The sequence below is a fragment of the Empedobacter sp. UBA5924 genome (genome assembly GCF_002431085.1).
Taxonomy (GTDB): Bacteria; Bacteroidota; Bacteroidia; order Flavobacteriales; family Weeksellaceae; genus Empedobacter; species Empedobacter falsenii_B.
Map to the genome: position 1 here is coordinate 1 of NZ_DJDM01000001.1, position 57,671 is coordinate 57,671.

Below are 57,671 nucleotides of genomic sequence, written 5' to 3' on the forward strand. Positions count from 1 at the left end.
CACTTTAAGAGACAGTCCTTTTTTTAGTCTAACCTTTTTTATTTTTGTAAAAATGTTTCATTAAAATTTATATTGTCTTTTTGAATCATTTTATCAAAATCAGTTTGATTTAACTGTTTTCCCTTTATTGGTTTAGAAATTTTAAATTTATCACTCACATTGACTTTTATTGCTGAATAAATTTGTTTATTTTCTTGATTTCCATCTTTATTAATTATAGTTAATTTTAAAATGACTCCAGGTAAACCATCATAATTTGTTGGACCATTTTTAAAATCAAGCTTAGGCGCATACCAAGCTTCAATAAATGTATTCTCTGACTCTTGAAGGATAGCTTTCTTCACATCAAATCCTAAAATTTTTGTATATTCTTTTTTAAGAATCCATTTCATTTGTTTAATAGAATCATAAATAAGTAGATTCTTGTTATTATAATTTATTTCTGAAAGGGAATACTTCTCTTTAATATTTTTATAATAAAACCCTCCTGGTCCGCTTACAAAACTTATTGATGCTCCACTTTTATTTTGCGAATTGTCTACTCGATCAATTTTATTAAAAGTCGATTCGTTTTTAGAAGTAATTAACTCAAAATATAACCTATTGTCGTTGCTATTTTTATATATTTCTTTACTTATTTGATTTGTAGTTTTTTCAAAATCAAACTCATTTCTGAATTCATATTCAATTTTTAATTTTTCTTGACAGAATATTGTAGTAAAAGATAGAAGATATATTATTGAAAGTATTGTTTTCATAAATTATGATTTAATTATAGATTAACTAATATAAAAGTATTTTGAATAAATGTATTATAGGATTAGCAAATTTGTTTACTTTTTTAATTTTATTATTATGTATGCTGTCTTATTAAATTTGTATATAAATCATTATTAATTTATATAATTATCAATAGTATAAAAATATAATATGGAAATATAGATATTAGAAATAGTAAAGTTATTTATTTTTCACTCGTGATGACACAGAAAAAATATATTAAAAATGGAAGAATTTGTAAAAGAAAAAATGGATCTTTCAGAGTTTGAAAATATCAATCATATTTCACTTAACATAATTGTTATTATCTACCAATATTTTTTAGGTTAAAACGTTGGTTTACTGAAAGTGCCGTTTTGAATAAATTATTTCAGTTAGAAAAACACGCTGGAGACCGCATTTTACCGTTGGAATCGGATATTCAAATCAGTCAAAATTTTAAACAAAAAACCTTGAGAAAAATCTCAAGGTTTTTGTTATTTCTTTTTAGGTGGAAATTTTTGCAACAATTTCGTTACACCTTTCTGAATATTTGCTGCACGAACTTCTGGCGAAGCTTTCAACGGCATTTGAATTTTCAAGGTTCCTTCCCAAACCAATCTTCCTTCATCCTTCATCGAAATCGTATAATTTTGATTTAATTTTTGAGACATAATCGGAATTCCAACCGAAACTCCACCTCCAAAACCATAACCACCCGTTCCCATTCCAATTCCAACATTAGAATTTTGTTGCTTCGAAACATATTCTTCTGGCTTCACGTCTAACGTTAAATTTCCATCATTCGACTTCTGAAAACCTCTGTATAACATTCCTTTTTCAATCGAAGAATATAATCTAGCAGAATCTAAATCATTCAATCCTAAATTTCCTGTTTGCGTAAAAGAATACGTTCTATTTGTTTCAAAATCAAAATCTCGGTCATAATCTACCGCTACATTCTGCGTGCTACACGAAACTATTGTTAGGAAAATAGCACTTAATAAAAGTATTTTTTTCATTGTTAATATTTTAATGATGAGAACCTGAAACGAGTTTAGGTTGACAAATCACGCCCGGTTGAACTTATTTCAACATCATGTGAACTATTTCAAAGAATTAATATAAATTTCTACCACTTTTCTTAATGAATCAAAACCAATGTCGTCTAAATTAATTTCGTTGATAGCAATCCATTTTATAGCTGCAATTTCATCTTTTTCAAGAACAATTTCTTCGTCAGGAAAATCAGCAATAAATGCTAAATCACACGTTTTATACGGAACTTCTTTATACTCATATGTATTAGGTTGAGATAAAAAATACTTGAAATTCTTTAAAGGAATTTTAATTCCTAATTCTTCTTCAATCTCTCGTTGACACGTTCTTTCTGCCGACTCATCTGGATCTGTAAATCCACCAGCTAAATCTAACATTCCCTTTTTTGGTTCTTTATTACGAACAGTAAACAAGATTTTGTCATCTTTTTTAAGAATAACCGCCACCGCAGCAGCTACGTTTTGATAATAGACCAAATCGCAATTGTTGCATGTCATTTTTCTAAAGTCAAAGTGATCAATCGTATGTCCACAATTGGGACAAAACTTGAATGATTTTATCATTTCTTTTCTATTTTAATGTAAAATCTGAAACAGATTCAGGATGATTAAACTATTTATTTCTCGGGTGAAATTTGATAATCGCATCTCGAATAAATTCTTGATCAACATGCGTATAAATTTCAGTCGTCGTAATACTTTCGTGTCCCAACATTAACTGAATTGCACGAAGATCTGCTCCATTTTTCAATAAATGAGTCGCAAAAGAATGACGAAATGTATGCGGACTAATTGTTTTTTTAACTCCAGCAATTATCGATAATTCTTTCACGATTGTAAAAATCATTACTCGTGTAAGGTTTTTACCTCGTCTATTTAAGAACAAAAAATCTTCAAATCCAACTTGTATAGGAAGATGAATACGAATACTTTCTTTGTACAAGTTAATATATTTTATCGTATAATCGCTAATCGGAACCAGTCTTTGTTTGTTTCCTTTCCCAATGACACGAATAAAACCATCATCAAAAAAAAGATCAGAAATTTTGAGATTTATCAATTCCGAAACACGCAAACCGCATCCATAAAGCACTTCTATAATCGCACGATTGCGCTGTCCTTCTGGTTTTGATAAATCAATTACTTCAATCATTTTATCAATTTCTTTTTCAGAAAGTACATCAGGAAGTTTCATCCCAATTTTTGGAGTTTCGAGCAAAGAAGTCGGATTATCTTCTCTAAAATCTTCGAGTTGTAAGTAGCCAAAAAAGCTTTTCAAGCCAGAAATCACACGCGCTTGTGAACGCACGCTATATTCGCTCGATGCAAAATCGTGTACAAAATCCCTCAAATCATCTTGTGAATAATCTAAAGGTTGTTTATCAGAATAATTAATTAATTTTTGAATATCGCGTAGATAACCTTCAATTGTATTGGCAGAAACTCTTTTTTCTAATTTCAGATACATTTGATAGTCATACAAAGCATCTTTCCACAGCATTTACTTCGTTATTTTTTCAAGTTCAAAAATACGCTTTATCATTTCATCTTCGGGCATCCAAACTTGATAAAATGCACGCGAACCATATAAAGTTCCAGCAATTGTGGCTTTCATGTAGTTATCAACAGTTGTTGAAAAGACAGGGTTAAACTCATTTGAAGGAATTCCTAAAACACCTAAAAACTCATTTCTATACATTCCAGCACTGAAATATTTCAAATAAATTGCTTCGTTATGAAACATGAAAAAATCGTGAATTGAATAAATTTTCTTGAATAAAAAATCATTAAAATAATTTGTATCTTGATTATAATACAACCAATTCGAAACCGAATTTGTATCTAATGCAACAAACTCATCAGGAATAATTCCACCACCGCCGTAGACTTTTTTACCTGAAGGTGCTGTAAACTCTAAATCTTTATTGATTTTGATTGAATCTTTACTGTATAATTCACCCGACTTTAATCGTTTGTATAAATCGTCACTATATTTCGCTGTTTTTTTATCAAATGGTTTTTGAATAGATCGACCAGAAGGCGTGTAATAATTAGCAACAGTCAAACGAACTTTGGTATCATCGCCTAAATTAATCTCGCGTTGCACCAAACCTTTACCAAACGAACGACGACCAACGATAATTCCGCGTCCATAATCTTGTAACGCTCCCGCAACAATCTCACTCGAAGAAGCAGAATTTTCGTCCATTAAGACGTAAATTTTTCCTTGTTCGAAAAGACCTTTATTTGTAGCGTAAATATATTTTTTACGTTTTTGTTTGTCTTGTGTGTAAACAATCAATTCGTTTTTCGTTAAAAATTCATCGGCAATCTCTTCGGCAATATGCATGATTCCACCTGGATTTCCACGTAAATCAAACACCAAAGTTTTCATTCCTTGATCCAATAAATTTTGTAAACCTTCGTGAACTTCATTTGCAGAATTTTCGGAAAAACGAGTCAATTTAAGATAACCAATATCTTTCGTTAACATATGTTTTCCAGTAACCGTAGGAATTGGTACAATCGTACGATTTAGCGTAACAGAAATTGGTTTTTGATCGCGAATAACAGATAATTTAACTTCCGAACCCTTTTTTCCTTTCAATAAACCTTCAATCGTTTTATTATCTTTTGCAACCAAAGATTGATCATCTGCAGCAACTAATTGATCTCCAAATTCTAGTTTACCATAATTCTTAGTTCCTGGCAACGTACGTTCAACAACAATGGTGTCATTCATTGTACGAAATTGAATTCCAATTCCCACAAATTCACCTTTCAATTGTTCTTCTGCCTTTTGTACAGAAGCTTTGTCGATATATGTACTATGTGGATCTAGCTTGGCAACCATATAATGAATCGCATCATCAACCAAACTATCCGAATTAACATCGTTCACATATTCATTGTCAATCAAAGAAACTAATCGACGAATTTTTTGTTCGTTATCCGAATATTGCAAACCTACAATATCCTTGTTTTCATCGAACGCAAAGTCGTATTTTTTCCCAACCATAAAACCGATTAAGAAAATAATCATCACAACTAATACGATATTAATAACCTTGAAAAAACTTCTCATTGAAATGCTAAATGTATAATTCTTCTTCTGTAATTTGTCGAATTGTAATTCCTGATTTTTCTAAAAACTCTAACCCAGAAAGGTCTTTGTATTGTTGAATGTAAACGATGCGCTTTATACCTGCTTGCAAAATAAGTTTGCTACAATCTGTACAAGGCGAAAGTGTAATATACAATGTCGCTCCTTCTGCAGATTGTGTAGACGTTGCACATTTTAGAATTGCATTTGCTTCGGCGTGCAAAACATGCCATTTTGTATTCCCTGCTTCGTCCTCGCATTTGTTCTCAAAACCACTTGGCGTACCATTGTAACCATCAGAAATAATCATTCGATTTTTAACAATAATTGCACCAACTTTTTTGCGTTCGCAATAGGATAGATTCGCCCATTCAAAAGCCATTTTAAGATAAGCTTTATCGTAACGTAATTGTTTTTCTAAGTTTGTTTCCATTTCTAACTAAGCTTCTTCTTTATTTTTTGTCCATAAAGGCGGAATAAAAAATGGTAATGGATTTCGGAAAAATGCTTTTAATGTATGTGAAATCATCGTAAAAATCTTATAAAAAGGAATATTATTAGATCGCATTGCCATTAATAATGATAAGATAAAACTAACTAAGAAGTTGCTCCAACCTACCATAAAAATTGCAATAAAACCAATAATCATTGGTCCAATATCAAAATGATAGCCCATTCCTCCAATACCAATCGCGAAGTTTCCTGAAACGAAAGTAATGTGTCGAATATCGAAAGGTTGACCAGTAAAATCACCAATCAAAAAAGCACATCCCATCATAAAACCGAATGCAACATTACCTACAACTCCACCCATATTTTTCTCAAACCAATTCGAAATTCTTCTTCGTCTACGTTCTGAAAATGATTTCTTCAAAATGGGATGATTATAAATACGTTCTGGAATATTATGAAAACGTTGATTATTAATTGTTATTCCCGAAATTAATCCTGAAAGGAATAAGAAGACTCCAGCAATTGCTCCAAAGTAAAAAATATGCCAATCCATTGTCACCAATTCTTCCCAATAATGATACGCTTTAGAATATTTTAAAACTTCTAATCCTAAGATTTCGTTGAGTAAATAAAATATTCCTAATGAAACCACAAAACCTGCAACAACATTTCCTAAAAAAGCAATCATTTGGCTTCTTACTAATTGCGCAAATAAAGTTGTAAAATCTTTCACATTCAGTTCAGAACCAGAAGTCGGCACAAGCGAACGAGCTAAACGAGCTGCTGTCATAGAAGGCTGTTTTGTAGCAAGCGTCATATGTGTCAAATAAATCGTACAGAAACCAACAGCGTAATTAATACTAAAGAAAAATGCTTTAAACAATGGCGATGTATCATGTATATTTCCAATTCCGGTTTTGATAAAACACAAAAAAGAAACAATAAAACCACCTCCACAAGCTGTCCAAAACATCTTGTTATACTCTTTGGCTGTCTGCGTAATATATTTTTCTCCTGTCTTACCATTATGATAAGTAACTAAGAAAGTGATTAAATAAACCGTAGAACCTAACTGATTACTCATAAAATTCTTTGGTGCATAAAATTCAACCCATTTCTTTGTTGCAAGACTATAGAAAGAAATTATTCCGTGTAATCTTAGTTCATTATAACTATTTAAAATTGTTTGCAAACGAACTAATTGTTGTTGCAAACGATTGATTTTTGATGCAACTTTCAATGAAATTCCTTTGTAATCTTTTTGTGTTAAAATATCATTTAACAAATGTTTACATTTCGAAATACTTTCTTTGATTTCTAACATATCAAAGCCAGCTTGTGGATTTTCGATAATGTTACTAATCTGCATCGAAAGTTTAGAGAATGGATTATCAAGATAATTAACCTCGTTACTGTAACGCATCATTTCTTTATCCGAAAATCCTCCAGTAATACGAACCGTCAAAATAGAAATTGCTTGTAAAAGCTGATTCTGAATATTGTTAACGTTTCCTTTAAAATTATCTGGTTCGATATCTTGATACAATACTTCGAAAAATTTTCGCCAACGATCTCTTGGAATAATTCGGATTGCTGATAAGTTTTTCGAATTATAAAAAATCTCATTTACCACAGAAGTTAATTCATTATTATCTTCGATATCTGGTAAAAGAGAATCCATTATTTTCTTTCGAAAAATGGATAATAAATTATCTTCCAGATGAATTCCACTATCTACTAAATAGCTAACGAAATTGATTTTCCCGAATGTATTTTGAAGTTTTTCGCGAAAAATTAATCGATATGTAGGGTTATTTTGAAGTTTAGAAATTAGATCATCTATAAAAGAAATTGAATCTGGATAATCTTTTCTTGCTTTCTCTAATAATCTTAGAAAAAAGCTCTTCTCGTATTTTTTATTTTGATCAAATATAGAGTCTAAAGCCATATTTTAATTTCTTCATTCAGAGTACAAAAGTAAAAAACTTATACTACCTAAGCAGTATAAATCAACAGAAATAAAAAAGTGATTCTTGATGAACCACTTTTTATATATTTAGAATTTAAAATTTTTCTTATCTATTGCTGGGTTGATTTTTATGTCATTAAATTTAATCACATATTCTCCTCCATCAACTGGTTTTCCTACCACTTTTGTGGCAAAAGATAATCCGTTATACGTCTTGAAATTAGAGTAATAAAGTGTTTCGTCTTTATTTTTTTCCATTACAATTTCGTACGAATTTTTATCAAAACAATATATTGTAGAATTTGTATTTTTTGTTAATTCTATTTTGTAACAGCTATTATTTTGATCGTATTTATCTACACCTAAGTATTTTACTTTAAATCCTTTTTGTTTATATTTCAAAATATCCGAATCAAAAGAGTCTGGTTTATAATCTTTTACAGCTACATTTTTCTTAGCAACTTCACTGTATGTCCATCCCATTCTACCATCATATCCTTCGTTCAAGATTTCTTTTCCATTCATCACAAACACTACTTTTTTGTTGTAAGGGCGTTGATGATAAACAATCATTGGATAAGAATCTCCAACATTTATAATGGCTTCTCCTTTTAGGATAATACTGTTCAAATTATTCCAAGCTGCTTCTCCTCCTGTTTTTTGAATATGAGTTTCGATTATTTTCTCTGCATTTTGTGCAAATGTAGTCACAGAAAATAATGAAATCATAAGCGCGCTAAACGTCAATTTCGACATAAGAACTTTTTTAATTTTTAACAATCTGTCGAACAAGATATAAAAACTAATTTAAAGTTCTGTAAAGAAATATTGTCTTTTAGTCTTTTTTAACTTCTATATGAGCCCAATTTTCACCTCTTAAAATACGGTAAACCTGACCTTGAGAAATATTAAATTGTTTTGCTAGTGTAGAAATTTTTGTTTTTCTATTTGGATCAATTAATTTCTTTTTCAGACGAATAACTTGTGCTTCTGTCAACTTACTATTTGGAATACTGTCTAAACGAGAACGTCCTTTCATCATTCTAAATAAATCCTTGTTGTGCTCTTTCCATTCGTCCAATGTTGCCCATTTCAAATTATCCATTGCGTTGTTTAATTTGTTATGATCCAAATGCACTACATATTCTTTATTGTCTTTATTTGGTAAAAAAGTTTCGGCAACCATTTTATGTACATATTTAGCTGTACGTTTTCCGTCTGCTTTTGTTACCCAAATCGCACGATAACCATTGTTAATCGCTCCTTCTAAGATTTTGTATTTATCTTGTCCTGTGTATAATTTTTTTACAAGACCATCTTTTGAAACTAAAAAGGATCTTTTTTCAATTAATCCTTCTGCTTCGTATTCTTTCCATGAATCACTCATAATCACTATTTTACTTATTTACTCCATTTTACAACAACATTCATACCGAAATAATTTTTTAAGTATTAATTAACTTAATTATTTCATTTCCACGTCAAGTATAGCTGATTTTAGGGCAAATATAAATCATAAAAAGTTTAAAGATTATTTTTTAACAATAGTGGATAAGTACTTTTTTGCACGCTCTAAATCTTCTGGTGTATCAATTCCTACTCCTATCGATTCGGTTTCAATCACTTTAATCTTCATTCCATATTCCAAATAACGTAATTGTTCTAATTTTTCTGCACGCTCATTTTGACGCATTTCAAGTGTTGAAAACTTCAACAAAGCTTCTTTTCTAAACGCATAAATCCCTAAATGACGAAAATAATTTGGTGTAAAATTAGTTTCACGTGCAAATGGAATTGCTGAACGCGAAAAATAAAATGCAAAATCGTTAATATCAGTGACCACTTTTACAAAATTAGGATTGTTAATATCTTCTTCCTTTGTAATGGATTCTTTTAAAGTCACCACATCTACAGTTTTTCCCAATTCTCCATCAAAAGAGGATAAAATATCTGCCAAAGCTTTTTCGTTCACAAATGGTTCATCGCCTTGCACATTCAAGATAATATCACATTCTATATCTTGTATAGCTTCAGCAATTCTATCACTTCCTGTTTCGTGATCTTTGATACTCATGATTGCTTTTCCGTTGTGCGAAACAATTTCATCAAAAATTAAATCAGAATCTGTCACCACAAAAACATCGTCAAACAAATTAGTAGCGACAACATTTTCGTACGTCATTCTTATCACAGTTTTATCGCCCAATTGTTGCATCAATTTACCTGGAAAACGTGTTGCTGCATAACGAGCTGGAATTACGGCTATTTTTTTCACAATTTTTAATTTCAAATTTCTGTAAATTTAAAATAGATTCGGCTGAAATGCTTCTTTAATCAACAAAATAATTATAGTATCTTTGCTAAAATAAATTTTCTGTATGAAGATTGCTTTCAAAATTTTGTTATTTTTGATTTCATTAGGATTAATATATATCTTAATCAACGAGTTAAAAATTCAAGGATAAAGAAAAATTTATGTCAAAAACAACTCAACATTCGTTAGCGATTTTACTATCTCACGATATGCTTAGTTATATTACCAAAACAACCGACGGAGAAACGACTTCGTACTCGGATGTGTATGACTATTCGGTAGATTTTACAAATCTTAACAAAACGGAAATTGAGATTGAACATGAATTGCGTTCTAATTTGACTTTGCTACAAGAATATGATTATGTGCATATTTGTTTTTTGTCGACAACTGTAAATGTTGTTCCAAATCACTTTGCGCACAAACCTTTTGAGGAATTGTTATCACTTTCTAACTATAGTCCTGTAAAATTAGCGATCGATTGTCCTTTGGAAAATGTAGATGCATCAATTATCTACAATATTCATTATCCACTAAAAGATATTTTGCTTTCATTACCGAATTTGCAAAATGCGCGTTTGTATCATTCGGGCAAATTCTTGGTAGATTATGGAATGATTAATTCTAAAAACGATGAAATTTATATCAATTTAATGCATCAAAAATTAGAAGTTTGCGTGTTGAGCAATGGAGAATTTATTTTTTATAATCTATTTGAAACAAAAACGAAAGAAGACTTTTTGTTTTACATTTTGTATACATTAAATCAATTAAATATTAGTCCAAATACCGTTTCATTGTATGCTTTTGGCGATATCTTAAATTCGCCAGATTTTTACGAAACTTTACAAAAATATGTGCGTCATATTTCGTTTAACGAAGCAGACAAACAACTTGGGCAATATTTTACATTATATAAATTATTCGAATGCGAATCATTTCAGGAACATTAAAAGGAAAAAGAATCACAGCACCAACCAACTTGCCGGTGCGCCCAACAACAGACTTCGCGAAAGAAGCTTTATTTAATATCTTAAACAACGAATGGTATTTCGACGAAATTACCGTTTTAGATTTATTCTCTGGAATTGGAAGTATTTCATTAGAATTTGCTTCACGTGGAGCAAAAAAAGTAACTTCGGTTGATAATTTCTACGGTTGTGTAAAATTTTTGGACGAAACAGCGAAACAATTAAAATTAGATGATATTATTTCTACTGTAAAAAGTGATGTCATTAAATATTTGGACAAGCAACCAATCAAAAAGTTTGATATTATTTTTGCTGATCCTCCTTACGATTTGGATGTAGAAACTTACAAAAAAATCCCAAATTTGGTTATCGATAATCAATGGTTAGAAGAAGGTGGAAATTTTGTTTTAGAACACCCATCAAGCATTTCTTTTGAAGAGCATCCAAACTTTGTACAACACAAAAAATACGGAAACGTACACTTCTCTTTTTTCGAGTAAACATCCATTTTCTTAAAATATTTAACAAAATCGACTGATAGATGATATCTATCAGTCGATTTCTTTTTTTTATTTATACTAAGTCTAATTAAATTTGCACTATTAATTTTATTTAGAATAAATATATATAACATATGAAACGAAATAATCTTCTACTTGCGTCAATTACTCTGCTTAGTTTTTCTACGGCATTTGCTCAAGAAACAACGAAAGAGAAAAAAGATTCAATTAGCAATCTACAAGAAGTTGAAATTTTTGGAGATCGTAACAAGAATCAAAGAGGTTTAGAAACAATTACACGTTTTCCTGCAAATCCTCAAAATCAAGTTCAATCTATTTCAATTATTTCTGAAAAGTTAATTGAAGAACAAGGTGCACAAACAATTACAGATGCTACTCGTAATGTACCAGGTGTTACGTTATTTGGAAGTTATGGAGGTATTCGCGAGTCGATGTCTATTCGTGGATATAGAGGAGTTCCTGTCTTAAAAAATGGTGTTCGTATGGACTCTGATTTCCGTACAGGATCTGCTGTTATTGATATGGCTGGTGTAGAATCTATTCAAGTTATTCGTGGTTCTGCTGCGGTTACACAAGGAATTGGAAATGGATTAGGTTCTGCTGGAGGTGTAATTAACGTTACAACAAAAACGCCACGTTACATCAACCAAGGACATATTTCTGCTCAATATGGAAGCTGGAATACTTTCCGTTCTACATATGATATTCAACGAACAGTTACAGAAGATAAAAATTTAGCTTTCCGTTTAACAGGTTCATATAACAATGGAGATAGTTATAGAGATGTTATTAACAGTAATTCTTTCTATGTAAATCCATCTATGGCTTGGAAAATTGATGATAAAACTGAATTTGTTGCTGAGTTTGATTATTACAAAGGAGATAAAACGCCAGATCGTGGAACTATCAATTTAGGAGATAATTTTACTGAAGCTTTATACGATATCGGTGATAAATTTATGGGATATGATATCGATAATACCGAAATCAAAAACTATTCTTACGCTGCTCGTATTACAAGACAGTTAACAAATAATATTAGTGCTAGAGTTGCTTACTTTAGTAACTTCTACAACAGTGACCAATTAGGAGCAACGTTAGCTTCACCAAAAGGAAGTACAGAATATAACATTCGTAATCGTGGATTAGGTCGTTCTTTTAGAGATGATAGAAACTCGACTTTACAAATTGACTTGATTGGTAAAGATATGAGATTTGGTGATTTCAAATGGAATTGGCAAGCTGGATATGATTATACAATCAACCGTTTAGAAACAAGAACTGCAGATGGTATCGGAACTATTGATCAAATTGATGTTTTCAAAGATATTAACCATTCGATCAACTTAACTCCTGAGCAAGAAGCTAAATTAGCTTGGAACAAAGACAAAACAAATCTATCAAGAGGTTATTCTTACGGATTTATGACACAACATCATTTCTCTTATAAAGATTTAATCACATTTGTTGGAGGTTTACGTTATAGCTATTTAATCGATAACCACGATGGTGTTGTAGATCCTGTTGTTGGTTTAGTTGTTTCTCCTTGGAGAAATGTAAATGCTTACATTACTTATGCAACAAACACAAGTTTACGCTCTGCTTTAAACATTATGACTGATGGAAGCAAAGCTGGACCTTCTGTTACAGATCAAGTAGAAGTTGGTGTTAAAACACAATGGTTCAACGACCGTTTACGTGCAAACGTAGTTTACTTCAACATGAACAACGATAACTTAACATTCGAAACATACGAAAATCAAACAGCAACTGGTTTATACGAAAAAGCTGGTAATTTGAGACGTAAAGGTATCGAGTTTGAAGTTGCTGGTCGTCCATTACCAAACTTACAAGTTATGTTAGGATATGCATACTTAGATGCTGGTTACCACGATTCTCCTCAATATGTAGAAGATTCAAGACCATCTAATGCGCCTTACAATACAGCAAATGCTTGGGTTCAATATAAATTTATTGAAAATAATTTCTTGAATGGTTTCACTGTTTCTGCTGGTGTTTACTACGTAGGTTCAAGACCATCTAACGAACAAAGTTTAGATCGTGATGCTCATGGTAATTTCTACGGAGGAAGCAAACCTTTCTTATTGCCAGATTATTATACATTAAATGCGCAAGTTGGATATTCTATGAAAAGATTTGACTTCCGTTTATTCTTTAATAACATTACAGATCAGTTAGGATACAATTCTTACTTCCGTGGAGGTTACATCAACCAAATCGATCCATTTAATATGGCTGCACAAGTAAATTTCAAATTCTAATTTTCTCAGAGTTAAACATATTTTTAGCATTTATTTAATAGGAAAACGACAGTTTTATAAACTGTCGTTTTTATTTTGGATAGAATTGACTAACTTTCGTCAAAATTTTTCTTAAAACATGAAAACAAAAATTACTGCTTTATTGATATTCTTTTGTTCGATTTTTACATTTGCACAAACAGAAAATACGCTAAAATCTATTCCAGAATTTTCTTTTGTAAAAATGCAATCCGAAGGAATTTTCAGTTCAAAAGATATCAAAAAAGGAAAACAAACGTTAATCGTTTTATATTCGCCAACATGTATTCACTGCCAATTAGCCTTGAATCATTTTAGCAATAATTACGAAGAACATTTAAAAAACACTCAGATTATTTTGGTTTCTGAATACGAAGCAAAAGACGCTATCCCTTTCCTAAAAGAGCACGCATCTAATTTTGTAAACAATAAAAATGTAGAATTATTATATGATTCTAATTACGAATTTGGTCCAATTTTTCAACCAACTTCTATTCCTACATTTTATTTATTCGACAAGGATAAAAATCTTGTTACAATCAAAAAAGGTTCTGTAGAAGCAAATCAAATTTTTAAATATTTGAAATAATTTAAAAATTAATCCATAAAAAAAATCCACTCAATTGAGTGGATTTTTTTGTTATATCTAATCGATGATTATTTACCTTGTTGTGCTTGAGCTTCGAATTGTTTTTGTAATTCTTTAATTTGCTCTTCAGATAAACCTTGTCCTCCTTGCGCACCTGGTTGACCTTGTGGCGCTGGTTGACCTTCTTTAAAGTCTACTAATTCTACTTCGAACTCTAATGCTTGGTTTGGTCCAATTTGTCCTCCAGGAGCTCCCATTTCACCGTAACCTAAGTTAGCTGGAATATAGAATTTGTATTTAGATCCTTTAGACATTAATTGTAAACCTTCTGACCATCCTGGAATAACTTGGTTCAAAGGAAATTCTACACCTCCTTTAGCTTCAGGGTTTTTATCTGTACTGTCAAAAGTTTTACCAGTAGCTAAAATTTTACCAGTATATTTTACTTTAACAATACTATTAATGTTTGGTTTAGCACCTGTTCCTTCTTTTTCTACAACATAAACTAATCCAGAAGCAGTTGTTTTAGCACCAGAAGTTTTTTTCTTCTCGTCTACTAATTTTTTAGACTCGTCTGCATTTTTCTTAACCAAGTTTTGTTGGTGATTTTTTGCATACGTATCTAAAATTCCCATTCCCGCTTCTTGTGTAATCAACAATTTTTTGTGACGTACAACATCCATAATCCCTTGAACAATAATATCCTTGTCCATTTGATCTAATTGTTGTTGGTTAATAACCGTCTCAATTTGCTGACCAACTTGTTGACCAATCGCGTAAGATTCTCTACCTTCTTTACCTGCTTTTAAGTAATCGCGGATCCCTTTTTCTAATTGATCGTAGTTGATACTATCAGTTTCAACTAAACGTCCTCCAAGACCTTTGATTTGCTCACCAAGACCAGTTCCGAAAGCATAAGAAGCTTTTTGATCTTCGCTTTCTAATTTGTCTACAGATTTTCCTTTGTTACAAGACACTAACGACGCAACAACAAAAATCCCTAAAAGAACTTTTTTCATTATTTATAAAAATTTATTGCAAGTTTAATAAGAAACTTTCATTAATCATACAAATCTAAACCAAATTCTTCTTTTAATTTTAACAAAATAGGGTTTTTATCTGATAATTTCTCAAATTTCTCTTTGTTTGATAAGATATGATTCGTTGCTTCCTTCTCAGAAAACTTAATCTGAATACTAAAATAGTGATTCTTAAGGAATGCTCTCAAACTATTTCTAATTCGATCGCGGTATTCCTCAAACTCTTGTTCTGATGAATGCGAAGTAAATTCGAAAATAATTTCATCACCTTCCAAACCAAGTTCTGTTGTCATCAAAGCGTTATAAGACGGAATATTATGTTCGATTTTTAATCGATCCAAAAATCTTTTCCAGCCTTCTTTTACTTGATCCAATGTAAACTTTTCTCGAGGTAAATCATTTCGTAAAATCTCTTCCTGATGTTCTTCAACTTTTGCCCCAGGCAAAGCCATTTTAAGACTAAACGACGAATTACCATTTGTTCTGATCGGTTTTGAAGCACGCGTATATTCTTTGACTTCTTCAGAAATCGAAGTTTTAGCATGTTGCGTATTTACCTGCTGCGGAGTTTGTCCATTTTGTGGAATAGAATTATTTTGCTGAACTTGAGGAACTTCAATTTTAGAAGTTTGTTGTTCAGAAAAATAAAACGTTGGCGGAACTATCCTATACTTTTTTTTTTAAGCCCGTTTTCTTCTGCTGTTAACGAAGCCAATTGCATCAGTGCAATTTCAACTGTTAAACGTGGATTTTTACTCGATTTGTAGTTTAAATCTGCTTCATTACAAATTTCGATTGCTCCAAATAAAAACGTTGCCGAACATTTTTGCGCATGTTCCAAATATTTTGCTTTTATACGCTCACCAACTTCCAACAAACTTACTGTATTAGCTGTTTTCGCCATCAATAAATCTCGGAAATGAGCACCCAAACCACAAATAAATAAATGAGCATCAAAACCTTTGTTCAAAATATCATTCAGTTGCAACATCGCTTGCGGAATATCATTTTCCAAACACGCATCTGTCATCTTGAAATAGTAATCGTAATCTAATACATTCAAATTTTCTGCAACAGAAGAATAAGTCAAATTTTTATTCGTAAAAGTTGCCATTCTATCAAAGATTGACAATGAATCGCGTAAGGCACCATCAGCTTTTTGAGCAATCAAATGCAATGCATCATCTTCAAAAGTTACTTGTTCTTTTTCAGCAACATTTTTCAAATGTCCTTTGATATCTTCAACTCCAATTCTTTTGAAATCATAAATCTGACAACGAGAAAGAATAGTAGGAATAATTTTATGTTTTTCTGTAGTTGCCAAAATAAAAATTGCATGTGCAGGTGGCTCTTCTAACGTTTTCAGAAACGCATTGAAAGCCGCTGTTGACAACATATGAACCTCATCAATAATGTAGACACGATATTTCCCAATTTGAGGAACTATACGCACTTGATCGATTAAATTTCTGATATCATCAACCGAATTATTAGACGCCGCATCCAACTCAAAAATATTGAAAGCAAAATCTTGATCGCCTTCTACTCCATTTTCTTCGTTGATTTTACGCGCTAAAATTCGAGCACATGTTGTTTTTCCAACACCTCTTGGTCCACAAAATAAAAGAGCTTGTGGCAATTGATTTGACTTTATCGCTTGCTCCAAAGTATTTGTAATAGACGCTTGTCCAACTACATCTTCAAAATTTAACGGGCGATATTTTCTGGCTGAAACAACAAAATTTTCCATACTATTGGCAAATATAATGGTTATAATTTTAAGAATTAAATCTATTCATTTTTTTTAATTTTTTTTCTGTCAAAACGAATGTTAAAAAACAAAAGGTAGTCATACAACCTAGTGAAATAATTGAAGCAAAGATGTAATTTATTTCAAATAAAAGTCCTGATAAGGCAATTAATAAAAAAATTACTCCAAAATAAAACATAATTTTTCTGGAATATTTTTGTGCAAAATTCCAATTCTCAATATTTTTCATTGATAAGTTTGACCTATAACCATATAATGGATTAATATTTTTTGCAGGAAAAATTAATTGTACAATTCCCATAATTATAAATATTAGACCAAATAATAAGGATAAAATAAAAAAAGGGCTTTCTGTATTCATCATAAAAAAAAATTAAATCATCTTAGTCTTTATCATTTTATATAAAATTAAATACTTTTCGTTAGATTCGTACTTTTAGATTTATTATTTTTGCTTCAATTATACTCAACCTTAAAATGGCTATAAAAAACACACAGGAAACACCAAAAACTCCTAAAAAACAAATCGTCAAAACAATTATAGGTATACTGTTTTTAGTAATCGGTTTATTACTATTAGCTTCGTTTATTTCTTATTTTTTTAATGGTTTTATGGATCAGAGCCAAATCTCTGATTTATTAGATAAAAGTCAAACCGCCGAAAATATTTTCGGGAAGTTTGGCGCATTATTAGGTGAAACATTCATTTTGCAAGGAATCGGAATTGTTTCATTTTTTGTCCCAGTCTTCTTTATTCTCTTAGGAGTTAAAGTTGCTACAAATTGGAAAAAAATTAAGCCTTTCACAACGCTTTATCAAAGCATTTTCTTCATGATTTGGTTGCCAATATTTTTTGGTTGTATTTTACCAACTCAACACATGTTTTCTGGCGTAATGGGATTTGAAATTAATGATTTCCTAAATAGCTTTATTGGTAAATGGGGTGTAATTTTATTGCTTTTCGTTAGTTTATTGATTTATTGTGTCATTCATTTCCGAATGACGTATCAATCTATCCAAGAAAAAATGGAAGAACGTGCGAAACAAAAAGAAATTGAGCGCATAGAAAAAGAGCAAGAAAAAATCAAGAGAGAACAGCTTGAATTAAGAAAACGTAAGGAAAAAGAAGAACAAGAAAAGATAAATAAATTCAATCAAGATGCTGAAAAGCAACAAGAAGATAGTTTATCGCAAGAATTAGAATTGATAGAACAACAAGAGAAAGAAGCAATTCAATCTCATAAAGTAAATCCAAACGAAGCATTTCATCAAGAATTTAAAATTAATCAACCAAAAGAGGAAGAAACAATCGAAGAAACTCCACTTAATATTACAGAATTAGTGGTTGAAGATTTGGCAGATGATGAGGAAGAAAATAATCAAGTAGATTTTTTATCAATTAATGATGAAGAAAATTTAGAAACAGAAATTCAACCAACTCAAAACTCTTCTGAAAATGGATTAGAATTAAAAGTTCAACACGTTGATGAAGAAGAAGAATTTGAAGCGACTTCTGCTCGATTGGTACAAGAGCAAGGTGAATACAATCAACGTTTAGATTTACCAAATTATCAATTTCCTCCTATTTCATTGTTAAAAAAATATGACAACGGAAATACCTTAATTGATCAAAAAGAATTAGAAACGAACAAAAATAGAATTGTCGAAACCTTAGGAAACTATGGAATCGGAATCGATGAAATTTCTGCAACAATCGGTCCTACAGTTACATTGTACGAAATTGTACCAAAAGCTGGTGTTCGTATTTCTAAAATCAAAAATCTTGAGGACGATATTGCCTTAAGTTTGGCTGCGCTTGGTATTCGTATTATTGCGCCGATTCCTGGAAAAGGAACAATTGGTATTGAGGTTCCAAATTCTAATCCTTCGATGGTTTCCATGCATTCGGTAATTGCTTCTCAAAAGTTCCAAAATGCTGATATGGAATTGCCAATTGCTTTCGGGAAAACAATTACGAACGAAACCTTTGTTGCCGATTTAGCAAAAATGCCTCATTTGTTGATGGCTGGTGCAACGGGACAAGGTAAATCGGTTGGTTTGAATGCAATTATTGCTTCGTTAATCTATAAAAAACATCCATCTGAATTAAAGTTTGTGATGGTCGATCCTAAGAAAGTTGAGCTTACTTTATATTCTAAAATCGAGCGTCATTATTTAGCAAAATTACCAGATTCGGAAGAAGCAATTATCACAGATAATACAAAAGTAATTAACACGTTAAATTCACTTTGTATTGAAATGGATGATCGTTACGAATTATTGAAAAATGCTTTCGTTCGAAATATCAAAGAATATAACGCGAAGTTCAAACAACGTAAATTAAATCCAGAAGCTGGTCACAGATTCTTACCATATATTGTATTAATCGTGGATGAGTTTGCAGATTTGATTATGACAGCTGGTAAAGAAGTTGAATTACCGATTGCTCGTTTAGCTCAGTTGGCTCGTGCTGTTGGTATTCACTTGATTGTTGCAACTCAACGTCCGTCTGTAAATGTGATTACAGGAACAATTAAAGCCAATTTCCCAGGACGTGTCGCTTTCCGTGTAACGTCAAAAATCGATTCGAGAACGATTTTAGATTCGCAAGGAGCCGATCAATTAATTGGTAAAGGTGATATGTTGTACACCACTGGAAACGAATTAATTCGCTTACAATGTGCGTTTGTTGATACACCAGAAGTCGATAAAATCACCGAATTTATTGGTGAACAACGTGGTTATCCAGATGCAATGCATTTACCAGAATATGTTGGTGAAGAAGGTGGATCTAATTTAGATATTGATTTATCTGATCGTGATGTACTTTTTGAAGATGCTGCACGATTAATTGTAATGAATCAACAAGGTTCCGCGTCTTTATTACAACGAAAATTAAAATTAGGATATAATCGCGCCGGACGATTAATTGATCAATTGGAAGCTGCTGGAATTGTTGGTCCTTTCGAAGGAAGTAAAGCAAGACAGGTATTGATACAAGATGACATGAGTTTGGAACAGTTGTTGAATAATTTGAACTAAAATTTATTAAAAACAGATAGAAAATTAAATTGTATGAAAAAGATAATCTATTCTTTCATACTCTTATTAGTAGGGGTTGGAACATTAAACGCTCAATCAGCAAAACAAATCTTAGACAAAGTTTACGCTAAATATACCAACGCAAACTCGTATTACATCAAATTTGATTTTAGCCATAATGCAAATGGAAAATCAACAAGTCGTTCGGGAGAAGTTTTTGCAATGAAGCAAAAATTTAACTTGAATGTAGGCGATATCAACCAAATTTTTACAGGAACAAAATTATATACAATTGCAAAAGATGACAAAGAAGTAACTATTTCTGATGCATCTAACACAGATGATTTCTTAACACCAACTAAAGTTTTGAACACGTATCGTACTAATTTCACCTACGCTTTAACAGATAAAAAAACGGTTGGAGGAAAAACAATTCAGTATATAAAATTAACTCCAACTAAAACTTCAACAATCAAATATTCGGTTTTAGGAGTCAATACAGCGAATAATGAAATCTACGATTACAAGGAATATGGTAAAAATGGTGATACAACATCAATCATTGTAAAAGATTACGTTCAAAATTTACTTATTCACAAAAGTTACTTTAACTTTGACCAAAAGAAATATAAGTCGCAAGGCTATATGATTACTCAATTATAATCAATGTTAAAAAAACTTGACTGGTATATAATCAAGACCTTTTTAGGTCCATTTTTTTTCATATTTAGTGTTCTATTTTTCATCTTTATCGTGCAATTTGCATGGCAACAAATGGAAAAATTTGTTGGAAAAGGTTTAGAATGGTACACTATTACCGAATTACTTTTTTGGTTAGGAATTAACGTTATTCAGCTTGTATTACCGCTTACAATCCTTTTGGGGTCTATCATGACCATGGGAGGTTTTGGAGAACGATACGAATTAGCTGCAATGAAAGCGTCTGGAATTTCACTTACCAGAATCCTTGCACCATTGTTTACGTTAGTTGCTTTAATGTCTGTCGGATTGTATTTTTTCGGGGACAAAGTAATGCCTTATTCCCAACAAAAAGCGCGAACAATGTACTTCAATATCTTACAAACCAAACCAACGGTAAGTATGAAAGAAGGCGTTTTTATCGAAACCGTTCCAGGATTTCAAATGAAAATAAATAAAGTTTCGGGTGAAAATTCAGAAAAATTAGAAGATGTTTTTGTTCATCAAAATGCACCGTTTGGTGAAAATACGATGACAATTATTTCTAAAAGAGGAAATCTTGCGCCAGACAAAAACGATAATCATTATCTAAAAATGGAACTTTTTGATGGAATTGCTTATACCGATAATATCAAAAATAAAAACTTTGATCAACGCAAACGTCAAGAAAATCAATATACTAAATTTGATACATTAAACTATTATATTGACATTTCGGATATTTTAAATTCTGGTAAAGACGAAGACCCAGGAAACTCTTATAAATATTTGGACGGAAAAGGTTTAAGACATCTTATCGATTCATTAAACACAGATTATAAGAAGTATTACAAAGATTTGAAAACGAATATGTTTAATCAAAACTATTTCTATTCAATCAAAATAAAAGATATTGATACGGTAAAAACAAATATGATTTTTGACTTGAAAGAGCGAAATCGTCAAGAACAAGATCAAGTGCTTAATCAAGCTATACAAATGGTAAATCGTGATCAAGAAAATATGACGTTTTCTGAACAAGAAATTGTAAACAGAGAAAAGTTATATTCAAAAGTAAATATTCATTACCAACGAAATTTCTCGTATGCAGTAACATGTATTATTTTCTTTTTGATTGGATCATCATTAGGTGCAATCGTAAAAAAAGGAGGAATTGGAATGCCAGTTGTCATCTCAATTATCATTTTCGTTATTTATTTCATTCTTAATTTCTCGGCAGAAAATATGGCGAAAAACGGAAAATTAGATCCAACTTTTGCCGCTTGGGCAGCTAATATTATTGCGCTTCCGTTCTCTATTTTGTTTAGTTACAAAGCCAATCAAGATTCTGGATTATTTGATATCAGTATTTACGTTGATCCAATTGTAAAATACTTTAATAAGTTTAAGAAAACAAACAAAAACGAGGAGCATTCTCGTTATCAATAACATAAAACAATGGAAAATAGATCATCTCAATTAAACACAATTGAAGAAGCTTTAGAAGATTTAAAACAAGGAAAAGTTATCATTGTAGTTGACGATGAAGATCGTGAAAATGAAGGAGATTTCCTATGTATCGCCGAATTTGCAACGCCAGAAGTTATTAACTTTATGGTTACGCACGGACGCGGATTAGTTTGTACACCACTTACACAACAAAGATGTAAAGCATTAGGTTTGGACCTTATGGTTGGGCACAATACTGCAATTTACGAAACTAATTTTACGGTTTCTGTGGATCTACAAGGTCACGGATGTACGACAGGAATTTCGGCTTCTGATCGTTCTAAAACTATTCAAGCTTTAATTGACGAAAATACAAATCCAGATGATTTAGGAAAACCAGGACATATTTTCCCATTAATTGCAAAAGATGGTGGAGTTTTGGTTCGAATGGGACATACAGAAGCTGCTGTTGATTTGGCACGCATGGCAGGATATTATCCTGCTGGATGTATTGTCGAAATCTTGAAAGAAGATGGAGAAATGGCTCGCTTGCCAGAATTGTTAGAGATTGCAAAGAAATTTGATCTTAAAATTGTTTCGATTGAAGATTTGATTGCTTACCGATTAGAAAATGAATCCTTGGTAAAACGTATCGAGCAATTTCCTGCAAAAACAAGATTCGGAGAATATGAATTAATCGCTTATCAACAAACAACAAATAATCAAGTTCACTTCGCTTTGAAAAAAGGAAAATGGACAAAAGATGATGTAGTTCCAGTTCGTGTAAAATCGACAAATAGCTACTATGATTTGTTTAGCGCTTTACAAAACGGCGAAACACCATTGTTAGAAAAAACAATGAACATCATCAATGAAGAAGAAAAAGGTGTTGTAATTTTTATTAATAACATTCAAAGTTCTGAGTTGATTGAACAAAAATTAGAGATTTTCAAAAGTTTTTCTGAAGGAAAATCTAAATCAGGTGTTTTACCAGCCGATGAAAAAGATCACGGAATTGGCTCTCAAATCATCAAAGATTTAGGCATCCAAAAAATGAATTTGATTACACGCACTTTAGAAGAACCACATACGACGCAATACGGTTTGGAAATTGTAAAATGTACTAAATTGTAAGAAATAATTCATCACAATATACAAAAGCAGTTCTGAGAAGAGCTGCTTTTTTTTTTGAATCATTTTGTAACTTTTTGATTAAATTGACATCTCATATAAAAACACAATATGCAAAATAAAACTTTAGCTTTAATATTTTTTATTCTTACGAGTATTTCATTTGGACAAAATTCAATAGCTAATAAAATTTACACTTCTGATATAGATAATTTCTGGATAGCTTTTGATAGTATTCAAACTACAAATAATTATTCACAAAAAATAAAATTCATTAATACTTTATACATTGATAAAGGGACAAAAGGTTTAAAATCCTTTATGAAAGTAAGAGATTATAATGATACTCTTTATATTAAACTTATTGATAATTATCCTAAGTTTTGGAATTCTATTAGACCTAATACACTTACCATAAAAAATAAAACAAAAGAATTAACTAAAGCTGTAAAAAAACTAAAAAAACTATATCCTGAGCTAAAAGAAGGAGAAATGTATTTTACAATTGGTGGCTTGCGTTCAGGTGGAACTTTATATGAAAATATGGTTTTAGTTGGTTCTGAAATCGCTACAGGAATTCCAAAAACAGATGTTTCAGAATTTGAAAATGATTGGCTAAAAAATGTTTTTGCGAAGCAATCACTTGATAATATTATTTCACTAAATATTCATGAATATGTACACACACAACAAAAACCAAATGAAAACAACTCATTATTACACCATACCCTAAAAGAAGGTTCGTGCGATTTTATTACAGAGCTTGTTTTAGGAGAACCAATTGAAAAACAATATATTTTTTATGGAAAACAGCACTTCGATGATTTGAAAAAACAATTTAAAGAAGAGATGTTTATAGATGATTTTTCAAATTGGTTATACAATGGAGGACAAAAGGGTGAAGCTGCTGATCTGGGATATTTTATTGGATATGAAATATGTAAATCATATTACAATCAAGCTAAAAATAAAAAACAAGCGATAAAAGATATTATTGAACTGAATTATCAAGATGAAAAAGAAGTTGAAAATTTTCTAAGAAAATCTGGTTTTTACGAAGAAGGTTTTGATAAAGATCAATTAATAAAAGAATACGAAAAAAAACAACCTTATATCATAAAAATTGAGCCTTTCGAAAATGGTTCAACAAATATAGATTCATCTATCAAAGAATTTAAAATTATATTTTCTAAACCAATGAATCCAAAAGAATATTCAATAAGATTCTCAAAAAAAGGAAAAGAGTATAGTCCTAAGTTTACAAAAATCAATTTCTCTAATGATAACACTACATTCGTAATAACTATGGAATTAACTCCAACTAAAGAATATGAATTTGTAATTTCAAATGGTTTCAAATCAGAAGATGGCTACCCATTAAAATTAGACAACAATGAATTAATTATTAATTATTAATTTTAAAACTCAATAATACAAAAAAAGCTTCTCGAAATCGAGAAGCTTTCTTATTAATAATCATCATAATATTTAATGCGCATAATGTTTACGAGAAACAAAATGCAGAATTTTTTGAACTAATTTCGTGTTTTTGTATAAATTCCAATTCATTAATAAAACACTGAACAAAATTACTGCCAAACCATAAATCTGCAAATGAGTTACGACATCATCTGTAAAAAAATAACTCAATGCAACGGCTACAATAGGGTTTACATACGCATATGTAGAAACTTCTACAGCTGGACGATATTGTAACAACCAAACGTAAGAACCAAAAGCAAGAATAGAGCCAAAAGTTGTTAAATAAACCATTGCCAACCAATCTTCTGTCACTACATTCGCAAAATTGAAATTAGCATATTCTCCATTGAAGATTGCAACTGTATTAAACAAAACACCAGCAGTAATCATTTGCCAAGCCGTTTTGACCATGATGTTCAAATCTTCTTTTGGCTTTGTAACTTCTTTTTTCTGCTTTTCTGTTACATATTTTGAATACAAAGAACCTAACGTCCAAGCAATCGAACAAAAGATCAGAACAATCAACCCAATCATATTTAAGAACTGCTGATCTGCATCTGCGTGCACAGTGATTGTTTGTTCATAGAATAACATCAAAACTCCAACAAAACCTAACAAAACACCTAAAATCGTAGGAATACTTGAAAAATTTTGTTTCCATTTCGGTTTATCTAAGACAATAAACCAAATTGCTGCCGATGCTGCCATAATTGCAACAATTCCACTTGGTAAAAATTGTTCGGACCAAATAATCCCAGCCATATCAATAAACAACAACATAAAACCTGTAAACATACATTGTTTCACTATTTGTTTATCCCACAGCTTGTAACCTTTCAATTTACAATATCCCATCAACATTGTGCTCGCCGCAATAAAGCGAAACGAACCCAAAATAAACGGACTAAAACCATGCAAAGCCTTATCTATAAAAAAATAAGTTGATCCCCAAACTACATAAACCACGAAATACGCTGCAATAATCAGTCACTTACTTGGTTGATTCCCTTTCATTCAATCTCTATTTTTTAAATCGTTGGTATAACGATATTTTGTTCTTCTTTTATTGTTTGTAAAACTATAGTTGTACGCGTAGAAGTGATTCCGCCAATTTTACTCAAATGTTTGCGCATCAATTCCACCAAACCTTCGTTATCAGAAGTTCTCACTTTGATTAGATAACCATCTTCTCCAGCAATATCATGAACCTCTAAAACTTCTGGAATTTCGGCAAGTTGTCTTCCTACTGTTTCATCGCCGATAATATCTACGGTCTTGATAAACATATACGAAAGTAATTTTTGTCCAACTGCCACTGGATTTATTTTTGCGTGATAAGCCAAAATAACTTGCTTATTTTCAAGCTTTTTCACACGTTCTAATATTCCAGAAGGTGCCATTCCCAATTCTCTTGCGATATCTGCATTGTTAATGCGTGCATTATCTTGCATTAATCGCATGATTTTCAAATCAGTAGCATCTAAATTAAATTCTATCTTTTCCATTTCGACTGCAAAATTAAGATTATTTTGAATAATATTCAAAAAATATATTAAAAATTGTATCTTATTCTTGATATTATTTTAAACTGTAAATTAAATTCATTTTAAATTCCAGAAAAAACATCTTTATTCAAAAGAAAAGGCTGCTCAAAATTGAGCAGCCTTTCTATTATTTTAAAAAATTTCGGTTAGAGAATTAGTTTCCTCCTTCTTCCATTTTCTTTTTCAATGCAGCTAATTCATCGATATCTCCTAAAGTAGAAGTTTCGATTGTATTAGATGAATTGTTGTTGTTATTGTTGTTAGATGATCTCTCAGCTTTAACTTCTTCCTCACGGAAAGTTGCTGTATGAGAAACTACTACACGACGGAATTCTTTGTTGAACTCGATAACTTTGAAAGATGTTTCTTCACCTTTTTTGATACGAGATCCGTCTTCTTTCTCTAATGTACGAGCTGGAGCGAAAGCTTCAACGTCAGCATCTTCGAATTGAACTGTAGCACCTTTGTCAAATACATCAACTGCAACTCCTGTGTGAACTGTACCTACTGCATATTTAGCTTCGTACTGATCCCATGGGTTTTCAGTTAATTGTTTGTGACCTAAAGATAAACGACGAGCTTCTACGTCTAATTCTAAAACTACTACGTCTAAGATATCATCAACTGCACAGAATTCTGATGGGTGTTTGATTTTCTTAGTCCAAGATAAGTCAGAAATGTAGATTAATCCGTCAACACCTTCTTCTAATTCTACGAATACACCGAAGTTAGTGAAATTACGAACTTTACCTTTGTGAGTAGAACCTACTGGGTATTTAGTTGTAATATCTGTCCAAGGATCTGGAGTTAATTGTTTGATACCTAAAGACATTTTTCTTTCTTCTCTATCTAAAGTTAAAACTACTGCTTCAACCTCATCACCTACTTTTACGAAATCTTGAGCAGAACGTAAGTGAGTAGACCATGACATTTCAGAAACGTGGATTAAACCTTCTACACCTGGAGCAACCTCAACGAATGCACCGTAGTCAGCTAAAACAACTACTTTTCCTTTAACTTTATCACCAACTTTGATATCAGCATCTAAAGCATCCCATGGATGAGCTTCTAATTGTTTAATACCTAATTGGATACGAGATTTATCTTCGTCGAAATCTAAGATTACAACGTTGATTTTTTGTCCATCTTCTAAGATTTCAGATGGGTGGTTGATACGAGACCAAGATAAGTCAGTAATGTGGATTAAACCGTCAACACCTCCTAAGTCTACGAATACACCGTAAGATGTGATGTTTTTAACTTCACCTTCTAATACTTGTCCTTTCTCTAATTGAGCAACGATTTCTTTTTTCTGAACCTCGATATCAGCCTCGATTAACGCTTTGTGAGAAACTACTACGTTTTTGAATTCTGGGTTGATTTTAACAACTTTGAACTCCATAGTTTTTCCTACGAATTGTTCGTAATCACGGATTGGTTTAACATCGATTTGAGAACCTGGTAAGAAAGCTTCAATTCCGAATACGTCAACGATCATACCACCTTTAGTACGAGCTTTGATGTAACCGTTAACGATTTCTTGAGAATCGTGTGCTTTATTAACAGCATCCCATGCATTTAATGTACGAGCTTTTTTGTGAGATAAAATTAATTGACCATTTTTATCTTCACGTTGATCAACCATTACTTCAACGATATCCCCTACTTTCAAGTCTGAGTTGTAACGGAATTCGTTTAATGAAATAACACCTTCTGATTTGAAGTTGATATCTACGATAGCTTCTTTATCTGTAATACGTACAACTTGTCCTTTGAATACTTCATTCTCATGTAAGTCTTCTAAAGTTGTATCGTACATTTGCTCTAATTCAGCTTTTTCTTTACGATCTTCTTCGTTTAATCCTGATTCGAAAGATTCCCAATCAAATGATTCTGGCGCTACGTTTGCATTAGCAGACGCATCTAATACTGGAGTGTTTAATACAACTTCTTGTACCTCCTCTTGTTTTGTTTCTTTAGACATAATTCTAAAAATTTGTATCTCAATCTATTTTATTTCGGAATCTTCAAATGCAAATAAATGACCGAGAGATGTTTAACTTAATAATTAATCGCTTGATTCCTAAACCATTTTAGCGAGTGCAAAGATAAACAATTATATTTTAATATTTGGAATAATTTTAGATTCAACTCAAAGAAATTTAAGATTTTATAAAGAAATTACACACTTGTTTATTCGTAACTTGTAATCGAATCTCAACTTTATGGATAGTCTAAAGAAAATAAAACGATTTTCTAAAATCGTAAAAGTCGTTTCTAAATATGGTTTTGAAGAAATTCTTTCTCGCGGAAACGATTTATTTCATTCTGACCAAAACAACGAATTTTTCAACCAATCATTCAATCAACGTTTCCGAATGGCTTTGGAAGAACTTGGTCCGACCTATATAAAATTTGGACAATTATTGAGTAATCGAAAAGATTTGGTTCCCGAATCTTTGGTTGAAGAACTAAAAAAATTACAAGATAATGTTCCGCCAGAAGAAATTGACATCAAACAAAAAATTAGAGACGAATTTGGAATAGAACCTGACGAACATTTTCTTTTTATAGAAGAACAACCTTTTGCTGCAGCAAGTATTTCGCAAGTTTATCGCGCAACTTTATTAAATGGTGAAAAAGTTGTTTTCAAAGTAAAACGATCTAATATTCAGAAAATAATTGAATCTGATTTAGCCCTGATTCGAGATATTGTTCATTTTTTGGAAAAAAAATATGAGAAACTTCAAAAATTATTCATTTCTGAAATCGAAAAATCATTTGAAAATTCAATTCTGAAAGAACTTTCATTAACTAATGAATTTCAAAATATTGAACGATTCAGGAAAAACTTCGAGAATAGTAAAGATGTTTATGTGCCAAAAACGTACGAAGATTATTCGAACAACAATTTTCTTTGCATGGAATTCATAGAAGGTTTCAAGGTAAATGATGTTGAACAGTTAGAAGCTTTAGGAGTTGACCCGAAAAAAATCGTACAGAAAGGTTTTGATGTTTATTTGAAACAATTACTTGATGATGGATTTTTTCATGCTGATCCACATCCCGGAAATATTTTTATTTTAAAAGATGGACGTTTAGCTTTTATAGATTTTGGTTCGATGGGAATTTTAGCCATCAACGAAAAAGAAGCTTTAGAAAATGTAGTGATTGATTTTGGATTAAAAAATCCGAAACGAATTGTTCGTTCACTCAAAAAAATGGCAATTAAACATTATATCGAAAACGAAAAACAATTAGAACGTGATATTGCAGATATTTTCGATTATTTAGAATACAATACTGTTGATACGATAGAAGTTCAAATCATCATCAAAAAATTCAATCATATTCTGCAACGAAATCATGTTTTATTACCCGAATATGTTTACATTTTACTACGCGGAATTGCACTTATAGAAGGAATTGGACAACAATTACATGCTGATCTTAATGTACAACGTTCAATGCGTCCGTATGCGGTAAAATTGGCTCGACAAAAATTTCATCCAAAATATTTGAGTAAAAAAGCAATTGATAATTTCAAAGATATTCAAGATTTAATCAACGATTTACCAGAAGACACCTTAAAATTAATTGAAAAAGTAAACAATGATAAATTGGCTTTAAACTTCAAGATTGACCAAATAGATAATATTCAGAAATTAATAAAAGATAGTATCAATAAACTTGTTTTAGCTATTCTTACTTTAGCTTTTGGAATTGGAGCAAGTATGCTTGCGAATACGACTGTTCGTCCCATAGTTTTGGATATGCCGTTACTTTCTTGGATTGGCTATTTGTTATCTATTTTTACAGCTGGTTGCATCATTATATTGGTTTTTAGAAAGAAATAATTTTAATCCTAATTTCATAAAAATAAAATAGCCACCTCAATGAGGTGGCTATTTCTATTGTAAGCTATTCAAGAATTATTTTTTCTTTTTTGTAGCTGGTTTTACAACTTTAGTTTCTGTAACTACCGCTGTTTTTGGTAATACCTCAACACGTCTGTTTTTTTGGTAACACTCTTCAGTGTTTTCAGTACATAATAATTGAGATTTTCCTAATCCACGAGGAGTTAAACGAGCTTTATCAACTCCACCTCTTTCAGCTAAAATATTAACTAACGCTTGAGCACGTTTTAAAGATAATGTTTTGTTGTAAGCATCTTTACCTCTTTGATCAGCATGTCCGTCAATGTAGAAGTTTTTCGCTTTTAAATCATCAGAATTTAAAATTTGAGCTGCTACACGTACGTCTTCGTAAGAAGAAGGAACAATTTTATCAGAGTTGTACTCGAATAAGATGTTAGATAAACGTTTTGCTACGTGAACTTCTGTCCATGGACATCCGTTATTTTCTTTTGGTCCTTTTTCTGTTGGACAAGCATCATCTTTATCTGGAATACCATCTCCATCTGTATCTGGACAACCTTGGAATTCAGCTAAACCATATTCGTTTGGACAAGCATCATCTTTATCTAAGATTCCGTCTCCATCTGTATCTGGCCAAGGACATCCATTGTTTTCTACTGGACCAGCAACTTCTGGACAAGCATCATCTTTATCTGGAACTCCGTCACCATCTGTATCTGGACAACCTTGGAATTCAGCTAAACCAAATTCTGTTGGACAAGCATCATCTTTATCAAAGATTCCGTCTCCATCTGTATCTGGACATCCGTTTGTTGCAGGATCTCCTGTAGCGATACCTGGAGTATCTGGACATGCATCTTCGTCATCAGGAATACCATCATTATCTCTATCTTGTTTTCCGAAACGGAAAGTAACACCTACTGTGTGTTGGAAGAAATCGAAATAATTGTTTCCTCCGTAAGCTGGTAACCAGTTGTAATCAGAAGCAACATTTAAACCGAAGTTCTTAGTAAACCAAAAGTTAATACCACCTCCTAAAGAAGCTACAAAGTGATTTTTCTCTAAATCTTCTGCTTCAGTAATTTGGTATGTACCTCCATTTTCGTTACCGTAGTAAGCTGTCAATGGAAATTGTAATCCTGTGTAATCGTATCTGTGGTAACCAGCACCTACACGGATATATGGATCAAACCAAGAATCTTCTTTTAAGATATAACCATTAGCTAACTTATAACGTAAACCTAAACCAGCGTTAATGAATAACTCATCTTTAATAGCTAATCTGTTGTTATCAACTTCACCTACAGAAGCAGTTAAATCAACATCAAAAGATCTGTTTAAGTTACGAATAATAGATAATTTAGATAAAGGAGGAACGATATCCCAATTATCTGTTTTGAAATACTGGTTGAATGGTCCAGTCACTGAGTTGTGATCAACTGCGTGAGCACCAACTGTAATTGCCCAAGGATTCTTAGAATTCTGAGCATCTACAAAAGAATTACCCGCTAGGAATAATACTACTGCAGATAATAATAGATTAAACTTTTTCATTATCAAATATTTAGCGTTTTAAATATATTAAATTTTACTTAATTTTATACAATTATAAGACAAATTTAAGAATTCTTTATCATTCTATCCAAATCTCTTTTCAAATCTTTTCCTTTTATTGTGTTTCTTTTGTCAAAAAGTTTCTTCCCTTTTGCCAAATATATCTTCAATTTTGCCAACCCTTTATTGTTTATAAATAGCGTGGTTGCTACAATCGTTAATCCAGTCTCTTTCGTTTTGCGTTCTAATTTTCTCAACTCAGATTTTTGTAATAAAAGTTTTCTGTCTCGTCTAGTTTTATGATTAAAGTATGTTCCCCAATCATATTCGTCAATAAACATATTGACAATATAGAGTTCTCCATCCTTCATTTGACAAAAACTTTCGGTAATCGAAGCTTTTCCCATTCGGATAGATTTTATTTCAGTCCCAAATAATTGGATGCCGGCTTCGTAAGAATCTAATAATTCATACTCAAACCTTGCACGTTTATTCTTAATCGTAACTTCTTTCTGCACTTTATTTTATTCCAATTAAAATTTGTAACTTTGCCGGAAGGTCAAACAAACATCATACCAAAAATTATGTTAAATGTTTCTAATTTATCGCTTCAATTCGGCAAGCGTGTACTTTTCGACGAAGTTAATATAAAATTTACAAATGGCAACTGTTACGGGATAATTGGTGCCAATGGAGCAGGAAAATCTACTTTCTTAAAAATATTATCAGGTGAAATCGATCCAACTTCAGGACAAGTTAGTCTTGAAAAAGGAAAACGTATGTCTGTTTTAGAACAGAATCACTTCAAATATGACGAATATACAGTATTGGATACTGTTTTACGTGGAAATAAAGTATTATACGATATTAAAGAACGTATGGATGCTTTATATGCTAAACCAGATTTTTCTGAAGAAGATGGTATCAAAGCAGGAGAATTAGGTGTCGTTTATGAAGAAATGAACGGATGGAATGCAGAATCTGATGCTGCTACATTATTATCGAATGTAGGAATTGATTCGGATATGCATTATACATTAATGGGAGATTTAGATAATAAAGCGAAAGTTCGTATTTTGATTGCTCAAGCTTTATTTGGAAATCCTGACGTGTTAATCTTAGATGAGCCTACCAACGAATTGGACGTTAATACAATTCAATGGTTAGAGGATTTCTTAGGTAATTTCGAGAATACTGTAATCGTTGTATCGCACGACCGTCACTTCTTAGACGCAGTTTGTACGCATATTTGTGATTTAGATTTCTCTAAATTAAACCTATATTCTGGTAACTATACATTCTGGTACGAGTCTTCTCAGTTAGCTGCAAAACAACGTGCGCAACAAAACAAAAAAGCAGAAGAAAAGAAAAAGGAATTACAAGATTTCATTGCTCGTTTCTCTTCTAACGTTGCTAAAGCAAAACAAACGACTTCTCGTAAAAAAATGATCGAGAAATTAAATATCGAAGATATCAAACCTTCTTCTCGTCGATATCCAGCACTTATCTGGGAACAATCGCGTGAGGCTGGTGATCAAATCTTAGAAGTAAACAATTTATCTGCTTCTGTAGATGGAGAAGTTTTATTTAAAGATGCGAACATCAACTTGAAAAAAGGTGATAAAATTGGTATTTTCTCTCGTAACTCGAAAGCAGTTTCTCAATTTTTCGAAATTCTTTCAGGAAAAGCTCAGCCAGATTCTGGAGATTTTACTTGGGGAATTACAACAACACAAGCGTATTTACCTTTAGATAATACAGATTTCTTCAAAGAAGATATCAACTTGGTTGATTGGTTACGTCAATATACAGAATCAGACGATGAACGTCACGAAGAATTTATGCGTGGTTTCTTAGGGAAAATGTTATTCTCTGGAGACGAAGCTCTTAAAAAATCTTCTGTTTTATCAGGAGGTGAAAAAATGCGTTGTATGTTCTCTCGCATGATGTTATTACGTGCAAACGTATTATTGTTAGACGAGCCAACAGGTCACTTAGACTTAGAATCGATTACAGCATTGAATAATTCTTTGGTTAATTTCAAAGGAACAATTTTAATGGGTTCTCATGACCACGAATTGATTCAAACAACTTGTAACCGTATTATCGAGTTAACTCCAAACGGAATCATCGATCGTTATATGACGTATGATGAATTCTTAGATGATCCAAAAGTAAAAGAATTAAAAGCAAAATATTACGCTTAATAATTTCTTTCACCATATTTCTAAAAATCCAGAAGGTTCTACTTTCTGGATTTTTTTATTCATAAATTATTCTATCTTTGAGTTAGAATTTTTCGCATGATTCAACTTCCTACCATATTACTTTATCTCGTTATTGCATTGATTATTTTTCTAATCATTATGATTACATATTTAATCCATTCATTAAAATCTGAGAAAAAAATAAGTCATGAGCAAACGCAACGTTTAGACAATTTATCTACAAAAGTTGATGAGTTAAAATTGGAGTCATACGAAGCAAAATTGAATCCACATTTGTTCAAAATATTCTCAATTCGATTCAATCCAATGCGTACCAAACCTATTATACGATTGATAAATTAGCTAATGTATTGGATTATATTTTGTACGAAAGCAAAGACAATTTTGTGACGATAAAAGATGAAATAGATTTCACTAAAAACTTTATTGAAATTAATAAAGTAAAAGTTTCGCCTTTGTTTGATTTTCAAGTTAAAACGAAAATTGATGAAACTTCACCTTACTATCAAGAAAAAATTATTTTACCTTTATTAAGTATTGATTTTATTGAAAATGCTTTCAAACATACCGATTTTCAACAAGCCAATTCATTTATAAAAATTATGCTTGAACTGAATAATAAATCATTTCAAATTCAGGTAATGAATAAAATTTCTCCAAAAAATAGTTTGAAAAAAGAAACTGGCGGACATGGAAGTCAATCATTAGAACACCGCTTGAAAATGGTTTACGACGACGATTTCTTACTTTCTAAAACTATTGAACAGGATATTTTTGTAGCCAACTTAAAAATAAATTTACATGAGTTTTACACTAAAATGCATACTAATTGACGACGAAATTCTTGGGTTAAAGTACCTGAAAATGTTGTGTGAACAAATGGAAGACATCGAAGTTGTGAAAGCTTATGTTGATCCTGAATTATTCATTAACGAAATCGAAAATCTTGATTTTGACTTTTGTATTTTAGATATCGAAATGCCTAAAATAAATGGTTTACAAATCGCTAATTTATTAAAAGAAAAACCGTTTATTTTTTCCACTGCTTATAAGGAATATGCTGTTGATGCTTTTGATTTAGACGCGACAGATTATATTCAAAAACCAATCAAAAAAGAGCGTTTACAACAAGCTGTTGACAAAGTAAAAAAACGTTTACAAAATAATTTTTCGACACCAAATAATTTTTACAATTAAATTCAGACAAAGGAAAAATTTTGTTGCAGTTTAATCAAATTTTGTACATTACAACTTCTAGTGTTGACAGCCGTGATAAAGTGGTTTATTATCAAGATTTATCGTTCTTAATTTTGAAAAATATCACACTCGATGCATTATCAGAAATGTTACCCGAAAAAGATTTTGTCCGCATCAATAAACGAGAAATAATTAGCTTGCATCATATTAAATATTTTCACTCAGACAATGTTACTTTAGATGTTTTATCAAAAGAAAATAAAGAAATTAATTTGGTGTTAAGTGAAGTTTACAAAGCTAATTTTATTGCTCAAATTTCAATTTGATTACAAAAAAAATCCATTTCATTACATTTTACTCAAGTTTAAAAAATATTGATATTTTTCTGTAAATTAATTTCTGACTTTTGTTAAAAATTAACGCCATGAAAAAATCGACAAGAAATTCTATTTTTTATATAATAACCATTCTACTTTGTTCAATCATGATGTATTTTATTGTGATTAAAGCAGAAGAAATGGAAGCTGGGAAACATGTTGTTCATGCTGCAAATGGAAGCAATTACTTCAATGATTTCATCAACAGTATTACACATAATATTGGACACCCTCTTGCTATTTTATTAGCACAAATTGTGACCATTATATTTACCGCAAGAGTTTTTGGATGGATATTTAATAAAATTGGACAACCAACTGTAATTGGAGAAATTATTGCAGGTATTTTCCTTGGTCCTTCTTTCATTGGAATGCATTTCCCAGAATTTTTCGGAGATCTTTTCCCAAAAGAATCATTAAGAAACTTAGAATTTATCAGTCAAATCGGTTTGATTCTATTCATGTATGTCATCGGAATGGAATTAGACCTTAAAGTGCTAAAGAAAAATGCACAAGACGCCATAGTTATTAGTCACGCGAGTATCATTATTCCATTTACACTTGGTTTAGCTCTAGCTGGATTAATTTATATGGAATTTGCTCCAGAAGGAATTAACTTTCTATCATTTGCCCTTTTTATCGGAATTTCGATGAGTATTACAGCCTTTCCCGTTCTGGCTCGTATTGTACAAGAACGCGGGATTAGCAAAACTCGTTTAGGTTCTATTGTAATTACTTGCGCTGCTGCCGACGATATCACGGCTTGGTGTTTATTAGCCGCGGTTATCGCAATTGTAAAAGCTGGCTCATTCATCAGTTCATTGTATGTTATTTTACTAGCAATTGTTTACGTTATCGCGATGGTTCGTTTCGTTCGTCCTTTCCTAAAGAGAATTGCAGACGTACATTCGAGCAAAACAACGCTTACAAAACCTATCATTGGAATCTTTTTCTTGGTCTTAATTATTTCTTCATACTTAAGTGAAATCATAGGAATTCATGCATTATTTGGAGCTTTTTTAGCTGGAACAATTATGCCTGAAAATGTGAAATTTAGAAATTTATTCATCGAAAAAATAGAAGATGTTTCATTGGTTTTATTACTTCCGCTGTTCTTTGTTTTTACAGGTTTAAGAACACAAATTGGATTATTAGATAGTCCACATTTATGGCAAACTGCGGGAATGATTATTTTGGTAGCTGTAACAGGAAAATTTGTTGGAAGTGCAGTAGCCGCTAAATTTGTTGGGCAAAACTGGAGAGACAGTTTGACCATTGGTGCCTTAATGAATACACGAGGTTTGATGGAATTAGTCGTGTTAAACATTGGATATGATTTAGGTGTCTTAACACCAGAAGTTTTCGCTATGATGGTGATAATGGCTTTGGTCACAACTTTTATGACAGGTCCAGCTTTAGATTTAATCAATTGGATTTTTCGAAAACAAAAGACAGAAAATGAACTTTCTGAAATTAGTCAAAGTCAGAAATATAAAATATTAATTGATTATCAAACACCTGAAAAAGGTGCTGAATTGTTACGAATAGCTAATAGCTTTATCAAAAAACAAGACGAAAACTCACTTGTTTCCGCAATTCATGTGATGAAAAGTAGCGAAGTGCAACATTTCAATCTTGAAGATAGAGAAGCAGAAATTTTTGAACCGATTATTGAGGTTTCCGAAGAATTACATCAAGATGTAACAACCATGTTCAAAGTTTCTACAGATATGGTTTTTGAGACAATTGATATTGCACAAAAAGGTGATTACGATTTGATGTTGATGGGTGTTAGAAATTCTATTTATTCAGGTTCGTTATTAGGAAATATTTTAGGATTTACGACAAAAATTATCGATCCAGATATTTTGATTGGTCAAGTTACTGGAAAAGAAAACATGTTTGATCATTCAATTTTCAACGAAAGAACGAAACAATTATTGAACAAATCAACAGTTCCTGTTGGTGTTGTTTTGGATAAAAATTTCACAAAAGCTGAAAAAGTTTTTCTTCCTCTTTTCGGAAATAAAGATGCCGATTTACTGAAATATGCACAACGTTTAATCTCGAATAGCGAATCTCAAATTATTATTGTAGACGTGAGCGGTTACACAAAACGTCATTCAGAAGTAAAAGAAATTATTCGTAGTATCGAAAATATTGCTCCAAATCATATTAGTCTTTCGTACAAACAACAACTGGATAAAGAGTTTTTAGATGAAATGGATTTGATGATGATTAGTATGAAAAGTTGGAAAAACTTAATCGAAACAAAAAGTATTTGGATTTCCAATGTACCAACAACATTGATTATTTCGGAGTAAATCTTCTTCATTCAAGATTTATATATTCAATTACAAAAAATAAATCCAGCTTAAAAGCTGGATTTATTACTTTATATTATTCAAATCGATTAAACATCAATTTTTGCATAGTGTGCATTTTTCTCGATAAACTCACGACGAGGCGGTACATCATCACCCATCAACATAGAGAACACGCGATCTGCTTCTGTTGCATTGTCAATCGTTACTTTACGCAACGTTCTGTGCTCTGGATTAAGAGTTGTATCCCATAATTGCTCTGCGTTCATTTCCCCAAGACCTTTGTATCGTTGAATTGTAACTCCTTTACCAGAACCATCTGTAGAAAATTCTGCAGTTAAACGTTCACGATCTTTTTCATCCCAAGCATATTCTGCTTTCGCTCCTTTTTTGATTAAATATAAAGGTGGCGTTGCAATGTAAATATGTCCTTGCTCAATCAATTCTTTCATGTAACGGAAGAAGAATGTCAAAATTAATGTCGCGATGTGAGAACCGTCGACATCGGCATCGGTCATAATTACAACCTTGTGGTAACGTAATTTTGAAATATTAAGTGCTTTCGAATCTTCTTCAGTTCCGATTGTTACACCTAAAGCTGTATAAATATTTTTAATCTCTTCGTTATCCAAAACTTTGTGCGCCATCGCTTTCTCTACATTCAAAATCTTACCACGCAATGGTAAAATTGCTTGAAAATGACGATCACGACCTTGTTTTGCCGTTCCTCCGGCAGAATCTCCCTCGACTAAGAATAACTCAGATTCTTCTGGCTTACGAGAAGAACAATCCGCTAATTTCCCTGGCAATCCGCTTCCTCCCATAGGATTTTTGCGTTGTACCATTTCACGAGCTTTCTTCGCTGCCTGACGAGCTTTTGCTGCTAAAATTACTTTATCAACAATTTGTTTTGCTTCTGTTGGATTCTCTTCTAAGAAATTCGTTAACATTTCTGCCACGATTTTATCAACCGCAGGAGAAACCTCAGAGTTTCCTAATTTCGTTTTCGTTTGACCTTCGAATTGAGGCTCCATTACTTTTACCGAAATCACTGCTGTTAATCCTTCACGGAAGTCATCTCCAACGATTTCAACTTTTTCTTTTGCAAGATTAAAGTTTTCTTCAGCATATTTTTTCAATGTACGTGTCAATGCACGACGGAAACCAGATAAATGTGTTCCACCTTCGTGTGTATTGATGTTATTTACATACGAATGTACATTTTCGTTATACGATGTATTGTATCGCATTGCAACCTCAACTGGAATTCCATCGCGTTCACCTTCCATGAAGATTACTTTGTCCATAATAGATTCGCGGCTACCGTCGATAAACTCAACAAATTCTTTTAATCCTTCTTCAGAATGAAAAGTTTCTGTTACAGGATTTCCATCAGCATCTTTTTCGCGTTCATCAACCAATACAATATTGATTCCTTTGTTCAAGAAAGCTAACTCACGCAAACGATTTGCTAAAGTAGAATAGTTATATGTTTGTACTTCTTGGAAAATTGTATCATCTGGCGTAAAAGTTACTGTTGTACCACTTTTATCAGTCGTTCCAACTTCTTTTACATCGTACAAAGGTTTCCCTTTCGAATATTCCTGAATATATTGTTTTCCGTTCTTGAAAACTTCTGCCGATAAATGGTTAGAAAGTGCATTAACACACGAAACTCCAACACCGTGCAAACCTCCAGAAACTTTGTACGTATCTTTATCAAACTTACCACCTGCACCAATTTTCGTCATTACAACTTCTAATGCAGATTTTCCTTCTTTTTTATGTAAGTCGACAGGAATACCACGTCCGTTATCTTCGACACGAATCGAGTTTCCTTCTAAAATTGTTACCTTGATTGTATCACAGTATCCTGCTAAAGCTTCATCAATAGAGTTATCAACAACCTCGTAAACTAAGTGGTGTAATCCTCTAACTCCGACGTCTCCAATGTACATCGATGGACGAAGACGTACGTGCTCCATTCCTTCTAACGCTTGGATATTATCCGCCGTATATGTGTTATTACTCATAATATGTCTCTAACTTTTTAAAACAAACAAATATAGTGAATTTTGACGAGAAAACCTCTTAAAAAGAACTTAAAGTATTGGATAAAATAACGTTTTAAAATTTAATTTTTGGATTAATTCAATAATTATTGTGTTTAAACTTTTTTACTAAGCAAAACGTGATATAACTCTTTAATCTCTTTTTATTTTCATTTTTTTCTTGATAAAAAAACGAAACAAAAAAATCAAGGTTATAAATCTTTGACTAAAAATTATCAACACTTCGATAATGATTTAAAAATTCACATACGTTCATTAAATCATTTATAACCTACGCTTATTCAATTTTATTAACGTCAAAGCTTTAAATACCATTATTTTTAAACCTTAAAAAAAAGAAAAATAGCTGAATAATTAAAAATCACTATTTGAAAGTTTAAACAAGATTATTGTTAAAATAAAAAACCGAAATCAAATTGATTTCGGTTTTCAAGTATATAATTTCTATAAATTAAATATCTTTCTTTTCTAAATAAACGACTTTCTTCGTTTCGAAGAAATCTTCGTCAAAAAAGTTTTGAATATCAAACAAAACAGCATTTGGAAAACCTGCTAATTCTTCTGTCAAATCACCTCCTTTTAGATATAATAAGCCATTAGGAAAAGGATTAATCGCTTCTTTTTTAAATTTTCCTCGAATCCATTCTGCGAATCTTGGCATTGCTGTCACCGCACGAGAAACCACAAAATCGTATTTATCTGTTAATTCTTCGGCACGTTTTTGTTCTGCTTTTACGTTCGTCAAACCTAAACCGTCAGCCACACCTTTTACAACCTTGATTTTTTTTCCGATAGAATCTACCAAATGAAACTGAACATTCGGAAACAAAATTGCCAACGGAATTCCTGGTAAACCACCTCCAGTTCCTACATCCAGAACAGAAGAACCATCTGCAAATTCCATCACTTTTGCAATCGCTAAAGAATGTAAAATATGGTTCGTATAAATTTCATCAATATCTTTTCGAGAAACAACATTGATTTGATCGTTCCATTCTTTGTACAAATCACCAACTTTCGAAAATTGTTCGATTTGTTTTTCCGTTAAATCAGGAAAATATTTTAAAATTAAATCAATCATTGCTTAAATAATTTCTGAAACTCGCTGACAAACGTAATCTAACAACTTTGTATCGTCTTCTGTAAACGGATTAATTTTATGCGAATCGATATCAATTTGACCAATATTTTCTCCATTTTTGAAAATTGGAACAACAATTTCAGCTTTCGTTTCTATTGAACAAGCCAAATAATTATCTTGTGCATAAACGTCTGGCACAACAAAAGTTTCGTTAGATTCTGCCACTTGCCCACAAATTCCTTTACCATAAGGAATTATTGTATGATCGGTAGCTGCACCAACATAAGGTCCAAGTTTTAGTTCATTTTTATCTCCATTCTTGAAATAAAATCCCACCCAATTATAGTATTCAACTTCGTCACTCAACAATTGACAAATCTTTTGTAATCTATCTTCCGTAGAAATTGCGCTATCAATTATGACATCCACGCGTTTATGTAAATCTTGCATTTTGTTACTTCTAAAAAAGCAAATTTATTGATTAATCATAACTTAATCAAAAGTTGACGTTTTTCATTTATATTTGTTCAAGATTTTTTAACCAAATGAAAGAATTTAAACCTTTATTGTTATTCCTTGCACGTTTTTTAGGAACTTACATTATTTTAAGTTTAGCTTATAAATTGTATTTGGATCAATATTTACCGCACAATAACCCTGATCCGTTTACAAAATTAACGTCAGATGTAACAGCTTTTGGCTTGAACAAATGTGGTTTTTTTACTTTTTCTAATATTGCAGAAAATCAGCCTTGGATGCGTTTGGTAATGGACGGACAAGTGGCGTCTATTGTAAATGAAGGTTGTAATGCGATTTCTATTTTGATAATTTTCATAGCGTTTATCGTTGCTTTTTACACGAATTTCAAACAAACTTTTTTGTTTATTTTGTCTGGTTTAGCAATTCTTTTTGTGATGAATATTTCGAGAATTATGTTGTTAAATTATATTTTTAGATACCACGCAGAATATGGTAAAATGGCGCACGATTATCTATTCCCTGCAATTATTTATGGTTCAATCGTGATTCTTTGGATTGTTTGGATCAAATTTTTTGTAACAAAATACAATAAGCAAAATGCTAAATAAATATTTACGTTATGCAATTGCAGTTTTACTTGTTTTTGGATTAATATTAGTCCGAAAATTTGAAGATATTTTATTTTATGATCCTTTCTTAGAATACTTTCATTTTGTTGGACATTCAAAATTTCCTGAAATTGATTTACCAAAATTAAACGCAAGTCTGATGGTTCGCTATCTAATTAATACATTATTAACGGTATTAATTGTTTGGTTTATTTTCTGGAAAAAAAGTTACGTTAAATTCTCTATCATTATTATGATTATCGGATTAATCGTTCTTTTACCAATCTATAATTATTTGATTTCAACACATTTTTCATCAGGCGAAATGGTTTTATTTTATGTGAGAAGATTTCTCATTCAGCCCATGTTTTTATTAATTTTAGTTCCTTGTTTTTATTACCAAGAAATACAACATAAAAAAACGGTCGAAAATTAATTTTCGACCGTTTTTTATTTTTTATTTTGACTTTGAAAAATATCTTCCAAAAATTTTATTTTTTCTTCTTCAGACATCGGTTTTTCTCCATTATCATTTAAAGTAATCCCTGTTAATTTATTATTACGAACCGAAAATAATAAATATGAATTTAAATCTATATTTCCTTTTACTTTCTCCTTAAATATTCTCCAAATTATATAATTAGAGTTTCTCTTTAATTCTGATACTAATACTTTTTCTCCGGTTTTCCAATAATCAGTCTCCCATTTATAATATTTCTCTAAAAGTTCACTTTCAGACAAACCTGTTTCATAAAATTCATATTTTTCTGGTTTCGCTACGACAATCATTAAGCTAACATCGGTTTTCTTATTAACAAAATGATATTGACTTGAACTTTTAAGTTGTCCTTTATGTTCCCATTTTCCAGGGAATTCAAAATATTCTTCATTAATGATATAATGAGAAACTTTTTGAGCATTAACAAAATTTGAAAAAAATAATATTACAAAAAGAAATGTAATTTTTAAAAAACTATTTGCTTTCATAATTACAATCCCGATTCTTCTTTTTCTTGTTGCGCATCTAACTTTGCTTGCTCTTTTGCAGCTGCTTCTTGTGCTTTTTGTTCTGCAACTTTACGTTTTTCTTCGTTTGCAATTTCTGCATTCGCTTTGTTCACTGCTTTGTATTTGTACAACCAACCTAAGAATCCACCAAGTATAAATCCAACTCCAGCACCTCCTGTTATTCCGACTAAAAATTCTTTGTCCGCAAATAATCTTGAGATATCTAAATTTGTAAAATAGTACATTGCAACGCTAATCGCAATCAACAAAAATCCAATAAAAGTAGAATAGGTCATCGTTATATGTTTTTAAAATAAATCTTGTAACATTCTTTGGCGAACAGCTTCGTACAAAATCGCTCCAGCCGCAACCGAAACATTCAGTGAAGCAGTTTGTCCAGCCATAGGCAATTTAATAATTTTATCCGAAATTTTAATAATAGAATCCGAAACTCCATCTTCCTCACTTCCCATCACAATAGCTGCAGGAACAGAGAAATCTGCATCATAAATAAATTCTGCTGATTTTTCAGAAGCACTAAAAATTGAGATTCCAGCCGATTGTAAATATTTAATAACATTCACTAAATTTCCTTCTTTACAAACCGGAATATTGTACAACGCTCCTGTCGAAGTTTTGATCGCATCTGCATTTACAGAAGCCGAACCTTTTGCTGGAATAATAATTGCATCAACACCAACACATTCTGCTGTACGAGCGATTGCACCAAAATTACGAACATCAGAAACACGATCTAAAATCAAGATAAAAGGTGTTTTTCCTTGTTCCCAAATTTGAGGTAATACATTTTCGATTGAATCAAATTCGATTGGCGAAATAAATGCATAGACTCCTTGGTGATTTTTTCCTGTAAAACGATTTAGTTTTTCTACAGGTACATAACTTACAGGAATTTCATATTCAGTGATTAATTTTCTCAATTCAGAAAAAATTTCACCTTGTAAACCTTTTTGAATAAAAATTTTGTCGATTGTTTTCCCTGCTTCAATCGCTTCTATTACTGGTCTTAAACCAAAAATTCCCGCTTCGTTTTTCATAAGTGCAAAGATAAAAAATTATACGTAACTATTTACCTATCCTTCTCTTCAATTGTTGTAAATAATTTGGAAAGCTCATATACAACATGCAACCAATAACAATTAGCGAAATCATTGAGATTAAATTTAGTTTGATATGAACAATTTTTGACACAAAAACAACCACCAAAACAACATTAAATAAAGTTTGGAAATAAAAATGTTGCGCAATTTTTCGTCCAAAATCTGATTTGCTATACGAAGCAAAAAACATAAAAAGCACTAAAATTGTAAAAATTAAACTAATTTTCATTCTAAAAAAAATCACTAAATTTGAAAGGTTAAATATACTCAAAATGCAACAATATCACGATTTATGTAAAAAGGTTTTAGCAGAAGGCGCTTTTAAAGAAGACAGAACGGGAACAGGAACTAAAAGTATTTTTGGTTACCAAATGCGTTTCGATTTGTCGAAAGGTTTCCCTTTGGTGACGACTAAAAAATTACATTTAAAATCGATTATCTACGAATTGTTGTGGTTTTTGAAAGGTGATACGAATATCAAATATTTAACAGATAATGGTGTAAGAATATGGAACGAATGGGCTGACGAAAATGGTGATTTAGGTCCTATTTATGGTCATCAATGGCGTTCATGGGGGAAACCAAATGGAGAAGTTGTTGACCAAATTAAAGTTGCGATTGATCAAATAAAAAATAATCCTGATTCACGTAGAATTATAGTTTCTGCTTGGAATGTTGGAGAATTAGATCAAATGGCTTTAGCTCCATGTCATGCATTTTTTCAGTTTTATGTGAATGATGGAAAATTATCGTTGCAATTGTATCAACGTAGTGCAGATATTTTCTTAGGTGTTCCATTCAATATTGCGTCATATGCGTTATTACAAATGATGGTTGCACAAGTTTGTGATTTAGAAGTCGGCGATTTTGTGCATACTTTTGGAGATGCACATATTTACAAAAATCATTTTGAACAAGTTGAACTACAATTAACACGCGAACCTTTTCCTCTTCCAACAATGAAAATCAATCCGAATGTAAAGGATATTTTTGATTTTACATACGAAGATTTCGAATTAGAAAATTATCAAGCTCATCCTCACATCAAAGGAATTGTAGCAGTTTAATCATAAAAAAACACTTAAAGTCTCCAAATTGGAGGCTTTTTTTGTAACTTTTCGAGAAAATTATCAACCAATAGAAATAAATTTTTACGATGAAAAAACGAATCCTTTGGCTTTCATCAGCCTTTATTATATCAAGTCTTACTTATGCGCAAGTAATGACGCCACCGCCGAGTTATAACGAAAACCAAACGAACAAATTAGATATTTATCGTGCAGAAGCAGAACGAATTAATAATCTTGTTCATACCAAATTGGATCTTAAATTTGATTATGCAAAAGAGCACGTTTTAGGTGAAGCTTGGGTAACATTGAAACCACATTTCTATGCTACAAACAAAGTTACATTAGACGCAAAAGCAATGTTGATTAGCGAAGTCGCTTTGGTAAATGGTGCTACAAAAAAAAAATTAAATTATAAATACGATGATTTACAATTAGTCATCGATTTGGATAAAGAATACAAAAAAGATCAAGAATATACACTTTACATCAAGTATACAGCGCGTCCAAACGAAGTAAAACAAGAAGGAAGTGCGGCCATAAACGATGCAAAAGGTGTTTATTTTATCAATGCAAAAGGTGAACGACCAAATTATCCAACTCAAATTTGGACACAAGGCGAAACTGAATCTTCTTCTTGTTGGTTCCCGACAATTGATAAAACGAATCAAAAAACTTCACAAGAAATCACGTTAACATATCCTGATAAATATGTTTCATTATCAAATGGAACAATGAAATCTTCGAAGAAAAATTCGGACGGAACAAAAACTGATTATTGGAAATTTGATAAAAAACATGCGCCATATTTATTCTTTTTCGGGATTGGAGATTACGCAGTCATCAATGATAAATGGAAAAATATCAATGTTGATTATTACGTAGAACCAGAATATAAAGATGTTGCAAAGCAAATTTTTGGTAATACACCAGAAATGATTCAGTTCTTTTCTGATAGATTAAACTATCCTTATCCTTGGGATAAATATGCACAAATGACGGCTCGCGAATATGTTTCTGGAGCTATGGAAAATACAACAGCTTCTTTATTTCATGATGGTGTTCAGCAAAAAGCTGGTCAATTAGTCGATGAAAACACTGCTGAATATGTTATTGCGCACGAATTATTTCACCATTGGTTTGGAGATTTAGTTACGGCTGAAAGTTGGGGAAATTTAACAGTGAATGAATCGTTTGCTAATTATTCTGAATATTTATGGTTTGAATATAAATACGGAAAAGAGAAAGCGGATGAGCATCGTTACAACGAAATGTTTGGTTATAAACAAGGCGATGGACCAACGAAAAATTTGGTTCGAGTTCATTACAATTCTCGCGAAGACATGTTTGATGGTGTTTCGTACAACAAAGGTGGAATTATCTTACATATGTTGAGAAACTTCTTAGGAGATGATGCTTTCTTCAAAGGTTTGAACAAATATTTGAAAGATAATGAATACGGAAAAGCTGAATCTACTCAATTACGATTGGCTTTGGAAGAAGTTTCTGGTCGTGACTTAAATTGGTTTTTCAATCAATGGTATTACGAAAATGGTCATCCAAAATTAACAGTTGTTTCAGATTATTCTTCAGCAAATAAAAAAATAAAAGTTGTTGTTCGTCAAGATGCTTCAAAATTATTTGAATTTCCTTTTGCGATTGATATTGTCGAAAATGGAAAAACAACGCGTCAACAAGTTTGGGTTCCAAAACAAGCCGAAACTGTTTTCGAATTTGCAGCAAACCAAAAACCTGATGTCGTTATTCCAAATGCGGATCAAGTTTTATTAGCAGATATCGACGATAAAAAACCTGTTGAAGATTTTATTGCGCAATACAAAGCTGGAAAAGGAAATTACACGACACGTTTATTAGCGATTGAAGCAATGGCAAATGCGCAAGCAACTAATCCAAAAGCGGCTGATGCCTTGGTTAATGCTTTAGATGATTCATTTGATGGATTAAGAATTTATGCGATTCATAAATTGGACACAAAATCAAAAACGATTGTTGATAAAGCTTCATCAAAATTAAAACAATTGGCTTCTAATGATCCTAAAACATTGGTTCAAGCGGCTGCTTTAAGTGCTTTGAATGATGCCAATATTTATGATGTAGCAATTTTCGAGAAAGCTTCAAAAAGCCCTTCATTTAGTGTTCAAGGAGCCTCGTTAACTGGAATCTTAAAAAATAATCCTTCAAAAATTAATGATTTAACAACTAATCTTGATAATGAAGTGATTAAAGGTTCACCAGATTTAGCAATGGCATTAGTTCCGACTTGGATCAAAAATAATCAATTGGATAAAGCTGCTTTAATTTCGGAATCTGCTGCGATGTATGAATTCGTAAAATTCCAAGATCCAGAAAAAGGAAAAATTGCTGAACAAGCTTTCAATTGGATTATGAACAATGACACACCAGATGCAACGGCTGAAATTGCTAAAACATATTCGCGTTATTATCCATATTTGAAAGAACAAAATCCACAAGCAGGACAAGCTGTGAAAATGATGGCTGAAAAAGCATTGCAAGTAAAAACGAATGCTGCAAAAACAATTAAATCAGCAACTATTGCAAAACAAGTGGAGCAATTACAAGATGCTATAAATAAAATGAAATAATTCACTAAAATTATTATATTTGTTAAGCTATCCTTGCAAGAGGATAGCTTTTTTTACCTTATAACTTATGATAAACATTGTAGTAGCAAAAGCAAGCAACAACGTAATTGGTGCAAAAAATGATTTGATTTGGCATTTACCAAATGATCTGAAACATTTCAAAAGTATAACTTCTGGGCATCCTATTATTATGGGACGAAAAACGTTCGAATCATTGGGTAGACCTTTACCAAATCGTACCAATATTGTTGTGACAAGAGATCAGAATTGGAATACAGAAGGTATCGAAATTGCGTCTTCTTTACCAAAAGCAATAGAAGTTGCGAAAAAAATTGACGATGATATTTACATTATCGGTGGTGGAAATATTTACAAACAAGCGATGGAATTTACTGATATTTTGTACATCACAGAAGTTCATCACGAATTTGATGGAGACACTTATTTCCCAGAAATAGACTTGGACGAATGGGAAGAAGTAGAACGAGAAGATTTCAAAAAAGATGAAAAACATCCATATGCTTACTCGTTTGTGACGTATAAAAGAATAGATTAGAAACTTTCGTGCATAAAAAAAGCAAGAATTTTGATTCTTGCTTTTATATTTTTTACACCTTAATGTTTTACATCTTGTACTTCGTCTGGATTGTGTTTGTATTTGAACACAATTGCGAACAATACCGTAACAACTAATGCGTAGCCTGCGAAAATAAACCAAGAATGTCTCCATCCTTCTAGCTGCAATGTCAAATCAGTTTGACTATACACTAAATGATTCACGATGTATTGTGCAATTAACATTCCGATTGTTGCTCCAAAACCATTGGTCATCATCATAAAAACTCCTTGTGCAGAAGAACGAATTTCTTCGTTTGTTTCTTTGTCTACATACAACGAACCTGATACATTGAAAAAATCGAAAGCGATTCCGTAAACAATCATTGATAAGATAAACATCCAAACGCCAGATCCTGGATCTCCTAATCCAAATAATCCGAAACGTAAGACCCAACCTACCATTGCCATCAACATCACGATTTTGATTCCGAATCGTTTTAGCACGAAAGGAATTAATAAAATACACAATGTTTCAGAAACTTGAGACAACGAAATTAAAGCATTTGCATTACTTGCTCCCCACGTATTGGCATAATCTGGAATATCCTTAAACGTTGTGATAAATGGATTTGCATATCCATTTGTAATTTGCAAAGAAACGCCTAAAAGCATTGAAAAGATAAAGAAAATTGCCATTTTTCTATCTTTAAATAATGCAAAAGCTTTTAAACCAAATGCATCAGAAATAGATTGTTTTTCAGAACTTTTGTTAACTGGGCAATTAGGTAATAAGAAACTGTATAAAAACAATATAACTCCTAAAAATCCAGATACAAAGAACTGATAATAATTGGATTGAAAACTTACGAATGTTGGATCACTTGAAAAGTTAAATCCAAAAACACCATCTTTAAATCCAGAGAAATTAACAAATAACATCGCTACAATAAAACCAACTGTTCCAAACGTTCTGATTGGAGGAAAGGATTTGATTGTGTCTAAATTATTTTGTTTTAAAATTGTGTAGGCTGTTGAGTTAGAAAGGGCGATTGTTGGCATAAAGAACGCCACACTAACCGAATAAAGTGCGAAGATTGTTGTAAAATCTACATCGTTTCCAGCTGTCATTCCGTAATAACCTGCTGCAAACATAAAAATCGCAGCTAATAAATGATTCAATCCCAACAAACGTTGTACAGGAATCCATCTATCCGCTACAATACCCATTATTGCGGGCATAAAAATCGACACAATACCTTGCATCGCGTAAAAAAGACCAATTTTTGGACCTAAGCCAACTGATCCTAAGTAATTTCCCATAGAGGTTAGGTATGCTCCCCATACCGCAAACTCAAGGAAACTCATGATTGTAAGTCTAAGCTTTACAGACATAATTATTTGAAATAGTTATTAGTTTCCCATGTTATCGATTTGATCACGAAGGCGAGCTGCCAATTCATAATCTTCATTCTTCACAGCTTTTTCCATCTCAGTTTCAAGTTCAGATTTTGTCCAACCTTCATATTCGTTGATATCAGACAAATCATTTTCCAAACCAGCCAAGATATCCAAATCATCTTCGAAGTTATTTGCTGCGCGACGTATATTTTCTTCTTCTTCAATAACGTCCAAATGAATTCCAGCTTTTTCTACAACATTATCATAGGCATAGATAGGTGCATTGAAACGAACAGCCAATGCAATTGCATCAGAAGTTCTCGAATCAATCTCGGCACGTTGTCCATCATCATTCACAAAAACAATATTCGAATAAAAAACACCATCTTCTAATTTATAAATATAAATAGAATCAACATTCAATTGAAATTCTTTTCCTAATGAAATAAACAAATCGTGTGTTAATGGACGAGGTGGATTAATATCTTTCTCTAAAGCTAATGCGATTGATTGTGCCTCAAAGCTCCCAATAATAATTGGCAACTTTCTTCCTCCTACATTTTCCTCTAGAATCAACGCATATGCGCCAGTCTGAGTTTGACTGTAAGATATTCCTTTAATATTTAATCTAATTAAATTGTCCATTTGGGCGTAAATCTATGAAAAACTGATGAATATTTAATCTTTTTTTAATGAATAAAAAAAATCCGAACCACCTAAATGATTCGGATTGAATTTATAATCTTAAAATGATTAAGCTTGACCTTTATATTTTTTTAACTCTTCAGTTAATTTAGGAACAATCTCAAAAGCATCTCCTACGATTCCGTAATCAGCCGCTTTAAAGAAAGGCGCTTCTTGATCATTGTTGATGACAACAATTGTTTTAGATCCATTAACTCCAGCTAAGTGCTGAATAGCTCCTGAAATACCAACTGCGATATATAAATTTGGCGCAATTGCTTTTCCTGTTTGTCCTACGTGCTCAGCATGCGGTCTCCAACCAATATCAGCAACTGGTTTAGATGATGCTGTAGCAGCTCCTAAAACTTTTGCTAAATCTTCGATCATTCCCCAGTTTTCAGGACCTTTCATTCCACGACCTGCAGAAACAACAATATCCGCTTCTTTCAAATCGATTTTATCAGAAGAAGCCATTTCTGTTGAAACAACTTTTACTTTTGCATCTGCATCAGAAACTGATACTGAAGCTGATTCTTCTGAACCTGAAACTGCATTTTCTTTTGCTCCGAATGCGTTTTGTAGAACTGTAACTACAACTTTTCCTGAAACTGCAACAGTTTCTACTCCTTTTCCAGAGAATGCTTTACGTGCAACTGTGAATGGAGAAACTGCTGTTGGAGATTTTTCTACATTTGTTACTAAAGATGCTCCTGTTTTGTATGCTAAAACTGGTGCTATAGTCGCTCCTTCGTTTGTTGATGGTAAAACCACAACATCTCCTTGAGCAACTTCAGCCAAAGCTTTTGCGTAAGAATTTGCATCAAATTTTGCTAAAGCTGCATTATCAACTTTAACTACTTTAGATGCTCCATATTTATATAATTCGTCAGCAGTAGCATTTCCAAAAACGATTGCTGTAACAGTATCTCCAGCAACATCAGCTGTAGCTTTTGCGTAAGAAACTGCTTCTAATCCTGCTTTTTTATATTTTCCGTCGTGTGACTCTGCGTATACAAAAATTGCCATTTTTTAATTTCTTTTTAGGTGAATAATTAGATTACTTTAGCTTCTTCGTGTAATAATCTTACCAATTCTGCTACATTGTCTTTGTCGATTAATGTTACATTACCTCTTTCAGCAGGTTTTACATAACCAACAACTTCAACTTTAGTTTCTGTCGCTTCTGGTGCAACAACTGCGATTTGTTTTGTACGCGCTTGCATAATTCCACGCATATTAGGAATTCTTAATGCAGCCTCGTCAACCAATCCTTTTTGTCCTGCGATAACAGCTGGTAAAGTAACTTCTACAGTTTCTTTTCCTCCGTCAATTTCACGAACAGCTTTTGCAGAAGAACCTTCTACATCAAGACCGATACATCCGTTTACAAAACCATAATCTAACATTGCAGCAACTAATCCTGGTACAGAACCTCCATTATAATCAATTGATTCTTTTCCTGTCAATACTAAATCAAAACCACCATCTTTAGCAGCTTTTGCGATTTGTGTAGCAACAAAGAAATCATCGCGAGCATCAGCATCAATACGAATTCCATCATTCGCACCAATCGCTAAAGCTTTACGCATAACTGGATCTACAGTTGCATCTCCAACAGTTAAAATTGTAACAGTAGCTCCTTGTTTTTCTTGTAACTCTACTGCTTTATTTAAACTAAATTCGTCGTGCGGGTTAATAACGAACTGAACACCATTTTTATCAAATGATTTTCCGTCAGCTGTGAAGTTGATTTTTGCTGTAGTATCTGGTACACTACTAATACAAACTAATATCTTCATAATTTTGTGTTTACTTTTTCTTTTATGTAAAAATAACTAATTTATTTTATTATGCAAGCATAACATTGTTAATTCTTTACTAAGTCGTTACTTTTCGCTTTCAATTGTTTTTTATAAACTGAATTTGAAACCAATACACTTAGTTCGTACAATAACCAAAGAGGAATTGTAACTAAAATCATACTGTACACATCGTTTGGTGTAATTGCAGCTGCAATCACTAATACAACAATAAATGCGTGTTTACGGTATTCTTTCAAAAATTTTGGTGTTAAGATTCCAATACTCGTTAAGAAGTAAACGAAAACAGGCATCAAAAACATAACTCCCATCGATAATAATAATTGAACAAATAAATCGATATAACTTGGCAACGTCCATGTATTTCCTACACCAAAAGGATCGTAAGTGAATAAAAATTGTGTACACAATGGTAGCAACATATAGTAACTAAATAAGACTCCTGTTACAAAGAAAAACGAAACAGCGAAAATGGTAAATCCTGCATATTTTCGTTCAGCTTCTTTTAATGCTGGTTTTACAAATCGCCAAATTTCAAAAATAATATAAGGAATTGCGATAATTACACCACACACAATTACTGCAAAAAATTGTGAAGTGATCTGTCCTGATGGATTAAGATTGGTCAATTCTTTCGAAATATCAAATGATTCGGTATAAATTTTTCCGAAACCTGTTAATTCACCAAATTGATTAAAAATATCAAACGTTGGAAAAGTTGATTTTAATGGAGCCATAATCACATGTTCCACCAATTCGTCCCAATAAATAGCGACTGCAATAGATGTAATCACAATTGATAAAATAGAACGAACCAAATGTCCTCTCAACTCACCAATATGAGCCAAAAATGACATACTCGATTTTGTATTATCTGCCATACGCTTATTCGATTCCTTCGTTTAAAATTGAGTGAATATCCAAAATTCCATAATAATGATTTTCTTCATCAACCACCACCAATTGTCCAATACTGTTGTGACGAAGAATCGCTAAAGCTTCTCTTGCTTTTTCAGCTTTTTTGATTGTTTTCGGATTCATTGAAGCAATATCTTTCGCAGTTAAATGTGCAAAAGTTTCATTATTTAATAACATTCGGCGCAAATCTCCATCTGTTATCACACCAACAATTTTATCATTATCAATCACAACTGTAATTCCATGACGACCTGATGTTAATGAATTAATGACTTCTGTAATCGAAGAATCTGGATGCACAGAAGGTTTTCTTTCTGGATCAACAATATTTTCTACTGTCCACAATAATCGTTTTCCTAAAGCTCCACCTGGATGATATTTTGCAAAATCGTTTTGTGTAAACGCTCTCAATTTCATCAAAGCTACCGCCAATGCATCACCCATTACCAATTGAGCCGTTGTAGAAGTTGTTGGTGCCAAATTTACGGGACAAGCTTCTTTATCAATATTAACATCCAAAACAATGTCTGAATTTTTTGCTAATTCTGATTTCAAATTTGATGTTAAACCAATCAAAACTGATGCATATTGTTTAAGAATCGGAGCCAAATATGTAATCTCTGGCGTATTTCCACTTTTCGAAATACAAATCACCACATCTTCTGGTCGTACAAGACCCAAATCGCCATGAATAGCTTCCGTCGCATGTAAAAATTGACTTGGAGTTCCGGTAGAATTTAAGGTTGCTACAATTTTATTTGCAATGTGTGCACTCTTTCCTACTCCAACAACTACCAACTTTCCTTTCGTGTTATATATCGCATTTACCGCATCAACAAAAGACTCGCTAATACGAGAAGCTATTGCTTCCAGCGCTTGAATTTCTTCTCGAAATACCCCTTGCGCTATTTGTATTAATTCTGAATTTTCCACAATAAAATTTCTATTGTCTATTTTTAAAATTTTTCGTACTTTTACTCTCCTTTTTTATTTACACTCAATTATATATAAATCATATAAAATTTATGTGTATATTTAAGAGTTATCAAATATAGGAACTATTTAATTTATAATATTAATTTTAGTCTTTTGTGTAGATGGAAGCCACTTCGAAAAACTTAACATCTTACCTAAAAAAATATTTTGGTTTCGACCAATTTAAAGGACAGCAGCACGAAATCATTACAAGCTTACTAAATAAAGAAGATGTATTTGTTTTGATGCCAACTGGAGGAGGTAAGTCTTTATGTTATCAATTACCGGCATTAATGTCAGATGGAGTCGCGATTATTGTGTCCCCTTTAATCGCGCTGATGAAGAATCAAGTAGACGCTATACGTGGAATTTCTGAAAATGATGGAATTGCCCACGTATTAAACTCATCTTTAAACAAGTCAGAAACGAAAACAGTTATGACAGATATTAAAGATGGAGTAACTAAAATGTTGTACGTTGCACCCGAATCTTTGACAAAAGAAGAATACATCGATTTCTTTAAATCGGTAAAAATTTCTTTTTTTGCTATTGATGAAGCGCACTGTATTTCTGAATGGGGACACGATTTTCGACCAGAATATCGTAATCTAAAAGCGATTATCAACAAAATTGGTGATGCGCCAATTATTGCTTTAACTGCAACAGCAACACCAAAAGTACAAGAAGATATTCAGAAAACTTTGGGAATGCAAAGCGCTAAAGTTTTTAAAGATTCTTTTAATCGTACGAATTTATTTTACGAAATCCGCCCAAAGGTTGATCAAGACAAACAAATCATCAAATTTATCAAACAAAACGATGGTAAATCTGGTGTCATTTATTGCTTGAGTCGTAAAAAAGTTGAAGAAATTACGCAACTTTTACAAGTAAACGGAATCAATGCCATTCCTTACCATGCAGGTTTAGACGCCAAAACACGTAGCAAACATCAAGATATGTTTTTGATGGAAGATGCAAGTGTCGTTGTCGCTACAATTGCTTTCGGAATGGGAATTGACAAGCCAGATGTACGTTTTGTGATGCATTACGATATGCCAAAATCGTTAGAAAGTTATTACCAAGAAACTGGTCGTGCAGGTCGCGATGGTGGTGAAGGTGTTTGTATTGCTTTCTATGATTATAAAGATATCGAAAAGTTAGAAAAATTCTTAGCAAGTAAACCTGTTGCAGAACGCGAAGTTGGAATGCAATTACTTTCTGAGGTTGTAGCATATGCCGAAACTTCGATGTCGCGTCGTAAATTTTTGTTACATTATTTTGGAGAAGAATTCGACGACAAAAACGGCGAAGGGGCAAATATGGACGACAATATGCGCAATCCTAAAAAAATGATTGAAGCAAAAGATGATGCAGTAATTGCATTAGATGTTGTTCAGAAAACAAATCAAAAATTAAAATTAAATGATGTTGTAAATGTTATAGTTGGTAAAGAAACTTCTATTACAAAATCATATAATTTGAGCTCTGAAGATTTCTTCGGAATTGGAAAAGCAAAAGAAGATTATTATTGGAAATCTATTTTACGCCAATTAATTGTACGTAATTTATTAGAGAAAGAAATCGAATCATATGGTATTTTAAAAATTACCAAATCTGGAAAAGATTTCATTAGTAAGCCAACTTCTTTTGAAATTGCCGAAGATATTGATTTCAAAAAATTATTATCAGAAGGTAGCTTTGAAAAAGAAGAAACATCTTCTGCACCTATTGCTTTTGATGATGTTTTATTGAAACAATTGAAAGATTTACGTAAAAAAATCTCTAAAAAACATCAAATTCCACCTTTTGCAGTTTTCCAAGATTCGAGTTTAGATGATATGACAATGCAATATCCAACAACAGTTAAGGAGTTAACAAATGTGTTTGGTGTTGGAGAAGGGAAAGCTCAGAAATTCGGAAAAGAATTTGTAGATTTTATTGCGCAATATGTTAAAGACAACGACGTTATTCGACCTGAAGATATGGTGATTAAACAAGTTGCTGACAAATCGAGTCACAAAGTTTATATCATTCAATCGACAGACAGAAAGTTAAATCTTGAAGATGTTGCGGAAGCAAAAAATATGACGATGAGCGATTTACTTTCAGAAATGGAAAGTATCGTTTATCAAGGAACAAAATTAAATATCAATTATTATATTGACGAAGTTTTGGACGAAGATCAACAAGAGGAAATTTATGAATTCTTGATGGACGCAGATTCTGACTCAATGTCATCATTATTAGATGAATTTGGTGACGATTATGATGAAGAAGAATTACGTTTAATGCGTATCAAATTCATCAGTGAAGTCGCAAATTAAACCATACAAAAAATAAACTTTCAGCCCAAGGAATGCTTATCTTTGGGCTTAATTATTACAAGAAAAATGAACAATAAAGCAATATTAATGATTTTGGACGGATGGGGAATTGGACCAAACCCTGCTGTTTCTGCAATCGCGCAAGCAAATACACCTTTTGTAGATAGCTGTTTCGAGAAATTTCCACATTCTACGTTGGATACGTTTGGTTTAGCCGTTGGTTTACCAGAAGGACAAATGGGGAATTCGGAAGTTGGACATATGAATTTGGGTGCTGGACGCGTAGTTTTCCAAAACTTAGTTCGAATCAATATGGCGGTTGAAAACGGAACGTTACAAAACGAACCTATCTTAAAAGATGCTTTTCAATATGCTTTAGAGTATAACAAAAAAGTACATTTCATTGGTTTAGTTTCTGATGGTGGTGTACACTCACATATCAATCATTTGAAAGGTTTGTTAGATGCAGCAAATCAATCAGGTTTACAACAAAATGTTTTTGTACATGCTTTCACAGATGGTCGTGACACCGATCCAAAATCTGGCGAAGGATTTATCACAGAATTGATGAATCACATGACAAAATCAACAGGAGAAATCGCTTCGATTACTGGTCGTTATTATGCAATGGATCGTGATAAACGTTGGGAACGTGTGAAATTAGCATTCGATGCAATGGTAAATACAGTTGGTAAAACAACAACAAATCCATTAGAAGCAATTCGTGCATCTTATAATGAAGGCGTAACAGATGAATTCATCAAACCGATTATTGTAACGGATGGAAATGGTCAACCAAAAGCTAAAATCGAGAATGATGATGTAGTGATTTGTTTCAATTTTAGAACTGATCGTGGACGTGAAATCACAGAAGTTTTAACGCAACATGATTTTCCAGAATTTGGAATGCATAAATTAAATCTAAAATATATCACTCTTACAGAATATGATGCTACATATACTGGAGTTGCGGTAATTTTTGATGAGAAAAATATTGTAAATACGTTAGGAGAAGTTATTTCTAATGCTGGTCGTAAGCAAATTCGTATTGCTGAAACTGAAAAATATCCACACGTAACATTTTTCTTCAATGGTGGTCGCGAAGAACCTTTCGTTGGTGAATCTCGTGTTTTATGTGCTTCGCCAAGAGATGTTGCTACTTACGATTTGAAACCAGAAATGGCTGCATATGATATTACAA

55 protein-coding genes (1 of these 55 running past the window's edge) are annotated in these 57,671 nt (G+C 32.0%); 23 read left to right on the forward strand and 32 right to left on the reverse strand.

What is annotated here, in order from left to right; genetic code table 11:
- Positions 1-38 precede the first annotated feature (38 nt).
- The 10 genes from B3792_RS00005 to kdsB form a co-directional block, all read right to left on the reverse strand.
- Complete coding sequence (locus B3792_RS00005; RefSeq protein WP_291047252.1) at positions 39-758, reverse strand: GLPGLI family protein; 720 nt, start codon at positions 756-758, stop codon at positions 39-41.
- Between the two features lie 498 nt (positions 759-1,256).
- The gene (locus tag B3792_RS00010) at positions 1,257-1,781 is read right to left on the reverse strand and encodes a DUF4136 domain-containing protein (protein ID WP_291062050.1); all 525 of its coding nucleotides are present in this window, start codon (positions 1,779-1,781) and stop codon (positions 1,257-1,259) included.
- Positions 1,782-1,865: 84 nt separating this feature from the next.
- A complete protein-coding gene (locus B3792_RS00015) occupies positions 1,866-2,381 on the reverse strand; it encodes an NUDIX hydrolase (protein ID WP_291068542.1) in 516 nt (171 codons plus the stop codon).
- 49 nt (positions 2,382-2,430) lie between these two features.
- Positions 2,431-3,318 (reverse strand): site-specific tyrosine recombinase XerD, encoded by an 888-nt coding sequence (gene xerD, locus B3792_RS00020; protein ID WP_038332712.1) that lies wholly within the window; start codon positions 3,316-3,318, stop codon positions 2,431-2,433.
- Positions 3,319-4,902, reverse strand: coding sequence for a S41 family peptidase (locus tag B3792_RS00025; RefSeq protein ID WP_115001817.1), 1,584 nt, complete (start codon positions 4,900-4,902; stop codon positions 3,319-3,321).
- A gap of 7 nt (positions 4,903-4,909) precedes the next feature.
- Positions 4,910-5,353, reverse strand: a complete 444-nt coding sequence (locus B3792_RS00030) for a deoxycytidylate deaminase (RefSeq protein ID WP_291068545.1) — start codon at positions 5,351-5,353, stop codon at positions 4,910-4,912.
- Between the two features lie 6 nt (positions 5,354-5,359).
- The gene (locus tag B3792_RS00035) at positions 5,360-7,321 is read right to left on the reverse strand and encodes a site-specific recombinase Gcr (RefSeq protein ID WP_291068547.1); all 1,962 of its coding nucleotides are present in this window, start codon (positions 7,319-7,321) and stop codon (positions 5,360-5,362) included.
- Between the two features lie 108 nt (positions 7,322-7,429).
- Positions 7,430-8,098: a LolA family protein gene (locus B3792_RS00040; RefSeq protein WP_221627915.1), complete on the reverse strand. Its 669-nt coding sequence runs from the start codon at positions 8,096-8,098 to the stop codon at positions 7,430-7,432.
- 79 nt (positions 8,099-8,177) lie between these two features.
- Positions 8,178-8,729, reverse strand: coding sequence for an HNH endonuclease (locus B3792_RS00045; RefSeq protein WP_038332702.1), 552 nt, complete (start codon positions 8,727-8,729; stop codon positions 8,178-8,180).
- A 144-nt stretch (positions 8,730-8,873) separates the two neighbouring features.
- The gene (kdsB, locus tag B3792_RS00050) at positions 8,874-9,617 is read right to left on the reverse strand and encodes a 3-deoxy-manno-octulosonate cytidylyltransferase (protein WP_221854531.1); all 744 of its coding nucleotides are present in this window, start codon (positions 9,615-9,617) and stop codon (positions 8,874-8,876) included.
- Between the two features lie 200 nt (positions 9,618-9,817).
- Here kdsB and B3792_RS00055 point away from each other — a divergent pair, with 200 nt between their 5' ends.
- The 4 genes from B3792_RS00055 (at position 9,818) to B3792_RS00070 (ending at position 14,037) form a co-directional block, all read left to right on the forward strand.
- The gene (locus B3792_RS00055; protein WP_180905191.1) at positions 9,818-10,609 is read left to right on the forward strand and encodes a DUF3822 family protein; all 792 of its coding nucleotides are present in this window, start codon (positions 9,818-9,820) and stop codon (positions 10,607-10,609) included.
- Positions 10,585-11,127, forward strand: a complete 543-nt coding sequence (locus tag B3792_RS00060; RefSeq protein WP_280049619.1) for an RsmD family RNA methyltransferase — start codon at positions 10,585-10,587, stop codon at positions 11,125-11,127. Before B3792_RS00055 ends, B3792_RS00060 begins: the two co-directional genes overlap by 25 nt.
- A gap of 134 nt (positions 11,128-11,261) precedes the next feature.
- On the forward strand, positions 11,262-13,430 hold the full coding sequence (locus B3792_RS00065) for a TonB-dependent siderophore receptor (protein WP_291047235.1): 2,169 nt from the start codon (positions 11,262-11,264) through the stop codon (positions 13,428-13,430).
- Positions 13,431-13,548: 118 nt separating this feature from the next.
- Positions 13,549-14,037, forward strand: a complete 489-nt coding sequence (locus tag B3792_RS00070) for a TlpA family protein disulfide reductase (RefSeq protein ID WP_219034399.1) — start codon at positions 13,549-13,551, stop codon at positions 14,035-14,037.
- A 68-nt stretch (positions 14,038-14,105) separates the two neighbouring features.
- On the opposite strand, the gene B3792_RS00075 is transcribed toward B3792_RS00070, so the two are convergent.
- From B3792_RS00075 to B3792_RS00090, 4 genes are all read right to left on the reverse strand, one after another.
- Complete coding sequence (locus B3792_RS00075; protein WP_125349774.1) at positions 14,106-15,056, reverse strand: FKBP-type peptidyl-prolyl cis-trans isomerase; 951 nt, start codon at positions 15,054-15,056, stop codon at positions 14,106-14,108.
- Between the two features lie 41 nt (positions 15,057-15,097).
- A complete protein-coding gene (locus tag B3792_RS00080) occupies positions 15,098-15,529 on the reverse strand; it encodes a hypothetical protein (RefSeq protein WP_115001825.1) in 432 nt (143 codons plus the stop codon).
- 209 nt (positions 15,530-15,738) lie between these two features.
- Complete coding sequence (dnaX, locus tag B3792_RS00085; RefSeq protein ID WP_282630296.1) at positions 15,739-16,827, reverse strand: DNA polymerase III subunit gamma/tau; 1,089 nt, start codon at positions 16,825-16,827, stop codon at positions 15,739-15,741.
- A gap of 28 nt (positions 16,828-16,855) precedes the next feature.
- Entirely contained in the window at positions 16,856-17,212 is a 357-nt protein-coding gene (locus B3792_RS00090; protein WP_286495544.1) for an SdpI family protein, read from the reverse strand.
- Between the two features lie 113 nt (positions 17,213-17,325).
- Between B3792_RS00090 and B3792_RS00095 the strand changes: the two genes are divergently transcribed.
- The 5 genes from B3792_RS00095 to B3792_RS00115 all read left to right on the forward strand — a co-directional run bounded on the left by B3792_RS00095 (position 17,326) and on the right by B3792_RS00115 (position 24,564).
- The gene (locus B3792_RS00095) at positions 17,326-19,890 is read left to right on the forward strand and encodes an FtsK/SpoIIIE family DNA translocase (protein ID WP_291047234.1); all 2,565 of its coding nucleotides are present in this window, start codon (positions 17,326-17,328) and stop codon (positions 19,888-19,890) included.
- A gap of 33 nt (positions 19,891-19,923) precedes the next feature.
- Entirely contained in the window at positions 19,924-20,553 is a 630-nt protein-coding gene (locus tag B3792_RS00100; RefSeq protein ID WP_221854525.1) for a LolA family protein, read from the forward strand.
- A gap of 3 nt (positions 20,554-20,556) precedes the next feature.
- Positions 20,557-22,017 carry an LptF/LptG family permease gene (locus B3792_RS00105; protein WP_291047232.1) on the forward strand — a complete coding sequence of 487 codons (1,461 nt, stop codon included), beginning with the start codon at positions 20,557-20,559 and terminating at the stop codon, positions 22,015-22,017.
- Between the two features lie 9 nt (positions 22,018-22,026).
- The gene (ribB, locus tag B3792_RS00110; protein ID WP_291047230.1) at positions 22,027-23,151 is read left to right on the forward strand and encodes a 3,4-dihydroxy-2-butanone-4-phosphate synthase; all 1,125 of its coding nucleotides are present in this window, start codon (positions 22,027-22,029) and stop codon (positions 23,149-23,151) included.
- A 108-nt stretch (positions 23,152-23,259) separates the two neighbouring features.
- Positions 23,260-24,564, forward strand: coding sequence for an Ig-like domain-containing protein (locus tag B3792_RS00115; protein ID WP_291068551.1), 1,305 nt, complete (start codon positions 23,260-23,262; stop codon positions 24,562-24,564).
- Positions 24,565-24,636: 72 nt separating this feature from the next.
- Here B3792_RS00115 and B3792_RS00120 read toward each other — a convergent pair whose 3' ends face one another.
- The 3 genes from B3792_RS00120 to rpsA all read right to left on the reverse strand — a co-directional run bounded on the left by B3792_RS00120 (position 24,637) and on the right by rpsA (position 28,158).
- Positions 24,637-25,596, reverse strand: a complete 960-nt coding sequence (locus tag B3792_RS00120; protein ID WP_291047227.1) for an EamA family transporter — start codon at positions 25,594-25,596, stop codon at positions 24,637-24,639.
- 62 nt (positions 25,597-25,658) lie between these two features.
- A complete protein-coding gene (locus B3792_RS00125) occupies positions 25,659-26,135 on the reverse strand; it encodes an Lrp/AsnC family transcriptional regulator (RefSeq protein WP_038332665.1) in 477 nt (158 codons plus the stop codon).
- A gap of 193 nt (positions 26,136-26,328) precedes the next feature.
- Positions 26,329-28,158: a 30S ribosomal protein S1 gene (rpsA, locus tag B3792_RS00130; protein WP_219034405.1), complete on the reverse strand. Its 1,830-nt coding sequence runs from the start codon at positions 28,156-28,158 to the stop codon at positions 26,329-26,331.
- A 241-nt stretch (positions 28,159-28,399) separates the two neighbouring features.
- On the opposite strand from rpsA, the gene B3792_RS00135 reads away from it, so the two are divergent.
- Positions 28,400-30,031 (forward strand): ABC1 kinase family protein, encoded by a 1,632-nt coding sequence (locus B3792_RS00135; protein ID WP_291047223.1) that lies wholly within the window; start codon positions 28,400-28,402, stop codon positions 30,029-30,031.
- A gap of 75 nt (positions 30,032-30,106) precedes the next feature.
- Here B3792_RS00135 and B3792_RS00140 read toward each other — a convergent pair whose 3' ends face one another.
- A complete protein-coding gene (locus B3792_RS00140) occupies positions 30,107-31,606 on the reverse strand; it encodes an OmpA family protein (protein ID WP_291047221.1) in 1,500 nt (499 codons plus the stop codon).
- Positions 31,607-31,671: 65 nt separating this feature from the next.
- Positions 31,672-32,124, reverse strand: coding sequence for an SsrA-binding protein SmpB (smpB, locus tag B3792_RS00145; protein WP_038332657.1), 453 nt, complete (start codon positions 32,122-32,124; stop codon positions 31,672-31,674).
- Between the two features lie 66 nt (positions 32,125-32,190).
- On the opposite strand from smpB, the gene B3792_RS00150 reads away from it, so the two are divergent.
- The 6 genes from B3792_RS00150 (at position 32,191) to B3792_RS00175 (ending at position 37,732) form a co-directional block, all read left to right on the forward strand.
- Entirely contained in the window at positions 32,191-33,813 is a 1,623-nt protein-coding gene (locus B3792_RS00150) for an ABC-F family ATP-binding cassette domain-containing protein (RefSeq protein ID WP_038332655.1), read from the forward strand.
- Positions 33,814-33,909: 96 nt separating this feature from the next.
- The gene (locus tag B3792_RS00155) at positions 33,910-34,176 is read left to right on the forward strand and encodes a hypothetical protein (protein WP_291047219.1); all 267 of its coding nucleotides are present in this window, start codon (positions 33,910-33,912) and stop codon (positions 34,174-34,176) included.
- Positions 34,131-34,667, forward strand: coding sequence for a histidine kinase (locus tag B3792_RS00160; RefSeq protein WP_291064579.1), 537 nt, complete (start codon positions 34,131-34,133; stop codon positions 34,665-34,667). The genes B3792_RS00155 and B3792_RS00160 overlap by 46 nt, the downstream gene beginning before the upstream one ends.
- Before the next feature lie 31 nt (positions 34,668-34,698).
- Positions 34,699-35,031, forward strand: a complete 333-nt coding sequence (locus tag B3792_RS00165; protein ID WP_291068553.1) for a LytR/AlgR family response regulator transcription factor — start codon at positions 34,699-34,701, stop codon at positions 35,029-35,031.
- 23 nt (positions 35,032-35,054) lie between these two features.
- On the forward strand, positions 35,055-35,357 hold the full coding sequence (locus tag B3792_RS00170; RefSeq protein ID WP_291068555.1) for a LytTR family transcriptional regulator DNA-binding domain-containing protein: 303 nt from the start codon (positions 35,055-35,057) through the stop codon (positions 35,355-35,357).
- A 98-nt stretch (positions 35,358-35,455) separates the two neighbouring features.
- Complete coding sequence (locus B3792_RS00175; RefSeq protein WP_291068557.1) at positions 35,456-37,732, forward strand: cation:proton antiporter; 2,277 nt, start codon at positions 35,456-35,458, stop codon at positions 37,730-37,732.
- 89 nt (positions 37,733-37,821) lie between these two features.
- Here the strand turns inward: B3792_RS00175 and gyrB are convergent, their stop codons facing one another.
- The 3 genes from gyrB to B3792_RS00190 all read right to left on the reverse strand — a co-directional run bounded on the left by gyrB (position 37,822) and on the right by B3792_RS00190 (position 41,335).
- Positions 37,822-39,765: a DNA topoisomerase (ATP-hydrolyzing) subunit B gene (gene gyrB, locus B3792_RS00180; RefSeq protein WP_125349786.1), complete on the reverse strand. Its 1,944-nt coding sequence runs from the start codon at positions 39,763-39,765 to the stop codon at positions 37,822-37,824.
- 490 nt (positions 39,766-40,255) lie between these two features.
- The gene (gene rsmG, locus B3792_RS00185; RefSeq protein WP_125349806.1) at positions 40,256-40,882 is read right to left on the reverse strand and encodes a 16S rRNA (guanine(527)-N(7))-methyltransferase RsmG; all 627 of its coding nucleotides are present in this window, start codon (positions 40,880-40,882) and stop codon (positions 40,256-40,258) included.
- Between the two features lie 6 nt (positions 40,883-40,888).
- Entirely contained in the window at positions 40,889-41,335 is a 447-nt protein-coding gene (locus tag B3792_RS00190) for a GAF domain-containing protein (protein WP_038332644.1), read from the reverse strand.
- 95 nt (positions 41,336-41,430) lie between these two features.
- Here B3792_RS00190 and xrtF point away from each other — a divergent pair, with 95 nt between their 5' ends.
- Positions 41,431-41,973, forward strand: a complete 543-nt coding sequence (gene xrtF, locus B3792_RS00195; RefSeq protein WP_221854516.1) for an exosortase family protein XrtF — start codon at positions 41,431-41,433, stop codon at positions 41,971-41,973.
- Positions 41,963-42,409: an exosortase F system-associated membrane protein gene (locus tag B3792_RS00200; RefSeq protein ID WP_125349788.1), complete on the forward strand. Its 447-nt coding sequence runs from the start codon at positions 41,963-41,965 to the stop codon at positions 42,407-42,409. Before xrtF ends, B3792_RS00200 begins: the two co-directional genes overlap by 11 nt.
- Positions 42,410-42,423: 14 nt before the next feature.
- Here B3792_RS00200 and B3792_RS00205 read toward each other — a convergent pair whose 3' ends face one another.
- The 4 genes from B3792_RS00205 to B3792_RS00220 are packed head-to-tail and all read right to left on the reverse strand — an operon-like array spanning position 42,424 to position 44,331.
- A complete protein-coding gene (locus B3792_RS00205; protein ID WP_286495525.1) occupies positions 42,424-42,960 on the reverse strand; it encodes a hypothetical protein in 537 nt (178 codons plus the stop codon).
- A gap of 2 nt (positions 42,961-42,962) precedes the next feature.
- On the reverse strand, positions 42,963-43,277 hold the full coding sequence (locus tag B3792_RS00210; RefSeq protein ID WP_219034412.1) for a hypothetical protein: 315 nt from the start codon (positions 43,275-43,277) through the stop codon (positions 42,963-42,965).
- A gap of 12 nt (positions 43,278-43,289) precedes the next feature.
- Positions 43,290-44,039, reverse strand: a complete 750-nt coding sequence (gene rlmB / locus B3792_RS00215) for a 23S rRNA (guanosine(2251)-2'-O)-methyltransferase RlmB (RefSeq protein ID WP_219034413.1) — start codon at positions 44,037-44,039, stop codon at positions 43,290-43,292.
- Positions 44,040-44,067: 28 nt separating this feature from the next.
- Complete coding sequence (locus tag B3792_RS00220; protein ID WP_221854513.1) at positions 44,068-44,331, reverse strand: hypothetical protein; 264 nt, start codon at positions 44,329-44,331, stop codon at positions 44,068-44,070.
- Positions 44,332-44,374: 43 nt separating this feature from the next.
- Here B3792_RS00220 and B3792_RS00225 point away from each other — a divergent pair, with 43 nt between their 5' ends.
- From B3792_RS00225 to B3792_RS00235, 3 genes are all read left to right on the forward strand, one after another.
- Positions 44,375-45,169 carry a thymidylate synthase gene (locus B3792_RS00225; RefSeq protein WP_180905207.1) on the forward strand — a complete coding sequence of 265 codons (795 nt, stop codon included), beginning with the start codon at positions 44,375-44,377 and terminating at the stop codon, positions 45,167-45,169.
- An 89-nt stretch (positions 45,170-45,258) separates the two neighbouring features.
- Positions 45,259-47,793, forward strand: a complete 2,535-nt coding sequence (locus tag B3792_RS00230) for a M1 family metallopeptidase (protein WP_286495522.1) — start codon at positions 45,259-45,261, stop codon at positions 47,791-47,793.
- Positions 47,794-47,860: 67 nt separating this feature from the next.
- Positions 47,861-48,349: a dihydrofolate reductase gene (locus B3792_RS00235; protein ID WP_115001867.1), complete on the forward strand. Its 489-nt coding sequence runs from the start codon at positions 47,861-47,863 to the stop codon at positions 48,347-48,349.
- Positions 48,350-48,408: 59 nt separating this feature from the next.
- Here B3792_RS00235 and B3792_RS00240 read toward each other — a convergent pair whose 3' ends face one another.
- The 6 genes from B3792_RS00240 to B3792_RS00265 form a co-directional block, all read right to left on the reverse strand.
- Entirely contained in the window at positions 48,409-49,743 is a 1,335-nt protein-coding gene (locus B3792_RS00240; RefSeq protein WP_180905208.1) for an MFS transporter, read from the reverse strand.
- Positions 49,744-49,761: 18 nt separating this feature from the next.
- Positions 49,762-50,394, reverse strand: coding sequence for a bifunctional nuclease family protein (locus B3792_RS00245; RefSeq protein ID WP_038332620.1), 633 nt, complete (start codon positions 50,392-50,394; stop codon positions 49,762-49,764).
- A 108-nt stretch (positions 50,395-50,502) separates the two neighbouring features.
- Positions 50,503-51,459, reverse strand: coding sequence for an electron transfer flavoprotein subunit alpha/FixB family protein (locus B3792_RS00250; RefSeq protein WP_291068558.1), 957 nt, complete (start codon positions 51,457-51,459; stop codon positions 50,503-50,505).
- Between the two features lie 26 nt (positions 51,460-51,485).
- Entirely contained in the window at positions 51,486-52,232 is a 747-nt protein-coding gene (locus B3792_RS00255; RefSeq protein WP_115001874.1) for an electron transfer flavoprotein subunit beta/FixA family protein, read from the reverse strand.
- Between the two features lie 68 nt (positions 52,233-52,300).
- Positions 52,301-53,134, reverse strand: a complete 834-nt coding sequence (gene tatC, locus B3792_RS00260) for a twin-arginine translocase subunit TatC (RefSeq protein ID WP_115001876.1) — start codon at positions 53,132-53,134, stop codon at positions 52,301-52,303.
- Between the two features lie 4 nt (positions 53,135-53,138).
- Positions 53,139-54,104, reverse strand: coding sequence for a KpsF/GutQ family sugar-phosphate isomerase (locus B3792_RS00265; RefSeq protein WP_125349795.1), 966 nt, complete (start codon positions 54,102-54,104; stop codon positions 53,139-53,141).
- A gap of 164 nt (positions 54,105-54,268) precedes the next feature.
- Between B3792_RS00265 and recQ the strand changes: the two genes are divergently transcribed.
- Positions 54,269-56,470: a DNA helicase RecQ gene (gene recQ, locus B3792_RS00270; protein WP_291051262.1), complete on the forward strand. Its 2,202-nt coding sequence runs from the start codon at positions 54,269-54,271 to the stop codon at positions 56,468-56,470.
- A 66-nt stretch (positions 56,471-56,536) separates the two neighbouring features.
- Positions 56,537-57,671, forward strand: partial view of a 2,3-bisphosphoglycerate-independent phosphoglycerate mutase gene (gene gpmI, locus B3792_RS00275; RefSeq protein ID WP_291047204.1) — the 5' portion only. It continues 401 nt past the right edge of the window; the window shows 1,135 of its 1,536 coding nt (coding positions 1-1,135); the start codon lies at positions 56,537-56,539; the stop codon falls past the right edge of the window.

Bases quoted from the DNA above. Each gene is read 5' to 3' on its own strand.
- gyrB (WP_125349786.1), bottom strand. From the start codon at position 39,765: ATGAGTAATAACACATATACGGCGGATAATATCCAAGCGTTAGAAGGA.
- B3792_RS00125 (WP_038332665.1), bottom strand. From the start codon at position 26,135: ATGGAAAAGATAGAATTTAATTTAGATGCTACTGATTTGAAAATCATG.
- B3792_RS00035 (WP_291068547.1), bottom strand. From the start codon at position 7,321: ATGGCTTTAGACTCTATATTTGATCAAAATAAAAAATACGAGAAGAGC.
- B3792_RS00015 (WP_291068542.1), bottom strand. From the start codon at position 2,381: ATGATAAAATCATTCAAGTTTTGTCCCAATTGTGGACATACGATTGAT.
- B3792_RS00025 (WP_115001817.1), bottom strand. From the start codon at position 4,902: ATGAGAAGTTTTTTCAAGGTTATTAATATCGTATTAGTTGTGATGATT.
- B3792_RS00220 (WP_221854513.1), bottom strand. From the start codon at position 44,331: ATGAAAATTAGTTTAATTTTTACAATTTTAGTGCTTTTTATGTTTTTT.
- B3792_RS00190 (WP_038332644.1), bottom strand. From the start codon at position 41,335: ATGCAAGATTTACATAAACGCGTGGATGTCATAATTGATAGCGCAATT.
- xrtF (WP_221854516.1), top strand. From the start codon at position 41,431: ATGAAAGAATTTAAACCTTTATTGTTATTCCTTGCACGTTTTTTAGGA.
- B3792_RS00075 (WP_125349774.1), bottom strand. From the start codon at position 15,056: ATGAAAAAAGTTCTTTTAGGGATTTTTGTTGTTGCGTCGTTAGTGTCT.
- B3792_RS00250 (WP_291068558.1), bottom strand. From the start codon at position 51,459: ATGGCAATTTTTGTATACGCAGAGTCACACGACGGAAAATATAAAAAA.
- B3792_RS00230 (WP_286495522.1), top strand. From the start codon at position 45,259: ATGAAAAAACGAATCCTTTGGCTTTCATCAGCCTTTATTATATCAAGT.
- dnaX (WP_282630296.1), bottom strand. From the start codon at position 16,827: ATGGAAAATTTTGTTGTTTCAGCCAGAAAATATCGCCCGTTAAATTTT.
- B3792_RS00030 (WP_291068545.1), bottom strand. From the start codon at position 5,353: ATGGAAACAAACTTAGAAAAACAATTACGTTACGATAAAGCTTATCTT.
- B3792_RS00200 (WP_125349788.1), top strand. From the start codon at position 41,963: ATGCTAAATAAATATTTACGTTATGCAATTGCAGTTTTACTTGTTTTT.
- B3792_RS00115 (WP_291068551.1), top strand. From the start codon at position 23,260: ATGCAAAATAAAACTTTAGCTTTAATATTTTTTATTCTTACGAGTATT.
- ribB (WP_291047230.1), top strand. From the start codon at position 22,027: ATGGAAAATAGATCATCTCAATTAAACACAATTGAAGAAGCTTTAGAA.
- B3792_RS00040 (WP_221627915.1), bottom strand. From the start codon at position 8,098: ATGTCGAAATTGACGTTTAGCGCGCTTATGATTTCATTATTTTCTGTG.
- B3792_RS00080 (WP_115001825.1), bottom strand. From the start codon at position 15,529: ATGGCTTTGCCTGGGGCAAAAGTTGAAGAACATCAGGAAGAGATTTTA.
- B3792_RS00175 (WP_291068557.1), top strand. From the start codon at position 35,456: ATGAAAAAATCGACAAGAAATTCTATTTTTTATATAATAACCATTCTA.
- B3792_RS00070 (WP_219034399.1), top strand. From the start codon at position 13,549: ATGAAAACAAAAATTACTGCTTTATTGATATTCTTTTGTTCGATTTTT.
- B3792_RS00210 (WP_219034412.1), bottom strand. From the start codon at position 43,277: ATGACCTATTCTACTTTTATTGGATTTTTGTTGATTGCGATTAGCGTT.
- B3792_RS00100 (WP_221854525.1), top strand. From the start codon at position 19,924: ATGAAAAAGATAATCTATTCTTTCATACTCTTATTAGTAGGGGTTGGA.
- B3792_RS00150 (WP_038332655.1), top strand. From the start codon at position 32,191: ATGTTAAATGTTTCTAATTTATCGCTTCAATTCGGCAAGCGTGTACTT.
- B3792_RS00235 (WP_115001867.1), top strand. From the start codon at position 47,861: ATGATAAACATTGTAGTAGCAAAAGCAAGCAACAACGTAATTGGTGCA.
- B3792_RS00205 (WP_286495525.1), bottom strand. From the start codon at position 42,960: ATGAAAGCAAATAGTTTTTTAAAAATTACATTTCTTTTTGTAATATTA.
- tatC (WP_115001876.1), bottom strand. From the start codon at position 53,134: ATGGCAGATAATACAAAATCGAGTATGTCATTTTTGGCTCATATTGGT.
- B3792_RS00010 (WP_291062050.1), bottom strand. From the start codon at position 1,781: ATGAAAAAAATACTTTTATTAAGTGCTATTTTCCTAACAATAGTTTCG.
- B3792_RS00135 (WP_291047223.1), top strand. From the start codon at position 28,400: ATGGATAGTCTAAAGAAAATAAAACGATTTTCTAAAATCGTAAAAGTC.
- xerD (WP_038332712.1), bottom strand. From the start codon at position 3,318: ATGCTGTGGAAAGATGCTTTGTATGACTATCAAATGTATCTGAAATTA.
- B3792_RS00155 (WP_291047219.1), top strand. From the start codon at position 33,910: ATGATTCAACTTCCTACCATATTACTTTATCTCGTTATTGCATTGATT.
- B3792_RS00240 (WP_180905208.1), bottom strand. From the start codon at position 49,743: ATGTCTGTAAAGCTTAGACTTACAATCATGAGTTTCCTTGAGTTTGCG.
- B3792_RS00065 (WP_291047235.1), top strand. From the start codon at position 11,262: ATGAAACGAAATAATCTTCTACTTGCGTCAATTACTCTGCTTAGTTTT.
- B3792_RS00225 (WP_180905207.1), top strand. From the start codon at position 44,375: ATGCAACAATATCACGATTTATGTAAAAAGGTTTTAGCAGAAGGCGCT.
- B3792_RS00060 (WP_280049619.1), top strand. From the start codon at position 10,585: ATGCGAATCATTTCAGGAACATTAAAAGGAAAAAGAATCACAGCACCA.
- rpsA (WP_219034405.1), bottom strand. From the start codon at position 28,158: ATGTCTAAAGAAACAAAACAAGAGGAGGTACAAGAAGTTGTATTAAAC.
- B3792_RS00005 (WP_291047252.1), bottom strand. From the start codon at position 758: ATGAAAACAATACTTTCAATAATATATCTTCTATCTTTTACTACAATA.
- recQ (WP_291051262.1), top strand. From the start codon at position 54,269: ATGGAAGCCACTTCGAAAAACTTAACATCTTACCTAAAAAAATATTTT.
- B3792_RS00095 (WP_291047234.1), top strand. From the start codon at position 17,326: ATGGCTATAAAAAACACACAGGAAACACCAAAAACTCCTAAAAAACAA.
- rlmB (WP_219034413.1), bottom strand. From the start codon at position 44,039: ATGAAAAACGAAGCGGGAATTTTTGGTTTAAGACCAGTAATAGAAGCG.
- B3792_RS00140 (WP_291047221.1), bottom strand. From the start codon at position 31,606: ATGAAAAAGTTTAATCTATTATTATCTGCAGTAGTATTATTCCTAGCG.
- B3792_RS00245 (WP_038332620.1), bottom strand. From the start codon at position 50,394: ATGGACAATTTAATTAGATTAAATATTAAAGGAATATCTTACAGTCAA.
- B3792_RS00165 (WP_291068553.1), top strand. From the start codon at position 34,699: ATGTTGTGTGAACAAATGGAAGACATCGAAGTTGTGAAAGCTTATGTT.
- B3792_RS00105 (WP_291047232.1), top strand. From the start codon at position 20,557: ATGTTAAAAAAACTTGACTGGTATATAATCAAGACCTTTTTAGGTCCA.
- B3792_RS00255 (WP_115001874.1), bottom strand. From the start codon at position 52,232: ATGAAGATATTAGTTTGTATTAGTAGTGTACCAGATACTACAGCAAAA.
- B3792_RS00090 (WP_286495544.1), bottom strand. From the start codon at position 17,212: ATGATGAATACAGAAAGCCCTTTTTTTATTTTATCCTTATTATTTGGT.
- B3792_RS00045 (WP_038332702.1), bottom strand. From the start codon at position 8,729: ATGAGTGATTCATGGAAAGAATACGAAGCAGAAGGATTAATTGAAAAA.
- B3792_RS00055 (WP_180905191.1), top strand. From the start codon at position 9,818: ATGTCAAAAACAACTCAACATTCGTTAGCGATTTTACTATCTCACGAT.